The 56,726-nt window shown below is 65.3% G+C and carries 49 protein-coding genes and 1 riboswitch (2 of these 50 running past the window's edge); of the genes, 25 read left to right on the top strand and 24 right to left on the bottom strand.

The window, feature by feature from the left end; genetic code table 11:
- The 5 genes in view from METLW4_RS24405 to METLW4_RS0108275 are tightly spaced (at most 36 nt apart) and all read left to right on the top strand, a layout consistent with a single transcriptional unit that may run on beyond the window.
- On the top strand, positions 1-382 hold the 3' portion of the coding sequence (locus tag METLW4_RS24405; protein ID WP_043331779.1) for a CpaD family pilus assembly protein. The gene continues 344 nt to the left of window position 1, outside the view; only the last 382 of its 726 coding nucleotides appear in the window; the start codon falls outside the window, past its left edge; its stop codon occupies positions 380-382.
- Positions 382-1,635 (top strand): AAA family ATPase, encoded by a 1,254-nt coding sequence (locus METLW4_RS0108290; protein ID WP_018265743.1) that lies wholly within the window; start codon positions 382-384, stop codon positions 1,633-1,635. Before METLW4_RS24405 ends, METLW4_RS0108290 begins: the two co-directional genes overlap by 1 nt.
- 32 nt (positions 1,636-1,667) lie before the next feature.
- Positions 1,668-3,104 (top strand): CpaF family protein, encoded by a 1,437-nt coding sequence (locus tag METLW4_RS0108285; protein ID WP_018265742.1) that lies wholly within the window; start codon positions 1,668-1,670, stop codon positions 3,102-3,104.
- Positions 3,105-3,120: 16 nt separating this feature from the next.
- Positions 3,121-4,092: a type II secretion system F family protein gene (locus METLW4_RS0108280; RefSeq protein WP_018265741.1), complete on the top strand. Its 972-nt coding sequence runs from the start codon at positions 3,121-3,123 to the stop codon at positions 4,090-4,092.
- A 36-nt stretch (positions 4,093-4,128) separates the two neighbouring features.
- Complete coding sequence (locus METLW4_RS0108275) at positions 4,129-5,100, top strand: type II secretion system F family protein (protein WP_018265740.1); 972 nt, start codon at positions 4,129-4,131, stop codon at positions 5,098-5,100.
- Here METLW4_RS0108275 and METLW4_RS0108270 read toward each other — a convergent pair.
- Both METLW4_RS0108270 and METLW4_RS0108265 read right to left on the bottom strand, forming a co-directional pair.
- Positions 5,072-5,953, bottom strand: coding sequence for a tetratricopeptide repeat protein (locus tag METLW4_RS0108270; RefSeq protein WP_018265739.1), 882 nt, complete (start codon positions 5,951-5,953; stop codon positions 5,072-5,074). The genes METLW4_RS0108275 and METLW4_RS0108270 overlap by 29 nt on opposite strands.
- Positions 5,954-6,020: 67 nt before the next feature.
- The gene (locus tag METLW4_RS0108265) at positions 6,021-7,088 is read right to left on the bottom strand and encodes an FUSC family protein (RefSeq protein WP_018265738.1); all 1,068 of its coding nucleotides are present in this window, start codon (positions 7,086-7,088) and stop codon (positions 6,021-6,023) included.
- An 87-nt stretch (positions 7,089-7,175) separates the two neighbouring features.
- On the opposite strand from METLW4_RS0108265, the gene METLW4_RS0108260 reads away from it, so the two are divergent.
- Genes METLW4_RS0108260 through METLW4_RS0108250 form a run of 3 tightly spaced genes read left to right on the top strand, consistent with a single transcriptional unit; the run spans position 7,176 to position 9,873 of the window.
- Positions 7,176-8,570: a leucyl aminopeptidase family protein gene (locus tag METLW4_RS0108260; protein ID WP_026191354.1), complete on the top strand. Its 1,395-nt coding sequence runs from the start codon at positions 7,176-7,178 to the stop codon at positions 8,568-8,570.
- A complete protein-coding gene (locus tag METLW4_RS0108255) occupies positions 8,567-9,415 on the top strand; it encodes a C40 family peptidase (RefSeq protein ID WP_018265736.1) in 849 nt (282 codons plus the stop codon). The genes METLW4_RS0108260 and METLW4_RS0108255 overlap by 4 nt, the downstream gene beginning before the upstream one ends.
- A 5-nt stretch (positions 9,416-9,420) precedes the next feature.
- Entirely contained in the window at positions 9,421-9,873 is a 453-nt protein-coding gene (locus METLW4_RS0108250; protein ID WP_018265735.1) for a MaoC family dehydratase, read from the top strand.
- An 8-nt stretch (positions 9,874-9,881) separates the two neighbouring features.
- Here METLW4_RS0108250 and METLW4_RS0108245 read toward each other — a convergent pair whose 3' ends face one another.
- The 5 genes from METLW4_RS0108245 to METLW4_RS0108225 form a co-directional block, all read right to left on the bottom strand.
- Positions 9,882-10,664, bottom strand: coding sequence for a purine-nucleoside phosphorylase (locus METLW4_RS0108245; RefSeq protein WP_018265734.1), 783 nt, complete (start codon positions 10,662-10,664; stop codon positions 9,882-9,884).
- An 88-nt stretch (positions 10,665-10,752) separates the two neighbouring features.
- Positions 10,753-12,378, bottom strand: coding sequence for an ABC transporter ATP-binding protein (locus METLW4_RS0108240; protein ID WP_018265733.1), 1,626 nt, complete (start codon positions 12,376-12,378; stop codon positions 10,753-10,755).
- Positions 12,379-12,386: 8 nt separating this feature from the next.
- Positions 12,387-13,559: an ABC transporter permease gene (locus tag METLW4_RS0108235; protein ID WP_018265732.1), complete on the bottom strand. Its 1,173-nt coding sequence runs from the start codon at positions 13,557-13,559 to the stop codon at positions 12,387-12,389.
- A gap of 4 nt (positions 13,560-13,563) precedes the next feature.
- A complete protein-coding gene (locus tag METLW4_RS0108230; protein WP_018265731.1) occupies positions 13,564-14,673 on the bottom strand; it encodes a microcin C ABC transporter permease YejB in 1,110 nt (369 codons plus the stop codon).
- Between the two features lie 6 nt (positions 14,674-14,679).
- Positions 14,680-16,569: an extracellular solute-binding protein gene (locus METLW4_RS0108225; RefSeq protein WP_026191351.1), complete on the bottom strand. Its 1,890-nt coding sequence runs from the start codon at positions 16,567-16,569 to the stop codon at positions 14,680-14,682.
- A gap of 310 nt (positions 16,570-16,879) precedes the next feature.
- Between METLW4_RS0108225 and METLW4_RS0108220 the strand changes: the two genes are divergently transcribed.
- Positions 16,880-18,331: an NAD-dependent succinate-semialdehyde dehydrogenase gene (locus METLW4_RS0108220; protein ID WP_018265729.1), complete on the top strand. Its 1,452-nt coding sequence runs from the start codon at positions 16,880-16,882 to the stop codon at positions 18,329-18,331.
- Between the two features lie 5 nt (positions 18,332-18,336).
- Here the strand turns inward: METLW4_RS0108220 and METLW4_RS0108215 are convergent, their stop codons facing one another.
- Positions 18,337-18,768 carry a cupin domain-containing protein gene (locus tag METLW4_RS0108215; RefSeq protein WP_018265728.1) on the bottom strand — a complete coding sequence of 144 codons (432 nt, stop codon included), beginning with the start codon at positions 18,766-18,768 and terminating at the stop codon, positions 18,337-18,339.
- A gap of 135 nt (positions 18,769-18,903) precedes the next feature.
- Positions 18,904-19,107: riboswitch (cobalamin riboswitch) on the top strand.
- Between the two features lie 111 nt (positions 19,108-19,218).
- Between METLW4_RS0108215 and METLW4_RS0108210 the strand changes: the two genes are divergently transcribed.
- From METLW4_RS0108210 to METLW4_RS24400, 3 genes are read left to right on the top strand one after another with little or no spacing between them, the layout of a single operon-like run.
- Positions 19,219-21,243 (top strand): TonB-dependent receptor plug domain-containing protein, encoded by a 2,025-nt coding sequence (locus METLW4_RS0108210; RefSeq protein WP_018265727.1) that lies wholly within the window; start codon positions 19,219-19,221, stop codon positions 21,241-21,243.
- Positions 21,244-21,268: 25 nt separating this feature from the next.
- The gene (locus METLW4_RS0108205; RefSeq protein ID WP_018265726.1) at positions 21,269-21,832 is read left to right on the top strand and encodes a DUF7676 family protein; all 564 of its coding nucleotides are present in this window, start codon (positions 21,269-21,271) and stop codon (positions 21,830-21,832) included.
- A gap of 49 nt (positions 21,833-21,881) precedes the next feature.
- Positions 21,882-22,424: a hypothetical protein gene (locus tag METLW4_RS24400; RefSeq protein WP_157234990.1), complete on the top strand. Its 543-nt coding sequence runs from the start codon at positions 21,882-21,884 to the stop codon at positions 22,422-22,424.
- A gap of 197 nt (positions 22,425-22,621) precedes the next feature.
- Here the strand turns inward: METLW4_RS24400 and METLW4_RS0108195 are convergent, their stop codons facing one another.
- The 5 genes from METLW4_RS0108195 to METLW4_RS0108175 all read right to left on the bottom strand — a co-directional run bounded on the left by METLW4_RS0108195 (position 22,622) and on the right by METLW4_RS0108175 (position 27,396).
- A complete protein-coding gene (locus METLW4_RS0108195) occupies positions 22,622-23,575 on the bottom strand; it encodes a hemolysin family protein (protein WP_018265724.1) in 954 nt (317 codons plus the stop codon).
- On the bottom strand, positions 23,568-24,086 hold the full coding sequence (ybeY, locus tag METLW4_RS0108190) for an rRNA maturation RNase YbeY (protein ID WP_018265723.1): 519 nt from the start codon (positions 24,084-24,086) through the stop codon (positions 23,568-23,570). Before ybeY ends, METLW4_RS0108195 begins: the two co-directional genes overlap by 8 nt.
- Positions 24,083-25,129 carry a PhoH family protein gene (locus METLW4_RS0108185; protein ID WP_018265722.1) on the bottom strand — a complete coding sequence of 349 codons (1,047 nt, stop codon included), beginning with the start codon at positions 25,127-25,129 and terminating at the stop codon, positions 24,083-24,085. The genes ybeY and METLW4_RS0108185 overlap by 4 nt, the downstream gene beginning before the upstream one ends.
- Positions 25,126-26,508, bottom strand: coding sequence for a tRNA (N6-isopentenyl adenosine(37)-C2)-methylthiotransferase MiaB (miaB, locus tag METLW4_RS24395; RefSeq protein WP_018265721.1), 1,383 nt, complete (start codon positions 26,506-26,508; stop codon positions 25,126-25,128). The genes METLW4_RS0108185 and miaB overlap by 4 nt, the downstream gene beginning before the upstream one ends.
- Positions 26,509-26,580: 72 nt before the next feature.
- Entirely contained in the window at positions 26,581-27,396 is an 816-nt protein-coding gene (locus METLW4_RS0108175) for a lysophospholipid acyltransferase family protein (protein WP_018265720.1), read from the bottom strand.
- A 139-nt stretch (positions 27,397-27,535) separates the two neighbouring features.
- On the opposite strand from METLW4_RS0108175, the gene METLW4_RS0108170 reads away from it, so the two are divergent.
- Positions 27,536-29,986, top strand: a complete 2,451-nt coding sequence (locus METLW4_RS0108170) for a TonB-dependent receptor (protein ID WP_018265719.1) — start codon at positions 27,536-27,538, stop codon at positions 29,984-29,986.
- Between the two features lie 7 nt (positions 29,987-29,993).
- Here METLW4_RS0108170 and METLW4_RS0108165 read toward each other — a convergent pair whose 3' ends face one another.
- The 4 genes from METLW4_RS0108165 to METLW4_RS0108150 form a co-directional block, all read right to left on the bottom strand.
- Entirely contained in the window at positions 29,994-30,485 is a 492-nt protein-coding gene (locus METLW4_RS0108165; RefSeq protein WP_026191350.1) for a GNAT family N-acetyltransferase, read from the bottom strand.
- Between the two features lie 11 nt (positions 30,486-30,496).
- Positions 30,497-31,204 (bottom strand): tRNA (adenosine(37)-N6)-threonylcarbamoyltransferase complex dimerization subunit type 1 TsaB, encoded by a 708-nt coding sequence (gene tsaB, locus METLW4_RS0108160; RefSeq protein ID WP_018265717.1) that lies wholly within the window; start codon positions 31,202-31,204, stop codon positions 30,497-30,499.
- A 46-nt stretch (positions 31,205-31,250) separates the two neighbouring features.
- Positions 31,251-31,802, bottom strand: a complete 552-nt coding sequence (locus tag METLW4_RS0108155; protein WP_018265716.1) for a NifU family protein — start codon at positions 31,800-31,802, stop codon at positions 31,251-31,253.
- Positions 31,803-31,903: 101 nt separating this feature from the next.
- A complete protein-coding gene (locus METLW4_RS0108150; RefSeq protein ID WP_198290180.1) occupies positions 31,904-32,329 on the bottom strand; it encodes a hypothetical protein in 426 nt (141 codons plus the stop codon).
- 317 nt (positions 32,330-32,646) lie between these two features.
- On the opposite strand from METLW4_RS0108150, the gene fixJ reads away from it, so the two are divergent.
- The 6 genes from fixJ to METLW4_RS0108120 all read left to right on the top strand — a co-directional run bounded on the left by fixJ (position 32,647) and on the right by METLW4_RS0108120 (position 41,449).
- Positions 32,647-33,345, top strand: a complete 699-nt coding sequence (gene fixJ, locus METLW4_RS0108145; RefSeq protein ID WP_018265714.1) for a response regulator FixJ — start codon at positions 32,647-32,649, stop codon at positions 33,343-33,345.
- A 229-nt stretch (positions 33,346-33,574) separates the two neighbouring features.
- A complete protein-coding gene (locus METLW4_RS0108140; RefSeq protein WP_198290174.1) occupies positions 33,575-34,747 on the top strand; it encodes a polysaccharide biosynthesis/export family protein in 1,173 nt (390 codons plus the stop codon).
- Between the two features lie 172 nt (positions 34,748-34,919).
- The gene (locus METLW4_RS0108135; protein ID WP_043331777.1) at positions 34,920-35,672 is read left to right on the top strand and encodes a CDP-alcohol phosphatidyltransferase family protein; all 753 of its coding nucleotides are present in this window, start codon (positions 34,920-34,922) and stop codon (positions 35,670-35,672) included.
- A gap of 115 nt (positions 35,673-35,787) precedes the next feature.
- On the top strand, positions 35,788-36,309 hold the full coding sequence (locus tag METLW4_RS0108130) for a Dps family protein (RefSeq protein WP_018265712.1): 522 nt from the start codon (positions 35,788-35,790) through the stop codon (positions 36,307-36,309).
- 78 nt (positions 36,310-36,387) lie between these two features.
- Complete coding sequence (gene pepN / locus METLW4_RS0108125) at positions 36,388-39,045, top strand: aminopeptidase N (protein ID WP_018265711.1); 2,658 nt, start codon at positions 36,388-36,390, stop codon at positions 39,043-39,045.
- A gap of 121 nt (positions 39,046-39,166) precedes the next feature.
- Positions 39,167-41,449, top strand: a complete 2,283-nt coding sequence (locus tag METLW4_RS0108120) for a sensor histidine kinase (RefSeq protein ID WP_018265710.1) — start codon at positions 39,167-39,169, stop codon at positions 41,447-41,449.
- A 219-nt stretch (positions 41,450-41,668) separates the two neighbouring features.
- Here the strand turns inward: METLW4_RS0108120 and METLW4_RS0108115 are convergent, their stop codons facing one another.
- Positions 41,669-43,234 carry a radical SAM protein gene (locus METLW4_RS0108115; protein WP_018265709.1) on the bottom strand — a complete coding sequence of 522 codons (1,566 nt, stop codon included), beginning with the start codon at positions 43,232-43,234 and terminating at the stop codon, positions 41,669-41,671.
- 315 nt (positions 43,235-43,549) lie between these two features.
- Between METLW4_RS0108115 and METLW4_RS0108110 the strand changes: the two genes are divergently transcribed.
- The 3 genes from METLW4_RS0108110 to METLW4_RS0108100 are packed head-to-tail and all read left to right on the top strand — an operon-like array spanning position 43,550 to position 45,990.
- The gene (locus METLW4_RS0108110) at positions 43,550-43,966 is read left to right on the top strand and encodes an SxtJ family membrane protein (protein ID WP_018265708.1); all 417 of its coding nucleotides are present in this window, start codon (positions 43,550-43,552) and stop codon (positions 43,964-43,966) included.
- Positions 43,967-44,001: 35 nt separating this feature from the next.
- Positions 44,002-44,148 carry a DUF5989 family protein gene (locus METLW4_RS28280; protein ID WP_018265707.1) on the top strand — a complete coding sequence of 49 codons (147 nt, stop codon included), beginning with the start codon at positions 44,002-44,004 and terminating at the stop codon, positions 44,146-44,148.
- 6 nt (positions 44,149-44,154) lie between these two features.
- The gene (locus METLW4_RS0108100) at positions 44,155-45,990 is read left to right on the top strand and encodes a carbamoyltransferase family protein (RefSeq protein ID WP_018265706.1); all 1,836 of its coding nucleotides are present in this window, start codon (positions 44,155-44,157) and stop codon (positions 45,988-45,990) included.
- A 4-nt stretch (positions 45,991-45,994) separates the two neighbouring features.
- Here METLW4_RS0108100 and METLW4_RS0108095 read toward each other — a convergent pair whose 3' ends face one another.
- The 3 genes from METLW4_RS0108095 to METLW4_RS0108085 all read right to left on the bottom strand — a co-directional run bounded on the left by METLW4_RS0108095 (position 45,995) and on the right by METLW4_RS0108085 (position 49,863).
- Positions 45,995-47,437, bottom strand: a complete 1,443-nt coding sequence (locus METLW4_RS0108095) for a sensor histidine kinase (protein WP_018265705.1) — start codon at positions 47,435-47,437, stop codon at positions 45,995-45,997.
- Complete coding sequence (locus METLW4_RS0108090) at positions 47,421-48,104, bottom strand: response regulator transcription factor (protein WP_018265704.1); 684 nt, start codon at positions 48,102-48,104, stop codon at positions 47,421-47,423. The genes METLW4_RS0108095 and METLW4_RS0108090 overlap by 17 nt, the downstream gene beginning before the upstream one ends.
- A gap of 175 nt (positions 48,105-48,279) precedes the next feature.
- Positions 48,280-49,863, bottom strand: a complete 1,584-nt coding sequence (locus METLW4_RS0108085; protein WP_018265703.1) for a Do family serine endopeptidase — start codon at positions 49,861-49,863, stop codon at positions 48,280-48,282.
- A gap of 287 nt (positions 49,864-50,150) precedes the next feature.
- Between METLW4_RS0108085 and METLW4_RS0108080 the strand changes: the two genes are divergently transcribed.
- Both METLW4_RS0108080 and corA read left to right on the top strand, forming a co-directional pair.
- The gene (locus tag METLW4_RS0108080; protein ID WP_026191348.1) at positions 50,151-50,567 is read left to right on the top strand and encodes a cupin domain-containing protein; all 417 of its coding nucleotides are present in this window, start codon (positions 50,151-50,153) and stop codon (positions 50,565-50,567) included.
- A 94-nt stretch (positions 50,568-50,661) separates the two neighbouring features.
- Entirely contained in the window at positions 50,662-51,669 is a 1,008-nt protein-coding gene (gene corA, locus METLW4_RS0108075) for a magnesium/cobalt transporter CorA (RefSeq protein ID WP_026191347.1), read from the top strand.
- A 52-nt stretch (positions 51,670-51,721) separates the two neighbouring features.
- On the opposite strand, the gene grpE is transcribed toward corA, so the two are convergent.
- Genes grpE through gshB form a run of 3 tightly spaced genes read right to left on the bottom strand, consistent with a single transcriptional unit; the run spans position 51,722 to position 56,181 of the window.
- The gene (grpE, locus tag METLW4_RS0108070; protein WP_026191346.1) at positions 51,722-52,324 is read right to left on the bottom strand and encodes a nucleotide exchange factor GrpE; all 603 of its coding nucleotides are present in this window, start codon (positions 52,322-52,324) and stop codon (positions 51,722-51,724) included.
- Positions 52,325-52,379: 55 nt separating this feature from the next.
- Positions 52,380-55,232, bottom strand: a complete 2,853-nt coding sequence (locus METLW4_RS0108065; RefSeq protein ID WP_018265699.1) for a [protein-PII] uridylyltransferase — start codon at positions 55,230-55,232, stop codon at positions 52,380-52,382.
- Positions 55,225-56,181 carry a glutathione synthase gene (gene gshB, locus METLW4_RS0108060; RefSeq protein ID WP_018265698.1) on the bottom strand — a complete coding sequence of 319 codons (957 nt, stop codon included), beginning with the start codon at positions 56,179-56,181 and terminating at the stop codon, positions 55,225-55,227. The genes METLW4_RS0108065 and gshB overlap by 8 nt, the downstream gene beginning before the upstream one ends.
- Before the next feature lie 198 nt (positions 56,182-56,379).
- Here gshB and METLW4_RS0108055 point away from each other — a divergent pair, with 198 nt between their 5' ends.
- Positions 56,380-56,726 carry the beginning of a methyl-accepting chemotaxis protein gene (locus METLW4_RS0108055; protein WP_018265697.1) on the top strand. Its footprint extends 976 nt past the window's final position, so the window shows 347 of its 1,323 coding nt (coding positions 1-347); it begins with the start codon at positions 56,380-56,382; the stop codon falls past the right edge of the window.

Raw genomic sequence — 56,726 nt, 5'->3', positions numbered from 1 at the left:
GGCGGAAAGCGGCGTCTCCGGCGCCGTCTATGTCGCCTCCTATCCGGTGACCGATCCCAATCTCGCCGCGCCTGTGCGTCTGTCTTTCCAGGGCGTGCGCGCGAAGGTGGCGGGACGCTGCGGCGAATGGCCCGCCGATCTCGCATCGGCGAGCTCGCTGCAAGGGTGGGACAACACCACTTATTGGAATTTCGGCTGCGCGAGCCAGACCACGCTGGCGGCGCAAATCGACGATCCGCGCGATCTCGTCGCGCCGCGCGGCGAAACGCCAGCCGACGTCGAGTCGCGCATGCGCGCCATCGGCAATGTGCGCAGGGGCGCCGATCCGGCGACGAACTGGAACGTCAAGGGCACGAATATCAGCTCGGTTGGAGGCGGTTGATGAAAGAGCAGTCGGCAATGGCGGAGAGCGACGCAGCAGCGCAGATCGCTCCCTTGCCGCGCATTTCCGTGCAAGCGTTCTGCGAGACGCCGGACGCCGTTGCGGTGGTGAACGCCGCCGCCGTGGACCGCCGCATGGACAAGGCGCATGTCAAGGTTCACATGGGCGGCGTCGCAGCCGCGATCGAGGCCTTCCGATCGGCGCCGACGCCGAATCTGATCGTGCTCGAGGCGATCGGCGAGCGTCAGACGCTCATCGGTCAGCTGGAGGCGCTGGCGGAGTCCTGCGACTCCGGCACCAAGGTCGTCGTGCTCGGCCATGTCAACGACATATCGCTGTATCGCGCGCTGATCGCGCGCGGCGTCAGCGACTATATCGTCGCGCCGATCGACGTGCTCGGCTTCATCTCGCGCATCTCCGATCTTTATAACAACAGCGCAGAGGCGCTGGGCCGCATCGTCGCCGTGGCCGGCGCCAAGGGCGGCGTCGGCTCCTCCTGCATCGCGCATAATCTCGCCTGGTCGATCGCGCGCGCGCTGCAGATGCAGACGGTCATCGCCGATCTCGATCTCCCCTTCGGCACCGCTGGGCTGGATTTCAACCAGGACCCGCCGCAAGGCGTCGCGGAAGCCGTGTTCGCGCCGGATCGCGTCGACGCCAATCTCATCGATCGCCTGCTGTCCAAATGCAGCGAGCAGCTCAGCCTGCTCGCCGCGCCGGCGACGGTCGATCGTCTCTATGATCTGCCGGAGACGGCTTTCGACGCGATCGTGGACACGTTGCGCGCCACGGCGCCTTGCACCGTGCTCGACGTTCCGCATCAATGGTCGGCCTGGACGAAGCGCATGCTGATCGGCGCCGATGAGGTGGCGATCGTCGCGGCGCCCGATCTCGCCAATCTGCGCAACGCCAAGACGCTCATCGATCAGCTGCGCGTCGCCCGGCAGAACGATTCGCCGCCCAAGCTGGTCCTGAATTTCGTCGGCGTGCCGAAGCGGCCGGAGATAGCGGTGGCGGATTTCGCCAAGGCCATCGAGATGGAGCCGTCGGCGATCATTCCCTTCGATCCGAAGCTGTTCGGCGCGGCTTCCAACAATGGGCAGATGATCGCCGAGGTCGACCCCGGCGCCAAGATCATCGAGCAGTTCGACGCGCTCGGCCGCGAGGTGACGGGGCGCGCCGTGAGCCGCAAGGTCAAGAGCGGATTATTGGCGCCGCTGCTCGATCGTTTGTCACGAAAGCTGGCCGGCTGACGAGCGGCGACTGAGCGTAACGAGGAGATCGCATGTTCGGAAAGCGGACGAACGTCGGAACGGCGCAGACAGCGACAGCGCGTTCGACACAGCAGGCGGCGCCGGCGAGCAAGGCGCCGACGCCCGCCGCTGCGCCCGAGGCGAGCGTGACGATCGCAGCGCCTCCCGAGCAGAAGCGCTCGGAACAATATTACGTGACGAAGAGCATGATCTTCGGCGCGCTCATCGAGGCGATCGATCTCGCGCAGCTCTCCAAGCTGGAGCCCGAGAGCGCGCGTGACGAGATCAGAGACATCGTCAATGAGATCGTCGCGATCAAGAATGTCGTGATGTCGATCGCCGAGCAGGAGGAGCTGCTCGAGGATATATGCAACGACGTGCTCGGCTATGGTCCGCTGGAGCCGCTGCTCATGCGCGACGACATCGCCGACATAATGGTGAACGGCGCCGCCAAGACCTATATAGAAGTCGGCGGCAAGATTCAGCTCACCAACATCCGCTTCCGCGACAATTCCCAGCTGATGAACATCTGCCAGCGCATCGTCAGCCAGGTCGGCCGCCGCGTCGACGAATCCTCGCCGATCTGCGACGCGCGCTTGCTCGACGGCTCTCGCGTCAACGTCATCGCGCCGCCGCTGGCGATCGACGGCCCCGCGCTCACCATTCGTAAGTTCCGCAAGGACAAGCTCACTCTCGATCAGCTCATCCGCTACGCCTCCATCTCGCCCGAAGGCGGCGAGGTGCTGAAGGTCATCGGCCGCGTGCGCTGCAATGTGCTGATCTCCGGCGGCACGGGCTCCGGCAAGACGACGCTGCTCAACTGCCTCACCAATTACATCGACACCGACGAGCGCGTGATCACCTGCGAGGACGCGGCGGAATTGCAATTGCAGCAGCCGCATGTGGTGCGCCTGGAGACGCGTCCGCCCAATCTGGAAGGGCAGGGCGCGGTGACGATGCGCGATCTCGTGAAGAACTGCCTGCGTATGCGTCCCGAACGCATCATCGTCGGCGAGGTTCGCGGACCGGAGGCTTTCGATCTTCTGCAGGCGATGAACACGGGCCATGACGGCTCGATGGGCACGCTGCACGCCAACTCGCCGCGCGAGGCGCTGGGCCGTCTCGAATCCATGATCACAATGGGCGGCTTCTCGCTGCCGGCGAAGACGATCCGCGATATGATCGTCTCGTCGATCGACATTATCGTGCAGGCGGCGCGCCTTCGCGACGGCTCGCGCCGCATCACCCATATTACCGAGGTGCTGGGCCAGGAGGCGGATGTCGTCACGCTGCAGGATCTCTTCGTCTATGAGATCGTCGGCGAGGACGCCAATGGCCGCATCATCGGTCGGCATCGCTCCACCGGCGTCGGACGGCCGCGCTTCTGGGAGCGCGCGCGCTATTATGGCGAGGAGAACAGGCTCGCCGCGGCGCTCGACGCCGCCACTGTCATCGACGACGAAAATTAGTCGCGAGGGCCAGAAAATGGATCGCCAATCATTGCTCTCCGCGCTTCTCGTCGCCTGCGCCGCAGGCGGAGTGATGTACGCTTTCGTCTATCCCTATCTCTCCGGCGAGATTCAGGCGCAGAAACGCACAGCCGCGCTGATGTCCTCGTCCGACCGTCGTCGCGACGCGCGGAACGGCGATCCGGCCAAGCGGCGCAAGCTGATTCAGGAGAGCCTGAAGGACGTCGAGACCAAGAAGAAAGCCAAGGTGACGCTCGAGCAGCGCATCGCGCAAGCGGGGCTGACGACGACGCGCCCGATTTTTCTCGCCGCATCGGCGGGTTTCGGCTTGCTCATCGCTTTCCTCGTCTTCGTTTTCAACTCGGATCCGCTAGTGGCGCTCGGCGCGGGCGTCGTCGCCGGCGTCGGCGCGCCGCATTGGCTGCTGGGCTTTCTCGCGCGTCGGCGCATCGCGAAATTCATCGCCGAATTTCCCGGCGCCGTCGATATCATCATTCGCGGCGTGAAGGCCGGCCTGCCGGTCGCCGATTGCTTTCGCATGATCGCGGGCGAGGCGGCGGAGCCGGTGCGCAGCGAGTTTCGCCAGATCGTCGAATCGCAGACGATCGGCCTGTCGATCGCCGAGGCGACGGAGCGCTTCGCCGATCGGGTGCCGGTGGCGGAAGCGTCGTTCTTCTCGATCGTCATCAGCCTGCAGCAAAAGGCGGGCGGCAATCTCTCCGAGGCGCTCACCAATCTCGCCGCCGTGCTGCGCGAGCGCAAGAAAATGAAGGCCAAGGTGAAGGCCATGTCGGCGGAGGCCAAGGCGTCGGCGGGCATCATCGGCAGCCTGCCGTTTCTCGTCGGCCTCGTCGTCTGGTTTACCAATCCGGCCTATATCAGCGTGCTTTTCAACACGACGGTCGGAAACATCATCATCGGAGCGAGCCTGCTCTGGATGGCGATCGGCGTCTTCATCATGCAGAAGATGATCGACTTCGATATTTGAGCGTATGCGCCGCGTCGAGCGAGGGGTCACGAGGTCATGGAGCAGATCGTCAAGCTGGCGACCAATGGGCGGCTGATGTTCAGCCTCATCGTCGCAACGGCGGTCATCGCCACCATATGGTCGCTGGGCGCGACCTTCATGCAGAGCGACACATTGGCCAAGCGCATGAAGAGCGTCGCCAATGAGCGCGAGCGCATCAGAGCGCGCGAGCGCGCGGCGGCGAAGACGGACGGCGGCGGACTGCGCTACCAGCCCAAGCAATATATGAAGAATGTCGTCGACCGCTTCTCCTTGACGACATGGCTCAACACCGACGACGCCAAGCTGCGTCTCGCCTCGGCCGGCTATCGCGGTCCGCAGGCGGAAGTGACCTTTTTGTTCTTCCGGCTGGTGACGCCGATCGCTTTCGCGCTCTTCGCGGTCTTCTATCTCGTCGTGCTCGACGATTCCGATTGGCCCATGCTCACCAAGGCCGGCATTGTGATCTTCGCGACCTATCTCGGGGTGAAGACGCCGGAACTGTTCATCAGCAACACGATCGCCAAGCGGCAGCAGAGCATGCGCATCGCTTTTCCCGACGCCCTCGATCTGATGCTGATCTGCGTCGAATCGGGCATGTCGGTCGATCACGCCTTTCGCAAGGTGGGGCAGGAGATCGGCGTGCGCTCTGCGCCGCTCGCCGAGGAATTCGCGCTGGCGACAGCCGAGCTCTCCTATCTGCCGGATCGTCGTCAGGCCTATCAGAATCTGACGGCGCGCACCGGGCTCGAGAGCGTGAAGCAGATTTCCACCGTGCTCATTCAGGCGGAGAAATACGGCACGCCGCTCGGCCGCGCGCTGCGCGTCACAGCGCAGGAGAGCCGCGACATGCGCATGGCGGAGGCCGAGCGCAAAGCCGCGGCGCTGCCGCCCAAGCTCACCGTGCCGATGATCGTCTTCTTTTTGCCCGTGCTGATGGTCGTCGTGATGGCGCCGGCGATTATTCAGGTGATGTCGCAGAGCTGGTGAGCGCGCCGAGCCGGGCGCGCGGGGGAGGGGCCTCGGCGCTCTTTCGCTTGGTCTTCTCGCTATAGCTCTGAATCTCGCGCCAGCTGTTGGATTGCGCGATCATCTGGCGAATCGAGGCGACATTGGCCGCGGCGTCGATCGGCGCGAGATCATGGCGCGACCAGCTCTCCGCTTCTTCGAACTTGCCCTGCAGCGCCAGCACGAGCGCGAGATTCTGGCGCACGCGCATGTCGGCCGTCGGTTGCGAGGCGGCGGTCAGCAATGTGCTCTCGGCCTGCGGCAGCTGCTTGGAGAGCGCATAGGAGAGCCCGAGATTTGAGAGCACCTTCGGGTCATTGGGCTTGATCTTCAATGCGGTCTGATAATATTCGCGCGCTTCTTCATGATTGCCGAGCTGATCGGCGATAGAGCCTTGCGCGGAGAGCACGGTCCAATCGGGCCGCTCCGGCGTATGGGCGCGCGACAGCACATCGGCGGCGTCGCGCAGGCGTCCGGCGTCGGCGAGCGATTTGCCATAGGCGCCCAGCACGGAGAGATCGTCTGGATAGCGAATGGCGAGGCCTTGCAGCACGGCGACGGCCTGGGCGTTGCGATCCAGCGCATGCAGCGCCTTGGCGTAGGTGAGCGCGACGGATTTGTTCTTGGGGTCGGCGTCGAAGCGACGACCCCATTCGTCGGCGAAGCGGCGCAGCTCGGCCTCGTCGGTCGGCAGCTCGGCGCGTCGCGTCGCGCCGATCGATCCGGTGACGTCGGTGAGCGGCTGCGCGCAGCCGCCGAGCGCGACCAGGGCGCAAATCACGAGCGCGCTCGGCGCGCCTTTGCGGCGCGTCGCGACGAAATGGGACGGGAACATCGGGCGACCCCTCTCTTGCGGTTGAACCGTCAGGGTCGAGCAATAAATCGTTAACCTTGCCGCTTCCTTAACGGGCGCGCTCGGCGATCCGGCGGTCGAGATCGTCGAGATCGCCGCGCCATTGCTCGAGCGCGAAGCCGAGCGCGAAGACATGCTCCACCTGCTCCACGGGCAGGCTGCGGAGGATTCCTTCTTCTCGGAGCGCCGAGATCTCTCGCGAATAAGCGTCGAAGGCGGCGTCCAACGTCTTGCTCGCGACTGGCGTGCGCGCGCCGGTCAGCGCGGCGCCGCTCTCGAGAAGCTGGGCGGCGGCCTCGTCGGCGATCGTCGCGAGCAAAGTCTCGAGGCGGGGACGCAGCCGCTCCGGCAAGGGCGTGACCGCGGCGCGGCCGATCATCACCAGATCATGACGCATGCGCAGCAGGGCGCGCAGCAGCGGCGCGAGATCGGGCTCGGCCTCGAGGAAGACGATGCGCTCATGACGCGCCTCCTGCTCCATCTTGTCGAGACGGGCGAAGGCGTCGCCGACGCCGCGCTGGAGGTCGCGAATCGCCTCCGGGTCCTGCGGCTGGGCAAAGCCCGAGAAGAGCCGAGGCAGCGCCTCGGCCATGACGGCGAGCATTTCGGCGCCGGCCTCGAGCGCGAGAATTCGGGCGCGGGCGGGAAAGACGAGATGCGACACGACGAGGGCGACGCCGCCGCCGAGCGCCACCTCGAGCACGCGGTCATAGGCCGAGTGGAAGGCGGTCGCATGGGTGAGGGTCGGCGCGAGCACGACGATGACGCCGGTCGCCGGCGCGACGGAAAAGCGCGGCGTCAAAGCAGAGAGCAGGGCGAGCGGCGCTATGGCGAGAGCGAGCAGAAGCAGCAGCGTCGGCTCATTCGCGCCGGCGACGTAATTGGAGACGAGGCCGGCGTAGATCGCGCCGCCCAGCGTGCCGAAGGAATAGTCGATCGTCGCCTTGACCGAGCGGCCGACGCTCATTTGCGTGAGGATGACCGCGGTCAGCACGGCCCATAAGATCATAGGCGTGCCGAGGAGATGGCCGATGCCGAGCGTCGCGACAGCGGCGATCGTGATCCTTGCGCCGAGCGCGAGCTGGGCGCGATAGCGGGAGAGTGGACCGATTTCCATGGGCCGAGTCCTATAACGTCTTCGTGTCCTCCGTGTCTTGGTGCTAAAAAGCCGCAAAGACAGGAACGAGAAGGAAAAGAGGGCGATATGAGCCGATTGGAGGAGTGGACGGCGGAGGCGACGCCGATCGATTTCGTCGATAAGGAGAGCTGGCCGATTCTCGCCGAGACCCTGCCGCCGCCGATCGCCGCCTTCGCGCGCGCTTGTGGCTTCGACGGCAAGGTCGGCGCGCATCTGCTCGCGCCGGGGCCGCAGGGCGCGCCGGCGGTGGTTCTGTTCGGCGTGGAGGCGGCTGGGGCGCGCCATCGCGATCCTTTTCTTCCCGGCAAGCTCGCGACCTTGTTGCCGCCGGGCCTCTATCGTTTGCGCGAAGGCGTATCCGATTCCTATTCGGCCGCGCTCGCCTTTTTGCTCGGCGGCTATTCTTTCTCGCGCTATGTCGCGCCCAAGAAGGAGCGCCCGCGCCTCTGCGCGCCGCAGGATGCCGATCGCGCGCGCATAGAGCGCGTCGCCGCCGCGCTCTGCTTCGGTCGCGATCTCGTCAACACGCCCGCCAATGATCTGGGGCCGGAGGCACTGGCGGAGGCTGCGCTGGCGCTCGCCGCGCGGCATGGAGCGCAGGCGCGCGTCATCGCCGGCGATGCGCTGCTTTCGGAAAATTTCCCGCTCGTTCACGCGGTCGGCCGCGCGGCGGCGCAGGCGCCGCGGCTCGTCGACATCAGCTTCGGGCCGGAAGAGGCGATGAAGGTGACGCTGGTGGGGAAGGGCGTCTGCTTCGACAGCGGCGGCCTCGACATTAAGCCGAGCAGCGCCATGCTGCTGATGAAGAAGGATATGGGCGGCGCCGCCACGGCGCTGGCGCTGGCCGATATTCTGATGGGCTCTGGCGCGCGTCTGCGCCTGCGCGTGCTGCTGCCGATTGTTGAGAACGCCATTTCGGCGGACGCCATGCGACCGGGCGACATTTATCCCAGCCGCAAGGGCCTCTCGGTCGAGATCGGCAACACGGATGCGGAAGGGCGTCTCATTCTCGCGGACGCTCTGGCGCTCGCCGCCGAGGAGGACCCCGATCTGCTGCTCGATTTCGCCACGCTCACCGGCGCGGCGCGCGTCGCGCTCGGCCCGGAGCTCCCCGCCTTCTACACGGGAGACGATTCTCTGGCGCTGGAGATCGAGACCTATGGCCGCAAGCTCGGCGATCCGGTGTGGCGGCTGCCCTTGTGGGAGCCTTATGATTCGCAGCTCGACGGCAAAGCGTCCAACATTGTGAATGTGTCGTCGAGCGGACATGCAGGCTCGATCACCGCGGCGCTGTTTCTGCGCCGCTTCGTGACCAAGCCGGAGAAATGGGCGCATTTCGATCTCTTCGCCTGGACTCCTTCCGCCAAGCCGGGTCGGCCGGAGGGCGGCGAGATTCAGACGGCGCGGCTGCTCGCCGAGCTGATCGAGGAGCGCGCCGCGCGTTGGAGCGTGAAGACATGAGCGAGAGCTTCGACAAAAGGCTGACGCCGGCGCGGCCCGATCTCGCCGCGCGCCACCTCGAGGGAAAGGTCGAGGCGGCGCGCTTTGTCGATGGGCGCCGCATGCAGGTGAAGGAAGGCGTCGCCGATCTTAAGCGCGAGCCGCGGCCCGATGCGCGGCTCGACACGCAGGCGCTCTATGGCGAGACGGTCATCGTCTATGACGAAGAGGAGGGCTGGTCCTGGGCGCAGCTCGAGCGCGACTCCTATGTCGGCTGGATCGCCGCCAATGTGCTCTGGAGCCGCATAGAGACGCCGACGCATCGCGTATGCGTTCCCCGCACCTTTGTTTTTCCGCGGGCGGAGATCAAGGACCCGCCCTTGCTCGCTCTGCCGCTCGGCGCCGAAGTGGAGATCGTCGGCGAGCGCGACAAATTCCTCATCGAGGCCGGCGGCGGCTTCATCTATCGCACGCATCTGACCCCGCGCGCGGCGCGCGTCGCGGATTTCGTCGCCGTGGCGGAGAGTCTCATCGGCGCGCCCTATCTTTGGGGCGGCAAGAGCTGGCTCGGCGTCGATTGCTCCGGCCTGGTGCAGACTTCCCTCGCTTTCGCTGGGATAGAGGCGCCGCGCGATACGGATATGCAGGAGACATCGCTCGGCCGCGCGCTGGCCGAGGGCGAGCCATTGCAGCGCGGCGATCTCGTCTTTTGGAAGGGCCATGTCGGCATGATGCAGGACGCAGAGCGCCTGCTGCACGCCAACGCCTTTCATTTGCAGGTCGCCAGCGAGCCCTTCGCGCCGGCGCGGGAGCGGATTTTGGCCTCCGGCTCGGCGGTGACGAGCGTGCGGCGAATCTTCGAGTGACGACAATGCCGGAGCCGCTCTATCTCGAAGAGCTCTTCGTTGGTCAGCGCTTTCACGGAGGGCCGGTCGAGGTCACGACGGAGGAGATCAAAGCTTTCGCGGCCAAATTCGACCCGCAGCCCTTTCATCTCGACGAGACGGCGGCGAAGGACAGTCTGTTCGGCGGTCTGGTGGCCAGCGGATGGCATACGGCCTCGCTCACCATGCGACTGCTGACGCAATGCGCGTCATTTTCCGGCGGGTTGATCGGCGTCGGCGGCAAGATCGAATGGCTGCGGCCTGTGCTTCCGGGCGATCTTCTGAGCGTCGAGGCGACGATTCTGCGCATTTCGCCGTCGAAGTCGCGCGACGATCGCGGAATGGTGAAGATGCGCGTCGTGACGTCCAATCAGCGCGGCGAAACCGTGCAGCTGCTCGCCGCCGATGTGCTCGCCTTTCGGCGGCCAACCGGGCCGTGAGGCCGGCGCTATTTCACCTTTTGATAAGCGCGTAGCAGGCGGCGCAGGGCGATGACGCCGGAGGCGCGGCTCGGATCATAGGTCGGATTGCCGCCGGCGAAGCCCGTCGCATAATCCGAGATGAGCGCCACGGCCGCGAAAGGCAGAGCGCATCGCTTGGCGAGTATCGCCTCCGGCGCGATCGACACGCCGAGCGCGTCGGCGCCGAGCATGCGGGCCATTTTGGCTTCCGCCGGCGTCTCATAGCTCGGGCCGGAGAACCACATGAAGACGCCTTCATGCAGCGTCACCCCGGCGCCCGTGCTGGCCTGCTTGAGGCGGCGCTGCAGCCTTTTGTCATAGGCTCCGTTCATATTCACGAAATTCTGTCCCGTGGCGCCGATGAGCGGATTGAGGCCGCTGAAATTGATGTGATCGGTCACGGAAAGAATGGAGGAGGGCTGAAAATCGGCGTTGGTGGAGGTGGCGAGACCGGTGGAGAGCAGAGCCCGCACGTTCAAAAGCGTCAATGTCTCGATCGGCGAGGACATAAGGCTGGGATCGCCGCTCTCGTAGAATTCCGAGCGGCCCTTGAGGAACAGCATGGGCGCGCCTTCGACGAGGCCGATCACGAGCTCGCCGCCCTCGATCTGAGGAAAGCCGGGAAGCTCGGAATAGGGAATGGCGACCGCCTGCTCGCCGATGTCGGCGGCGGCGAGAAATTCGCGTCCGAGCACGACCGCCGTTTCGATCGGTCCCAGAGGATTGCGCGCGCCGATGATATCGGCGGCGTCCCTTGCGCGCGTGCTCATGAGTAGCCTCGAAAGAATCCGAATCGTCGCAGTGGAGTGTGACGAAGCGAAGGCGTCGCCGCAAGTGCGCGCATGGGCGCTATCGGAATCAGGCCTTGTCGCCGGGGTACGGCTCGGCCTCGATGCGGAAGGCGGCGGCGAAGAGGGCGCGGGTGTAATCGCTCTTGGGCGCGGCGAAGACGTCTACCGCCGGGCCTTCCTCCACCACCTTGCCGTGGCGCATGACGATGAGATGCGCCGCTAGCGACTTCACCACCTTGAGATCATGGCTGATGAAGAGATAGGCGAGGCGGTGCTTGGCCTGCAGCTCGCGCAGCAGATCGACGATCTGCGCCTGCACGGACATGTCGAGCGCCGAGGTCGGCTCGTCGAGCACGATGAATTTCGGCTTCAGCACAATAGCGCGCGCGATGGCGATGCGCTGGCGCTGGCCGCCCGAGAATTCATGCGGATAGCGATCCATCATGGCGGGGTCGAGACCCGTCTCGGCCAGCGCCTTGGCGACGATCTCGCGCGTCTCCTCGAAGGAGAGGCCCTTCATCTGCACGCCGAGGCCCTCGGCGACGATTTCCGCGATCGACATGCGCGGCGACAGCGAGCCATAGGGGTCCTGGAAGACGATCTGCATGTCGCGGCGCAGCGGGCGCATTTCTTTCACGGTCTTCGCGTCTATGCGCTCGCCGAGATAGAGGATCGGCCCCTCCGAGCGAATGAGTCGCAGCAGCGCGAGGCCGAGCGTCGTCTTGCCGGAGCCAGATTCGCCGACGACGCCGACCGTCGAGCCGCGCCGGACCGCGAGGGTCACGCCGTCCACCGCCTTGATATGGCCGACGGTGCGGCGCAGGAAGCCGCGCTTGATCGGAAACCAGACCTTGAGGTCGTCGGCGGCGACGAGAACGGGCTCGTTCTCGTCATCCGGCGGCGGCGAGCCCTTGGGCTCGGCGGCGAGCAGCGCCTTGGTGTAGGGATGCTCGGGCGACGAGAAGACCTTCTCGACATCGCCCTTCTCGACGATGCGGCCGTGCTGCATCACGCAGACATCGTCGGCGAAGCGCCGCACCAGGCCGAGATCATGGGTGATGAAGAGCATGGCCATGCCATAGGTCTTCTGCACGCGCTCCAGCAGAGCGAGAATCTGCGCCTGCACGGTGACGTCGAGCGCTGTCGTCGGCTCGTCGGCGATGAGCAGATCCGGCCGATTGGCGAGCGCCATGGCGATCATCACGCGCTGGCGCTGGCCGCCCGACAATTGATGCGGAAAAGCGGTGAGTCGCTCGGAGGGGTTCGGAATGCCGACCTCGCCGAGCAGCTCCACGACTCGCGCGCGGATTTTTTCCGCGCCGCGCGCACCATGCAGCTCGAGGATTTCGCCGATCTGCTGCTCGATCGTCTGCAGCGGATTGAGCGACGTCATCGGCTCTTGGAAGACCATGGTGATCTTCGCGCCGCGAATGCCGCGCAGCTCGGCGTCCGAGAGCTTCAGAATGTCTTTGCCGGAGAAGTCGATGTGTCCCGACGGATGCACGGCCGCAGGCGGCAGCAGCCGTACGATCGAGAGCGCGGTGATGGATTTGCCGGAGCCCGACTCGCCGACCAGCGCCAGCGTGCGCCCGCGTTCGACGGAGAAGGAGACTTTGTCGACCGCGAGCGTCTCCTTGCCGCCTTGGGCGAAGGCGATGGAGAGATCGCGGACGTCGAGGAGAGGGGAATCCATTTGATCGTTCACCGGAAGGTCTTTCGCGGGTCGAAGGCGTCGCGCACGGCTTCGCCGATGAACACCAGAAGCGAGAGCATCAGCGCTATAATGACGAAGCCGGTGAGGCCGAGCCAGGGCGCCTGCAGATTGGATTTGCCTTGCAGCAGAAGCTCGCCGAGCGACGGCGAGCCCGGCGGCAGGCCGAATCCCAAAAAGTCGAGCGAGGTCAGCGTCGTGATCGAGGAATTGAGCACGAAGGGCAGAAAGGTCAAGGTCGCGACCGTGGCGTTGGGCAGAAGATGGCGCGTGATGATGCGGAAATTGGAGAGGCCGAGCGCGCGCGCGGCGTTCACATATTCGAAATTGCGCGCGCGCAGAAATTCCGCGCGCACCACATGCACCAGCGACACCCAGGAGAACAGCAGCAATATGCCGAGCAGCACGAAAAAGCCCGGCGCCAGGAAGGAGGAGACGATGATGAGCAGATAGAGCTGCGGCAGCGAGGACCACACTTCGATGAAGCGTTGAAACACGAGATCGACGCGGCCGCCGAAAAAGCCCTGCACGGCGCCTGCGGCGACGCCGACGACGGAGGAGACCCCGGCCAGAATGAGGCCGAACAGAACCGAGATGCGGAAGCCATAGAGCAGGCGCGCGACGACGTCGCGGCCTTGATCGTCGGTGCCGAGCCAGTTCCATTCGATCGCCGAGCAACCGAGATGCGCTTTGTCGGGCCCGAGCTTTTTTGCCGCCGCGGCCTCGCATTGCGCCTTGGTGAGCAGCCATGTCGGCGGCGAGGGCGCCGGCGTCGGCAGATCGAGATTATGCGTGTCGTAGGAATAGTGTATCGGCGGCCAGATCATCCAGCCATTGGCGTCGATCTCTTTCTCGATCGTCGGATCGCGATAGTCGGTGCGCGCGAGAAAGCCGCCGAATTTCTCTTCCGGGTAGTCTTTGAAAATCGGGAAGAGCAGCTCGCCCTTGTAATAGGCGAGCACGGGCTTGTCGTTGGCGATGAAGTTGGACGCCAGCGAAAGCAGAAAAAGCGCCATGAATATCCAGAAGGACCAATAGCCCCTGGTATTGGCCTTGAAATTCTGCAGCCGGCGGCGATCGATCGGCCGCAGGCGCAAGAGGCCGCCGCCGGGAATTTCCGGCGCGAGCTTCGTCGTCGGGGCGGGGGCGCTGGTCTCGTTCATGGCGTCAGACCTCGCGCGTCTCGAAATCGATGCGCGGATCGATCCAGGTGTAGGTGAGGTCCGAGAGCAGATTCACCACGAGGCCCAGCAGCGCGAAAATATAGAGATTGGCGAACACCACCGGATAATCGCGATTGACGATGGATTCGTAGGAGAGATAGCCGAGCCCGTCGAGCGAGAAGATGGTCTCGATCAGCACCGAGCCGGTCAGGAACGCATGCACGAAGGCGCCCGGAAAGCCGGAGACGACGATGAGCATGGCGTTGCGGAACACATGGCCGTAGAGCACGCGGTTCTCGGTGAGGCCCTTCATGCGCGCCGTCTGCACATATTGCTTGCGGATTTCGTCGAGGAAGGAGTTCTTGGTCAGAAAGGTCTGCGTCGCGAAGGCGCCGAGCGTCATGGCGAGCACGGGCAGGCAGATGTGCCACAGATAATCGCCCGCCTTACCGATGAGCGGCAGCTCCGAGAAATTCTCCGAGACGAGGCCGCGCAATGGGAAAATCTGCCAGAAGGAGCCGCCGGCGAAGAGCACGATGAGCAGCATTGCGAAGAGGAAGCTCGGTATCGCATAGCCGATGATGACGAGATTGGACGTCCAAGAATCGAAACGCTCGCCGTCGCGCACCGCTTTGGCGATGCCGAGCGGAATGGAGACGGAATAGGAGATGAGCGTCATCCATAGGCCGAGCGACATTGACACGGGAAGCTTTTCGCCGATGAGCTTCAGCACGCTCTCGTCGCGAAAATAGCTGCGGCCGAAGTCGAAGACGGCGTAATTTTTCACCATCAGCAGGAAGCGTTCCCAGGCCGGCTTGTCGAAGCCGAACTGCTTTTCCAGCTCTGCGATGAATTTGGGGTCGAGCCCCTGCGCGCCGCGATATTTGGAGGCGCCCTCGGCGCCTGCGCCGGGAGTCGCCGCGCCTCCGCGGCCGACATCGCCGCCGCCGCCGGAAAAGCGCGAGGTCGCGCCCATGTCATAGCCCTGCAGCTGCGCGATGACGCGCTCGACGGGACCGCCGGGGGCGAATTGCACAATGGCGAAAGAGATGAGCATGATGCCGAGGATCGTCGGGATCATCAGCAGCAAGCGTCGCAGAATGTAAGCCGCCATAGTGGTTCAGCGCCCCGCGTAATTGATCTTGCGCGCCTTGGCGTCGTCCCACCACCACGTCGCGGCTATGCCCGTGTCGAAGCGCGGATAGCGCTCCGGGCGGCCGAACACGTCCCAATGGGCGATCCAATGCGTCGGCTTGTAGTAATGCGGAATCCAATATTGGCCGGCGATCAGCACGCGGTCCAGCGCGCGGCAGATGGCGGCCAGCTCCTCGCGCGAATTGGCGACCAGCGCTTTTTCTATGAGCGCGTCGACGACGGGATCGGCGACGCCGATGACATTTTGCGAGCCCTTGGTGCGCGCCGCCTCGGAGCCGAACATGATGCGCAGCTCCTCGCCCGGCGAATAGGCGATGCGCACGCGCTCCATGATGACGTCGTAATCATGGTCGTCGATGCGGGATTTGTATTGCGCCGCGTCCACGATGCGCATGCGGGCGTTGACGCCGATCAGCTTCAGATTCTTGATGAAGGGCTGCGTGTGCCGCTCGAACATGCTGGTGTTGTAGAGGAACTCGAACTCGAGCGGCTTGCCGTCGGGCAGGCGCAGCAGGCCGTCCTTGCGCGTGCAGCCGGCCTCGGTCAAAAGATCGACGGCCTTGCGCAAGAGATTGCGATCCTGTCCCGAGCCGTCCGACACCGGCGGCTGGAACGGCGCCTCGAAGACGTCCTTAGGCAGACGATCGCGGAATGGCTCGAGCAGAGCGAGCTCGGCCGGCGTCGGAACGCCGACGGCCTCGAGATCGGAATTCTCGAAATAAGAGCTCGTGCGCTTGTACGAGTCGTACATCAGATTATGATTGGTCCATTCGAAATCGAATGCGTAGCCGAGCGCCTTGCGCACGCGCGGATCGGCGAACACCGGCCGGCGTATGTTTATGAACCAGCCCTGCGTTCCCGATATGTTGTAATCGGGAATTTCCTCGCGCTTGACGCGACCGTCGCGAAAGGCCGGGAAATCATAGCCTGTCGCCCATATTGCGGAGGTGAATTCCTCATGCACGGTGAAGGCGCCGGCCTTGAAGGCCTCGAAAGCGACATTGCGGTCGCCGTAATAATCGAAGCGTATCGTGTCGAAATTGGCCTGTCCGACATTGACCGGCAAATCCTTCGCCCAATAGTCCGGCACGCGCTGGAAGGAGATGAAGCGGCCCGGATCGACCGCGCCGATCTTATAGGAGGAGGAGCCGAGCGGCGGCTCGAGCGTCGTCTCGTTGAACTTGTGCTTGGTGTAATAGGCCTTGGAGAAGATCGGCTGGCTGGCGACGATGATCGGCAGATCGCGGGCGCGGCCGGGCGCCAGCTTCACCACCAGAACATCGTCGGCCTCGGCCTTGGCGCTGACGAGATCGCGCAGCGATTGCGAGATCATCGGATGGCCTTCCGCCTTCAGCAGGTCGAGCGAGAAGGCGACGTCATGGGCGGTGAGCGGCGAGCCGTCGTGAAAGCGCGCCTCCTTGCGCAGGAAGAACGTATAGGTGAGCTTGTCGGCGGAGATGCGCACCTTTTTGGCCACCAGACCATAGAGCGCGTCGCGCTCGTCGAGGCTGCCGGCCAGCAGCGTGTCATAGATGAGCCCGACGCCCGCCGCCGGATTGCCGCGCAGAATATAAGGATTCAGCGAATCATAGCTGTTCTTCTCGGGCGGCGGCGGCTCCATCACCAGCGTTCCGCCCTTGGGCGCCTTGGGGTTCACATAGGCGAAATGCGGAAAATCCGCCGGCTCGGCGAGCTCGCCGAAGATGGAGAGCCCATGGCTCTCGGTCTCGCCCGGCGCGGCTTCGGCGAAGGCGGGGCGGATGGCCCATCCCGGCAGGGCGAGCCCGGCGAGGCTCGAGAGGGCGGCGAGCGCCCGGCGGCGCGTCACAGGAAGAAAATTGCGTGTTTCAGCCAAGGTGATCTCGCTTTCGGGGCGTCAGGGCTGGCGTGAGCGCGGCAGCTCACGCGAATCCCGCGATTATGTCGGATTTTCGGGATGAAGCCATATGAGATTGCAGTCGCCTCCCATATGACGCGCGAGCCGGGGCCGCGGTTCCGCCTTCCGCGGGAGGGCGCCGGATACGCGAGGAAAACGCCGCTTTTCGGGCAGCGGGACCGCTGGCGAGCGGGCCCCCGCGAGATTTGCGGAAGCTAAATGTTGTGTCCGCTGGCCAAGGCGCCGTATTCGATGGCCCCTTTCGTATCGCGTCGGGAGCGCAGCCGAGATGACCAGAGAGCCCCGCCCGTTCCGCCACCAGGCCTTCATCGACGGCGCCTTCGTCGCCGCCGACAATGGCGCGACCTTCACCGTTCGCGATCCGGCCACGGGCGCGGTATTGGCCGAGGTCCCGGACCTGGGCGCAGCCGAGACGCGCCGCGCGATCGAGGCCGCCGAGCGCGCGCTGCCCGGTTGGCGCGGCAAGCTGGCCAAGGAGCGCGCGCAAATATTGCGGCGCCTGCATGATCTGCTGCTTGCCGATCAGGAGCGCCTCGCGCAGATCATCACCGCGGAGCAGGGCAAGCCGATCGCCGAGGCGCGCGGCGAGATCGCCTATGCCGCCGCCTATTTCGACTGGTTCGCGGAGGAGGGCCGCCGCGTCTATGGCGATGTGATTCCGCAGCAGGCGCGCGAGAAGCGCATTCTCGTGTTCAAGCAGGCGATCGGCGTCACCGCCGCGATCACGCCCTGGAACTTCCCTTCCGCCATGATCGCGCGCAAGGCCGGCGCGGCGCTCGCCGCCGGCTGCACAATGGTGGTGAAGCCGGCCGAGCTGACGCCGCTCTCGGCGATAGCGATGGCCGAGATCGCGCAGCGCGCGGGCGTGCCGGACGGCGTGCTCAATGTGGTGACGACCAACGACCCCGCCAGCGTCGGCGCCGAGCTCACCTCCAACCCGACCGTGCGCAAGATCAGCTTCACCGGCTCGACCGAGGTGGGGAAGATTCTTCTGCGCCAGGCGGCGGAGAATGTGCAGAAATGCTCGATGGAGCTGGGCGGCAACGCGCCTTTCATCGTCTTTGCCGACGCCGATCTCGATCTCGCGGTGAAGGGCGCCCTCGCGACCAAATATCGCAACAGCGGCCAGACCTGCGTCTGCGCCAATCGCTTCCTCGTGCAGAAAGACGTCGCCGAGGCCTTCGGCGCCAAGCTCGCCGAGGCGGCCTCCAGGCTGAAGGTCGGGCGCGGCGTCGAGCCCGGCGTCGTCATCGGTCCGCTGATCGAGGAAGCGGCGGTCGAGAAGGTCGAGCGTCTCGTCGCCGACGCCCGCGCGCGCGGCGCGAAAGTGCTGACCGGCGGCGGACGCCATGAGCTCGGCGGCAATTTCTATGCGCCGACCGTGCTCTTCGACACGCGGCCGGACATGCAGATTTTCGCGGAGGAGATCTTCGGCCCTGTCGCCGCGATCACCACTTTCGAGGATGAAGCGGAGGCGCTCCGCCTCGCCAATTCGACGCATTATGGCCTCGCCGCCTATTTCTACAGCCGCGACATAGCGCGCGTGTTCCGCGTCGCCGAGCAGCTGGAGTTCGGCATGGTCGGCGTCAACGAGTCGCTGATGTCGAGCGAGGCGGCGCCTTTCGGCGGCGTGAAGCAATCGGGCATGGGACGCGAGGGCTCCAAATACGGAATAGAGAGCTATCTCGAGATCAAATATGTCTGTCTCGGCAATATGTGAGGCGTTCAGCCTGCGCGGTTCGGCGTGCCCAGCACATGCACGTCGGGCGCGATCATCACATTGTCGAAACGCTGCGTGAACATCGGCGCCGCGAAGAAGGCGACGGCGCGCAGCGTTTCCTCGCCCGTGTTGACGAGATCATGCCGCAGCGGCGTCGGAATGACGAAGACGTCGCCCGGCCGCACATGATGGACGACGCCGCCTTCCGCGCGCAACTCGCCGCAGCCGCCGAGAATATATTGGGTCTCCTCGGTGGCGTCCGTGTGCCAGCCGAGCCGTCCGCCGGGCTCGATCTCATAGACGATGGTCGAGGATTGCGTCGCGCCATGCTCGCCGCAGGAGGCGAAGGCGCCCGCCCAGCGCACGCTCGGATCGTCCACGCCGCCGACTTTGGCGCGCGGCAGGTCATTGGTGGCGACGAGGTGAATGGCGCTCATTGATCTTCTCCGAAATTCTAATCGAATTTTCCATGGCGCGAGTTCCGGGCGCGAGTTCCTGGGACGAGTCCCGCCGCTGTGCCAACGCGCCGGGCGCGGCTTCGTTCCGCGTGCTTGACAGGGGAGCGCTGTGCGGCTCTATTGAAAGGCGATGGTTCCCTCTCGAGGGATCAAAAGGGAATGCGGTGAGCGCCGGCGACGGCGCGAAGCCGCGGCTGCCCCCGCAACTGTGAGCGGCGAGCCGAGGATCAAACGAGCCACTGGAGCAGACGCTCCGGGAAGGCGATCCGAAGGCGCTGACCCGCGAGCCAGGAGACCTGCCATCAGTCGTGGTCACGCGCGATAGCGTCGGGCGGGGTGCACCGAGGCGGCCGAGCCCCTTTTCGCTATGCGCGAGAGGGTCGCGACCTTTCGCAGTGACGGCCCACGTCTGCTGCGAGTCTTCCGGCAATGTCCTCCCTGTCCCATCGGGCCGCCCTCGCGGGCGCTGCTTCTCATATTGCGTTTCTTTCCGCCACGCTTTTCCTTCCCGCTTCCGCTGCGGGACAGGAGGCTCTGCCCACGGTCGAGATCGGCGCGGCGACCATTGTCTCCGCCGATCGCGTCGAGGAGCGCGTCGACAAATCCTCCTCCGCCGTCACCGTCATTCCGTCCGCGCAGATCGAGAAGCGCGGCGCGACCGGCCTCACCGAGGCGCTGCGCGGCGCGCCCGGCCTCGATCTCTATGAGACGGGCGGTCCCGGCGCGCAGACCTCGGTGTTTCTACGCGGCGCGACGCCCGGCCAGACGCTCGTCGTCGTCGATGGCGTGCGCATCGGCGATCCTTCCTCTACCGACGGCTCCGTCGATCTCGGCGGCCTCGTCGCCACGGACATAGAGCGCATAGAGGTGCTGCGCGGTCCGCAATCGGCGCTCTATGGCTCTGATGCGATGGGCGGCGTCATTCACATCGTCACGCGCAAAGGCGAGGGGCGGCCGCGCGCGTCTCTCTCTCTGGAAGGCGGCTCCTATGGAACCGGACATTTGCGCGCGCGCGTCTCGGGAAGCGAGGATCGCTTGTGGTACGCATTCGCGATCGATGCGCTGACGATCGACGGCCATCCGCGCTATGGCTATCGCATTGCGCGCCCGCTGACGATCGGCGACGGCAAGACGCCTCTGCCGCCTCTGCCGCCCAATGATCCGACCAGAAAAGGCGGCGCCAGCGCGCGCCTCGGCTATCGCGTGAATGAGGATGTCGCGGTCGAGGCCGGCTTCTACGGCTATGACAGCGCGATCCGCTTCGACAATCCCTATTCCTTCTCGGCGATCGACGTCTACGATCCGCAGAACCACCAGCATGCGACATTCGCGCAAGGCTTTGCGCGCGTCGACGCCGACATGTTCGATCGCGCATTACACAATCGCTTCACCCTCTTCGCCAATGTGACGAGCAGAGACGTCTGGCAGGCGCGCTCCTGCTATGATGCGAGCTTCGACGCCTATAATTGCCGGCGCGGCTATCGTGGAACGCGGCGCGGCTTCGAATATCAGGGCGATCTCACGCTTGGCGGATTCGGCCTGCTGACCTTCGGCGCGCGCAATGAGACGGAGTCTGTCCGCACGTCGCAGGACCCGGTTCCGCCGACCACATTCACGCCGATCGACGCTGCGCAGACGACGCATTCGGGCTTCGCGCAGCATAAGTTCACAATGCTCGAGCGCGTCGATCTCTCCTATGGCGGACGTATCGACGCCGTCGATCAGAACCGCACCTTCGCGACATGGCGCGCCACCGCCGCTTACCGCCTCGAGGAGACCGGGACCAAATTGCGCGGCAGCGCCGGCACGGGCGCGCGCGTCGCCTCGCTTTATCAGCGCTTCAGTCAATATGGCGATCCGGCGCTCGCGCCGGAAACGAGCGTCGGCTATGACGTCGGCGTCGATCAATCCTTGTTCGGCGAGCGTCTCTATGCCTCCGTGTCGCTGTTCGAAAATCGCTTTCGTGACATCATCGAATTCGGCCGCGCGCCGAGCTGTTCTGCGGCACAGGCTTTCGGCTGCTATTACAATGTCGGCCGCGCGCGCACGAAAGGCGTCGAATTCTCCGGCGAGGCGATCGTCGTTCCCGGCGAATGGCGCTTGCGCGCCAGCTACACGCATCTCGCCGCGGAAAATCTGACGACGCAGCGCAGCCTGTTCCGCCGGCCGCGCGACAAAGCGACGGGCTCCCTCATCTACACGGGAATCGCAGGGCTGGAACTCGAGGCGCGCCTCAGCTACGTCGGCCCCAATCCCGACTATGACTATATTTTCTCGCAGCGCGTGACGCTTGTGCCTTACGCCAAGCTCGATCTCTTCGCCGATTACAAGATCGACGAACGCATGTCTGTGTTCGCGCGGATCGAGAACGTCAATGATGCGCGCTACGAGGAAGTCTTCAATTACGGAACGGCGGGACGCTCTATCTATGGCGGCGTGAAATTCAGCTGGTGACGAGGTTTTAAGGGAGAATGAACCGATGACGAATGCGACGCCGCAACGGCGCCTGGAGCCGGATGGAACGCCGGTCGATGTCTTCGCGCTGCCGACCGACGCGCCGAGCCTCGAAGCGCTGCTGCGCGATCTCTTCGAAAATCATTGGCGCGAGATCGTGTTCGGGCCGATCATTCAAGGCGCGGCCTTCGAGATTCATGTCGATCAGGCGCCGACGCATATCGGTCTTCTCGATGGCTATCTCACCATTGCTTTCGGGCAGACGCATTTTCATGTCTGCATCGGCGAGACGAAAGGACCGCGCAGCCGGCCGACGCCGCCGGAACTCGCGCGGCACAGGCGCACGGCGCGCGCGGAGCTGCATCGGCGCTTCTCGGGGACATGCGTTCCCATGTCCTGGAGCCTGCAATTGTTCAATGGCGCGGATGAGCAGCAGCTCGCCGTGCTCTTGCCCAATCCGTTTCTGCATCCAGAAACGGAAAAAGTCCTGCGTGAGCCCGATTGGTCGCGGCTCTCATTGTGGGATGCGCTGCGGGCGCGCTGGCTCGGGCTCGTCGAGGCCGATCCGCTCGATCGGGCAGCGCATTGATCTTCGGCAGAGCAGGGCGTCCGCCCCGCTCATAAATATGGAGCATCGCATGACAAGGCTTTCACTTCCCATCATCGAAGAGCGCAATCTGCTGTGGAGCGGCGCGCTCATTCTCGTCGGCGCCTTCTTCTCGCTGGCTTTCGCTTGCGCGGCGCCGCTCGCGGGCTTCGCCGCCATTGCGGCGCTGACGAGCGCGCGGCGCAATGCGCTGGCGCTGACGGCGGCGATCTGGTTCGCCAATCAGCTCGTCGGCTTCACCATGCTGCATTATCCATTGGACTTCGAGACTCTCGCCTGGGGCGGCGCGCTCGGACTCATCGCGCTCATCTGCTGCGAGACCGCGCGTTTTGCGGTGCGCATGTCGATCGGCGCCGGCGCGCCCTTCGCTGCGCTCGCTGCGAGCTTTCTCGTTTATGAGGGCGCGCTCTTCGCGATCACCCGCGCGGTGGGCGGAGATGTCTCGCATTATGCGCTCGCCAGCGTCGCGCGCATCTTCGCCATCAACGCCGGCGCATTCTTCGGGCTCTGGGCCCTTGCCCTCGTCTGTGCGGCCATTGGCGCTGGGCGGCGGGTCGCGTCGCTGCGCGTTTGAAGCATGTCATTGGCGCGCGTCATTCTCTCTATGGGGAGAATGACGCGAATGTCTGTGTCCGCGTCGGATGGATCGACGTGTCTCGAGAAGCGAGCCTGAAGGCTCGCGGTCCAAACGCGGCTGTTCGAGCGCTCTCCTGGACTGCGAGCCTTCAGGCTCGCTCTTTTAAAACCGTTCGGCTTCGATGACGCTGGCGCCTATTTCGGCGCATGAACCAGCAGGCGCGCGACGCGGCGCGGATCGGCTTCGACGATCTCGAATTCCCAGCCGTCCACCGGCGCGGGCACGATCTCGCCGCGCATCGGCACATGGCCGGCGAGCGAGGCAACGAGCCCGCCGAGCGTCGTCACTTCGGCGCCGTCGTCCTCCGGCGTGAAATCGACGCCGAGCCGCTGCGAGACTTCCTCGAGATCGGCCTTGGCGTCGATGAGATAGACGCCGTCGGACACGGTCTCTATGCGCGGCTCCTCGTCGACGTCATGCTCGTCCTCTATGTCGCCGACGATCATCTCGACGATGTCCTCCATCGTGACGAGACCATGCGTGCCGCCATATTCGTCGATAACGAGCGCGAGATGCGTGCGCGTCGCCTGCATCTTCACCAAAAGATCGAGCGCCGGCATGGAGGGCGGCACATAGAGCACCGGCTTCAGCACGGTGACGGTGGAGAGCTCCGCGGAAAAATCGATCGCGGCGAGCGAGACGGTCGGCGCATGCTCGCTCGGCGCCGGCGCTTCCGCCGTCACGGGCTCGGCGCGCTCGGCGAGCGAGGCGAGATAGTCGACGAAATCGCGAATATGGATCATGCCGCGCGGATCGTCGAGCGTGTCGCCATAGACGGGCAGGCGCGAATGGCCGGCGTTGCGGAACAGCGCCAGCGTCTCCCCGAGCGTGGCGTCCTGCGCGACGGCGACGATATCGGCGCGCGGGATCATCGCGTCGGCGACGCGCAGATCATGCAGGGCCAGCACATTTTTCAGCAGCACGCGCTCATGCGGCGTCACATCGCCGGCGGCGCCTTCCAGCGCCTCCTCTATGTCCTCGCGCACCGAGGGCGAGCCGAGCCCGATGAGCGCGCGCAGCCGATCGACGATGCCGCTTCGCTGCTCGCGCCTCGAGGCCGCGTGCTCGCCATTATCCGTCCTAGACATCGCCGTTCGATTTTCCTTTGGATGAAGCCTCCGCCACGAGCTCGGAGCCTTCGTAAGGATCATTGAGGCCGAGCGCCGCCGCTATGCGGCGCTCCAGCGCCTCCATCTCTTCGGCCTCCCGTGGAGCTTGATGGTCGTAGCCGATCAGATGCAGAAATCCATGAATGAGCAAATGGGTGAGATGCGCGTCGAAGCTCTTGTCCTGCTCCGCCGCCTCGCGCGCGACCGTCTCATGCGCGATGACGATATCGCCGAGCGCCATGCGGCGCGCGAGCGGGCCGGGCGTCTCGAAGGAGAGCACATTGGTGGGCTTGTCCATGCCGCGCCATTGCGCGTTCAATTCACGGATCGTCGCGTCATCGGTGAAGTTGACGCTCAGCTCGCAGCCCGGCGCGAGCGGCGCCGCCGTCTGGGCGACGCACTCGCGCACGGTACTCTGCGTCAGTTCGTCGAGCCCGGCCTGCTGATCCCAGCAGGGCGCAGTGACGATAATGTCGATCGCGACGCTCATGATTCTCGAGGCTTCGCCTTCTCCCGTCCGGCCGCCTCATAGGCGCCGACGATTTGCCGCACGAGGTCGTGGCGCACCACGTCGCCCTCGGCGAATTTCACCCTTCCGACGCCCTCGATATCGGAGAGCAGCGCGATCGCCTCGCTCAGCCCGGATTTCTGGCCGGGCGGCAGATCGGTTTGCGATGGGTCGCCGTTGATGATCATACGCGATCCGTCGCCGAGACGGGTGAGGAACATTTTCATCTGCATGGAAGTGGCGTTCTGCGCTTCGTCTAGCAAAACGCAGGCCTTGGTGAGCGTGCGCCCGCGCATGAAGGCGAGCGGCGCCACTTCTATCATGCCAGTCTGAATGCCGCGCTCCACCATGCGCGGATCCATGAAATCATGGAGGCCGTCATAGATGGGCCGCAGATAAGGGTCGACCTTCTCGCGCATGTCGCCGGGCAGGAAGCCCAAGCGCTCGCCGGCCTCCACGGCCGGGCGCGAGAGAATGATGCGCTCGACCACGCCCTGCTCGAGCAGCGAGACCGCATGGCCGACGGCGAGCCAGGTCTTGCCCGTGCCGGCCGGCCCTTCGGCGAACACCAGCTCGTAGCGCTTCAGCGCCCGCAGATAGAGATCCTGGGCGAGGTTGCGCGCCCGCACCGGCCCGCGCCGGCGCGTCGAAACCTGCTCGAAGACCGCGCGGCCGGGCTCCGCCTCGGGAAAGAGGCTGCCCTGGCGAGCTGATTCCTGAATGGCGCCGTCCACGTCGCCCAATCCCACCTTCTGGCCGAGCTGCACGCGGCCGTAGAGAATCTCCAGCACGCGGCGGGCCTGCTCGCAGGCCTCGGCGCGGCCCTTCAGCGTGACATGATTGCCATTGGCGAAGCAGGAGACGGCAAGGCGCCGCTCGATCTTGGCGAGATGCTGGTCATAGAGGCCGAAAACCAGCGAGGCGTAACGATTATCCTCGAAGGCGAGCGTGATCTCCGCCTCCGGCTCGCCCGAACGCGGCGCGTCCGGCTGTTCGAAGACCCGTCTCTCGCGGTCGAGCGTCACAGGGCGGCCTCCCTCGCAGCTTCAAGGCTCGTTCGGTCGACGATGCCGCCGGCCAGCGAATTGGAGCCGGCGGCGACGATCGTCACCGGCAGAGTCTTTCCGATCAGCTCCAGGCCGCCCATCGCATGGACGGGCTGCATATAGGGGCTCTTGCCGGCGATCTGACCCTCGTGCCGGCCGGGCTTCTCGAACAGGACCTCGACCGTGCGGCCGACAGTGGCGGCGTTGAACGCCTGCCGCTGCTCCTCGACCAGCGCCTGCAGAATGGCGAGCCGCTCGGATTTGACGCGCTCGTCGATCTGATCCGCGCGCTCGGCGCCCGGCGTGCCGGGGCGCGGCGAATATTTGAACGAAAAAGTGGACGCGAATCCGACAGCGCGAATGAGCGCCAGCGTCGCCTCGAAATCCGCGTCGGTCTCGCCGGGAAAGCCGACGATGAAATCGGAGGACAGCGCGATATCCGGCCGCGCCGCGCGCAGCCGCGCGACAATGTCCAGATAAAAGCCCGCGTCATGGCGTCGGTTCATCGCTTTCAAAATGCGATCCGAGCCGGATTGTACCGGAAGGTGCACGAAGGGCGCCAGAGTCGGCAGCTCGGCATGGGCGTCGATCAGCTCCTGCGTCATATCGATCGGATGGCTGGTGGTGTAGCGCAGCCGCGTGACGCCTTCGATACGCTCCAGCCGCGCCAGCAGGCGGGGCAGGGACCAGGGCGCGCCATTCTCGTCCGAGCCGCTATAGGCGTTGACGTTCTGGCCGATGATGGTCAGCTCGCGCACGCCGGCGGCGGCCAGCGCCTCCGCCTCCTCGACGATCTCTTCCGGGCGACGCGATATTTCGGCGCCGCGTGTGTAGGGCACCACGCAGAAGGAGCAGAATTTGTCGCATCCTTCCTGCGCCGTGACGAAGGCCGTGACGTCGCGCACGCGCTTGCCCGCGGCCGCCGCGCGGCGCAGCGCCTCGAACTTGTCGGCGACGGCGAAATCCGTCTCGGCGACGCGCTCGCCGACCTCGACCCGGGTCAGGAGATCAGAGAGGCGGTGATAGCTCTGCGGCCCGACGACGAGATCGACCGCGCGCTGGCGGCGCAGCACTTCCTCTCCCTCCGCCTGGGCGACGCAGCCGGCGACGACGATTCGATAGTCCCGTCCTTCGGCGCTGCGCTCGCTCTTCACCCGAGCGAGGCGGCCGAGCTCGGAATAGACCTTTTCCGTCGCCTTCTCGCGAATATGGCAGGTGTTCAGCACGACGAGATCGGCGTCGTCCTCATCGGCGGCCTCCGCATAGCCGCGCGCCGTGAGCAGATCGGCCATGCGCGTCGCGTCATAGATGTTCATCTGGCAGCCATATGATTTCACATAGGCTTTCGCGGGTCCCACGGCTCCCGGCGCTTGCTCGAGGGATAAGGCGGGCGCGGGCTTCGATGCGGCGTCGGAAATCTCGGTTTCTCCTCAACGGGCGGCGGGGGCTCGCGCCGGGGCGATATTACTCTTGCTTTCCCGGCCCGCAACGTCCGTCGCCAGAAGTTCTCGCACGCGCGCCTCGGTGGCGGCGGCGAGAGCCTTGCGGTCGCCGGAGCCGGGGTCCACGGCCTCGCCCCACAATATATGGCATTTTGCGCCGCCGCGCTTCATCAGACTCCATAAATGTGGGAGGAAAGTCATATCCCCGTACCAGCCGACGTCCAGCCGGCCGCCGGGCGCGCTTTTTCGCTCCGTATAGAGAATGGCGGCCGGAGCGAGTGTGGGCGCGGCCGCATTGGTGGCGGCGAGATCGCTTAACATGGCGAAATGCGAGGCGTTGAATTTCAGCACGCCGGCGCCGTCGCTCGACGTGCCTTCCGCGAAGACCACGATATCGTCGCCCTGCCGCAGCCGTTCCGCCAGAGCCGCATTGACGATGGGGATCGCGCGTCGATTGCCGCGCTCGACGAAGACGGTGCCTTGCAGCCGCGCGAGAAAGCCCAGCACCGGCCAGGAGGAGACCTCTGACTTCGCCAGAAAGACCAGCGGATAGCGGCTGGCGAGGGCGATGATGTCGGTCCAGGAGACATGATTGGCGACGACGAATCGCGGGCTCTCGCCGGCGAGCCGGCCGCTCTCGCGGACCTCTATGCCGATGATGGCGCACATTACCCGGCAAAAGCCGGTCTGAATATTGTGGCGCAGCTCCCAGCGCCGTCTCCGCGCCATCCATTGGACGGGAACGAAGAAGACGAAGGCCCCGGTCATCGCCAGGACGAAAGCGAGCGCGCGCAGATAAGGCATGGCCCTGTCTCTAACGCGCGAACGACGGTTTCGTGACAGCCGGGCGTTCCGCCATCTCCAGCGACGCGAGCGTAGCCTTGACGGCTCGGCAATAAAAATATTAAGCCGATAGGAAATATTAATTATTTGGGGCCTCGAGATGACCGTGATCACGTTTTCGCGTTTTCTACTCTCCGGCGTCGCCGTCGGCGCTCTGGCGTTGGCGTTCGCAGCGAAAGCGGAAGACGCTGTGGTCGAGGACGTCCAGGTCGGCGCCAAGAGCGAGAATGGATTGACCCGACAGGAGGAGAAAGTCCTGTTGAAGACGCCCCGCTCGGCCGGGATTGTCGCGGGCGAGAAGGCCACAGAGGAACATCTGGAGCGTCTGTCCGACTTTTCGCAACTGGTGCCGAATTATCGGCCGAACATCGCCAATCCGCAGACGACGACCCCCGCTATTCGCGGGGTCGGCGTAGGAGTCGGAACTGCCGCGGGCGTCGAGTCGCAGACGGGATTCGTCGTCGACAATGTCTTCTACAAGCATGTCGGCTTCCAATGGGCCGATTATGTCGAGCTCGAATCTTTCGAGCTCGGCCTCGGTCCGCAGGGCACGGCCGGCGGCAAGAACACGACGGTCGGCAATGTCATCGTCCGCACTCAGCTTCCGTCCTTCGAACGTCGGGCCACATTCGAGACCTCCTTTGCAAACTACACTCATTTTATCGAGAAATTGAATGTCACAGGGCCGGTCGTAGACGACAAGCTCGCTTATCGCGCCACCTTCTACCTCGACAAGGGCGATGGCTGGATCCGCGATCAGAACACCGGCGCCGAGGTCCTGAACAACAATCGCTGGGGCGCACGCGGTCAATTGCTCTATGTCGGCGAGAACGTCACCGACAGGCTGATTTTCTTTCGGCTGATGTCGGACGAGTACAACAGCTTTCTGAACGGGCCATTCGGCGATTCGGCGCAGCTCTTCGCCAATGGGACACTGGCGGCGCCATATTCGCAAACTCTATGGTCGCGGCTCGGCCGCGTCCTTCTCACGACTGATCCCTATAAGCCATATTACACGCGTGGCGGCACGCATCACACTCGCACGATCGGGGCGTCGAATGAGCTGAATTGGCAGATTGGCGAGAACACGCTGACGTCGATCACCGCTTGGGGCGCGTTTCTGACGCATCCCCATGGTCCAATGACAGGATTCCAGACTTTAGAGATAAATAATAGCCCGGTTAATACATATGTAGACCAATATTCTCAGGAGTTTCGTTTTGCTTCTGCGAAGGATGTTGCCTTGGAGTGGCAATTCGGAACTTATCTATTCTACGAGAAATTTTGGTCTTATAGCCATAATGACTTTGGGTCTGACGCCGCGCGATGGTACAATTCTCCAACGACCGACCCCGCGCTGCTCAATGGCTTCATTTATCACAAGGACGGAAAATCGACGACCTTTCAGGCCGCCGGATTTGGACAAGGAACCTACCATCTCGACGAGCTGTGGTCGCTGACTTTCGGCTTGCGAGACAGCTACGAGAGCAAAGAAGGTTCCGATTTCGGCTGGGAAGAGGCTTCGAGCGTCAAATTCTCGCCGGCGCAAGTGGACACGGCCATTCGTGGCGCGCTCGGATCCGGCTTTTTCGACACCGGCGGAACGCGCGCGACCCGCAATATGCTGACTGGAATATTCAATCCGTCCTTCAAATATAGCGACAATATACTCCTATTCGGCCTGGTCGGACGAGGCGAGAAGGCGGGCGCGGCGAATGTCGCGGCCCTGCCGATTCTCTCCGGTGCGACATTCAAGGGGTTTCAGCCCGTCATCACCAAGGCCGAAAGCAATTGGGACTATGAGCTCGGCGCAAAGACGAATTGGCTCGACGGAAAGCTCATCGCCAATTTCAACCTCTATTGGACCGATATCTACAATTTTCAGGCCTCGCAGGTCGACACGAGCTATTCAGATAGCACCGGGCAGCCCCTGCGCCTGACTTATATGGGAAATGTGCCGCATGTCCGGCTGCGCGGCTTCGAGTTCACCGGCCGATGGAAACCGCTCGAGAGGCTGTGGTTCAGCTTCAATGGGGCTTATACCGAGGCGCGTTACATCGATTATTCGAACGCGGCTCCGCCGTCCGATTGGATATGGCCGACGCCCAATCCGACTCCGGCAGGCTTCGTCAAGGCGCCCCTGACCCTGTCGCGTTCGAACACGCGTTGGGAGAATCTGCCGAAATGGGCGCTCAATGTGGGCGTCAATTACGAGCATCCTTTGGGACCTGTTTTTCAGGATCTCGGTTCTGATTGGGAGCGCTCGATCACAGGATTCGGCTATGTCAATCTCGCTTGGCAGGACAAGACTCAGCTGACCCACCCGTTTTCCGTGCTTCAATACTGGCAGCCGGCCTATTCGATCGTGAATGCAGGCCTCGGCCTACGCACCGACGACCAAAAATACACCGTGTCGCTATGGGCCAAGAATGTCTTCGATCAGCGGTACATTACGGCGTGGTCGCAAGGCAACGCCACGACACAGGCGACCGTCGGCATGCAAAATGCGCCGCGCTACTTCGGCGGCACGCTTCTGGTGCGGCTCGAGTGACGGAGCCTCACAGCTCGCACCGCATGGTCAGCGCCGCCTGACGCTCGCCATTGGGCCGCTGATAATAATTTTCGCGCCGGCCGATCGTCTTGAAGCCCAGCTTCTCATAGACCTTCAGCGCCGCGGCATTGTCCTCGCCCACCTCGAGGAAGACGAGGCGCGCCCCGCCGCGCTCGAGATTGCCGAGATGCGCCGCGAGCAGCGCCCTTCCGAGTCCGACGCCGCGGCGGGCGGGATCGACGGCGAATGTCAGAATCTCGGCGTCCGGCGGCAGCAGGCGCGACAGCGCCATGCCGCCCATCTCGTCCTTGAGCAGCCGCTCGTTCATCGCGCCGTCGGCCAGCACTGTGCGGTCGGTCAAAAGGCTCTCGAAATCGATCTTCGACCAGGGGAAGGCGAAGGAGCCCGCGTGAATCTTGGCGCAATCATAGGCGTGATCGGCGCCGATGGGGCGGATCACATAATGGGGCTTCGGAAAGAAGGTCGAGAACAAGCTCATGACGCTGGAGCTCATGCGCCCGCGGGGGCGTCTTGCGGCGCGCGCTCCTGCGGCGAGCGCTCCAGCGGCTTGGCGTCCGGGGCCTTCAGATAGAGCGGGCGCGCCGGCGCGGTCGCCGGATCGGCGACGAGGCCGAGCCGGGCCACAAAGGCGATATCGGGCGCCGGCGCGCGGCTGGCGACCTCCGCCTCGAGGCCGGCGAGGCGGGCTTCCTCGGCCAGCAGCGGCGCGCCGGAGCCGATCAGCCGCAGCGGGCCGGAGCCGAGCGCGCGCAGCGCCTCATGGGCGCCGACGCGGCGCGGCGACAGCAGTGTGCGGCCGTCCGGCCCATAGGCGGTCACATAGACTTGGCCATGGCGCGCGTCGATCGCCGCCGCCACCACGCCGTCATAGGGCAGCAGGACATAAGGCGCCGCCAGCGCCGCCAGCGTGGAGACGCCGACGATGGGCGCCTTCACGGCGAGGGCGATGGCCTGGCCGGCCGCGAGTCCGATTCGGATGCCGGTAAAAGAGCCCGGCCCGACCGTGACCGCCACCCGATCGATGGAGCCGAAGCCGCCGCCTGCCGCCGCGACGACGCGCTCGAGGAGCGGCAGCAATTCCTCGGCGTGGCCGCGCTCCATCGGCGCCGTCTCGACGGCGAGCGGATCGGCGGCGCCCAGATCGAGCACACAGGCGGAGACGGCGGGAAGCGCCGTGTCGATGGCGAGGATTCTCATTGCCGGCGGATTATGACGGGTTTCGCGCGGCTTTCAAAGCGGCCTCTCAAACCTGCTGCACGGACGTGACCTGGGGCACGAAATGGCGCAGCATATTTTCTATCCCGTTCTTGAGCGTGGCGGTGGAGGAGGGGCAGCCGGAGCAGGAGCCCTTCATCGCCACATAGACGGTTCCGTCGCGAAAGCCGCGGAAGGTGATGTCGCCGCCGTCATTGGCGACGGCCGGACGCACGCGCGTCACGATCAGCTCCTTGATCTGCGCGACCGTCTCGGCGTCGGCGGGATCGAAGAATTCGGCCGGCGCGGCCTCGGCGCCGTCGACGACGATCGGCTGGCCGGAGCTGAAATGCTCCATGATCGTGCCGAGAATGGCCGGCTTCAGATGCGCCCATTCGGCGTCGGTCTTGGTGACGGAGACGAAATCGGGGCCGAACATCACCGCCTCGACGCCGGCGATGGAGAGCAGCGCGCCGGCGAGCGGCGAGGCGGCGGCGGCCTCCGGCGTGCGGAACTCGCGCGCGCCCTCGGCGAGGACCGGGCGGCCGGGCAGGAATTTCAGCGTGGCGGGATTGGGCGTGGATTCGGTCTGAATGAACATTTGTCTTCTCCGCGGCGTCCGGTTCAAGGCCGGCGTGGCGATATTTTCGGAGCCTATGTAGCACGAAATCCGCCGCGTCGCAGCAACTGCCGCATCCGCCTTCAGCGGCCGGCGCGGGCGTGGGCGCGCAATATGTCGAGCAGCGCCGCGCCATGGTCCGAACGGCGCGCGCGGGCTTCGCCGATCGGCTCGAAATCGGAGAGGTCGGGAACGAATTTGCTGGAGCCTTTGAACATCAGCAGGCCCGTGGCCGTGACCACAATGTCGCCGGGCCGCAATGTGGGGTCGTCGAGCCGCGCCACCTCGCGTTCCGCGCGATTGACGGCCATGCGGTCGAGATCGGCGACCATGCGCGACGCGAAAGCGTCATAGCGCTCGCGCGCTTCGGCGATCTGCCGCAGCCATTGCGCGCGCCCGTCGTCATCGGCGCGCGCGATCTCTTGGGCGCGCGCGATCTCTTGCGCTCGGCCTCCGTGCAGAGTCGCGGCCGTCATGCATGCGAGGAAGATGCGTCTCGTCGTCGCCATGGCGCGCGAAAAAGCCGCGGCGCGCCGCGCGGCATGAATGATGATCGAACATGCGTTCGTGATTCGCACCTGCGCGTTTCCCGAGTACGTGCATTCCCCAGTTTGTCAATCTCTGTAGCGCCCGAATAATGATTATAGCGCGGGTCACGCCGATCGAAAGTCGGCGCATGGGTCGAGCACAGAGCTTTTTCGCGGTTGGTTATTCCGAGGTTCTTGATGATGATCTGTCCGCCGCCACGCGATGCGCAACGATGCTTCGCGTTTCCTGCGCCGGCGCGTCAATGCGCCGCCTTTTTCTCTCGAGACGAGCGATGCACATGGTCCAGATGCCGCTGACGGGCGCGCTCGTCGACGATACGTCTCGGCGGATGTGCTCCATTCCGCAGGAGAGGACGAGTCGAGACGCCACGATCCATATTGTCGACGACGACGACGCCGTCCGTGATTCTCTCAGCCTGCTGCTGTCCACGGACGGCTTTCGGGTCCGTGCCCATGAGAGCGCCAGCCATCTTCTGGCGTCGGTGGAGCCGGGCGACACCGGCTGCGTGGTGACGGATGCGCGCATGCCGGAGATGACCGGAATAGAGCTGCTGGAGGCGATGAAGGCGCGGCGCTTGTCCTTGCCGGTCGTCGTCATCACCGCCTATGCCGATGTGTCGCTCGCCGTGCAGGCGATGAAGCAGGGCGCTTTCGACTTTCTGGAAAAGCCCTTCGACAATGAGGCGCTGATCGCCTGCGTGCGTCTGGCGCTCGCCTATGAGCGCGAGGAGCAGTTCCGCGCCGCCGAGACGCAGACCATTGAGGCGCGGCTGCAGACTCTCACCGCGCGCGAGAGCGAGGTGCTCGAGCGCCTTCTGCACGGCATGCCGAACAAGGTCATCGGCCGCGAGCTCGGCATCAGCGTTCGCACGGTGGAGGTCCACCGCGCCAATGTGATGCTGAAAATGAACGCCGGCAGCCTTTCCGAGCTGGTGCGCATGTCGCTCGCCGCCGAGCAGGCGCGCGGCAAGGGCTGACGCGCGGCTCGCTATCGTCGCGCGCGTCATTCGATTCTGTGTCTTTCGAGGACGCTCCGACTCCCGGAGCGTCCTATTTTTTGTTAACCATGGCCTGTAGCGAACGGGTCACAGCCGGGCGATAAAGGGGTCGCGTCGCGCGGAAGGCCTTGTCTTCGCCAAAGAGACAGGGTCATTTGGGCGCGCGGCGAAGCTTCGGGAGCGGCTCGGAGCATTGGTCGGGGGCGGCGTGGTTTTGAAGACGCTTCGTATTTTCGGGGTTTTTGCGGCTGCTTCGCTCTCGGGCTGCAGCCTGCTTCCGGGCAGCGGCCCGTCGGGCGATGCGGTGATGACCGCCGGCGTGCCGAGCGAATCGCAGCCGGAGACGGCCTTCGCCCTCGTCGAGATCGACGGCCAGGTGGTGGCGGCGCTGGCCAAGCATGGCGCGCCGGGCCTGCGCGGCTCCTTCGGCGATTATCGTCCGCCGGCCTCGCAGCCGATCGGGGTCGGCGACACGTTGCAGATCACTCTTTGGGAGGCGGCCGCGGGCGGCCTGTTCTCCTCGCCGGCGACGGATCGAACCAGTCCGGGCTCGCGCTCGGCGGCGATTCCCGATCAGACGGTCGGGCGCGACGGCTCGGTGACGGTTCCCTACGCCGGGCGGATACAGGTCGCCGGCCGCACCCAGCAGGAGGTGGAGGCCGTCATCATCGAGCGGCTGCGCGGCAAGGCGATCGAGCCGCAGGCGCTGGTCAATGTGTCGCGCAACATCAGCAATACGGCGACGGTGACGGGCGAGGTGACGCAGGGCGCGCGCGTGCCGCTGACCTTGCGCGGCGACCGCGTGATGGACGTCATCGCCCAGGCGGGCGGCTTTCGTTCGCCGGTGCATGAGACCTTCGTCAGCCTGACGCGCGGCGACCGCACCGCGCGCGCGCCGATCCAGGCGCTGCTCGCCAATCCGCGCGAGAATATATTCGTGCGCCCGGGCGATGTGCTGACGGTGGAGCGGACGCCGCAGACCTTCACGGTCGCCGGCGCGACCGGGGCCAACGCCGTGGTGCCCTTCGACGCGCGGGGAATCACTCTGGAGGAGGCGATCGGCAAGGCCGGCGGCCTCGCGGACCAGCGCGCCGATCCGAGCGGGCTGTTCGTGCTGCGCTATGAGCAGACGGCGGTGATCGCGGATTATCCGACCGTTTCTCCGCTGCTGGCCTCACAGCGTCAGGTTCCGGTGGCCTATCATCTCGACATGCGCAGTCCGGCGGCGCTGTTCACGGCGCGTCGGTTCGCGATGCGGGACAAGGACATATTATATGTGTCCAACGCGCCTGTGACGGAGATCGCCAAGGCGTTCCAGCTCGTCTCCATGCTGACGCAGCCGGCGATTCAGGGCGCTGCGGTCGGCGCTGCGGTGAAGTGACGCAGGCGGAATAGTCCCCTCAGAAATCTACCGTAAGGGTAGCAATAACGGTTGACGGAGGGGACGGGCGCGGGGCAAGCTCACCGGCGTAGATATTGCAGTGCGAAAGAAGTAGTGATTCTGGCGAGATTTTCGCGGTCACGAGGGCGGGCTTGGTTTTCGAGGGGGTTTCTTGGCGAACCGATTGAACACGAGCCTTTTGGCGATCGGCGAGCGGCGCGTGCTGCAGGCGCTGGCGCCGCGGCTTCCCGCCTGGACCACGCCGGATCATCTGACGGCGGCCGGACTGGTCGGCGCGGCGGTGACGGCGGCGGGCTTCGCGCTCAGCCATTGGTCGGCCGGCTTCCTCGCACTGGTCGTGGCGGGCCTGTTCCTGAACTGGTTCGGCGATTCGCTCGACGGAACGCTGGCCCGCTATCGCGGGATCGAGCGTCCGCGCTACGGCTTCCTGCTCGATCATTCGAGCGATCTGATCGCGCAGAGCCTGATCGTCGTGGGCCTCGGCGTCTCGCCCTATTTCACGCTTCCGTCGGCGCTGTTCGTGCTGTCGCTCTATCTTCTGATGAGCTCCTACACCTATCTGCGCGTGGCGACGGCGGGCGTGCATCGGCTGTCCTACGGCGGCATGGGCGCGACGGAGTTCCGCATTCTTGTCGCGGCCTGGAGCCTGTTCGCCTGCTGGCTCGGCCCGCAGGTTGTGGAGGCGCGGCTGTGGCGCTTCTCCATTCTCGACGTGACGATCGGAACGATGTCGGCTATCGCCTTCGCGCTCTTCGTGCTGATGGTGCGTCAGGATCTGTCGCGGATGGACCGCGACGACGACCAGGAATCGACGACCATCCACCGCCTGCCGACGCGCCGCCACGCGGCCGAGCCGGCTGCGGCCGAGCCCGAGAGCGAGCTTCCCAGCGTCTCGGCCGGCTGAAGCGCGCGCGGAAAATCCGCGCTCTGCAAAAAATCCGCGCCCGGCCATAGGAAGCCGCAGTCGCCGGCATATCTTGTCATAGCGATCCAGCCCTCCGCTCGAGGAGTAGCGACGCATGACAAACCGTGAAATTCGTTCCCGCCAAAAGGCCGCGCTCGAGACGCCGACCGGCTTCTCGCCCGAGGCGACGCGCGACCTCACCGGCGCGCTGAACGCGGTTCTGGCGGATGTTTTCGCCCTTTATCTCAAGACCAAGAATTTCCACTGGCACGTCTCCGGCCCGCACTTCCGCGACTATCATCTGCTGCTCGACGAGCAGGGCGCGCAGATTTTTGCGACGACGGACGAGATCGCCGAGCGCGTGCGCAAGGTCGGCGGCACGAGCTTGCGCTCGATCGGCCATATCGCGCGGCTGCAGCGCATCCTCGACAATGACGCCGATTATGTCGATCCGCAGGACATGCTGGCGGAGCTGCGCGACGACAATGGCGCGCTGGCGGCGCGCATGCGCGAGGCGCATTCCATCTGCGACGAGCGCGGCGACGTCGCCACGGCGAGCCTGCTGGAGAATTACATAGACGAGGCCGAAAGGCGGATATGGTTCCTGTTCGAGGCCGGCCGCCGCGGCAATGCGTGACGTGAATCGGCTGCGGCGGTCCCGTTTCCGTTGCGAAGCCGCGCGGCCGCGTGTAGGTGTGACGGGCATCGAGGTCCCATGCGCAACCCACCCCCCCAGGCCGTTCGTCTCGCCGATTATCGTCCGCCCGCGTTTCTGATCGACGCGGTCGATCTCGATATTTCTCTGCATCGAAGCAAGACGCGCGTCGTCGCGCGCCTCGCGATAAGGCGCAACCCCGCCGGCCGGGCGGGCGCGCCGCTCGCGCTCGATGGCGACGGGCTGGTCTTGCGGCGCGCGGCTCTGGACGGCGCGCCGCTCGCGCCCGAGGCCTATGAGGCGACGCCCGATTCCTTCGTGCTGCACGCCCCGCCCGAGGGGCCCTTCACGCTGGAACTGGAGACGGAGGTCGACCCTTCCGCCAACACGCAATTGAGCGGGCTCTATCGCTCCGGCTCCGCCTATTGCACGCAATGCGAGGCGGAGGGCTTCCGCCGCATCACCTATTTTCTGGATCGGCCGGATGTTCTCAGCGTCTATACGACACGCATAGAGGCGGAGAAGAGCGAAGCTCCGGTCCTCCTCGGCAACGGCAATCCGGTTGCCTCCGGTGATCTCGACGGCGGGCGGCATTTCGCGGTCTGGCGCGATCCTTTCCCGAAGCCCTGCTATCTCTTCGCCCTCGTCGGCGGCGATCTCGGCCATATTTCGGCGAGCTATCGCACCGGCTCCGGCCGCGACGTGGCGCTGGCCATCTATGTCGAGCGCGGCAAGGAGCCCTTCGCCTCCTATGCGATGGATTCGCTGGTGCGCTCCATGCGCTGGGACGAGCAGGCCTTCGGCCGCGAATATGATCTCGACGTCTTCAATATCGTCGCCGTCTCCGACTTCAACATGGGCGCGATGGAGAACAAGGGCCTCAACATATTCAACGACAAATATGTTCTGGCCTCGCCCGAGACCGCGACCGACTCCGACTACGCCGGCATAGAGTCGGTCATCGCCCATGAATATTTCCACAATTGGACCGGCAATCGCATCACCTGCCGCGACTGGTTCCAGCTGTGCCTGAAGGAAGGCCTGACCGTCTATCGCGATCAGGAATTCTCGGCCGATCAGCGCTCGCGCGCGGTGAAGCGCATTTCCGATGTGCGCGGCTTGCGGCTGCAGCAGTTTCCCGAGGACGCCGGCCCGCTCGCCCATCCGGTGCGGCCGAACCTCTATCATGAGATCAATAATTTCTACACCGCGACCGTCTATGAGAAGGGCGCCGAGATCGTCCGCATGCTGAAGACGCTGATCGGCGACGCCGATTTCCGTCGCGGCATGGACCTCTATTTCGAGCGTTTCGACGGGACGGCGGCGACGGTCGAGAATTTCCTCTCCTGCTTCGCCGAGGCTTCGGGCCGCGATCTGACGCAGTTCTCGCTCTGGTACGAGCAGGCCGGCACGCCGCTCGTGACCGTGGCGAGCGACTATGACGCGAACGCCAAGACGCTGACGCTCAGCCTAGAGCAATCGACGCCGCCGACGCCCGGGCAGAATGAGAAGAAGCCCTTCGTCATTCCGCTGGCGCTCGGCCTCATCGGCGAGAATGGCGACGAGCTGACGCTGTCCGCCGCGCCCGGCGAGAGCGGCGCCAGCGCGGAAGAATGCGCCCGCGGCGTCGTCGAGCTTTCGACGCCTTCGCGCCGAATCGTGTTCGAGAATGTGCCGTCGCGCCCAGTGGTGTCGCTGCTGCGCGGCTTCTCCGCGCCGGTGCGCCTCACGCCGCCGCAATCGGCGGAAGACCTCGAGCGCCTGCTCGCCCATGACAGCGATTCCTTCAATCGCTGGCAGGCGGCGCAGAGCCTCGCGCTGCGCTCCATCTTCTCGCGCATAGAGGCCGCGCGCGGCGGCGCGGCGTCGGATGATCGCGCCTTTTTCGACTCGCTGAAGCGGCTCGTCGAGGCGGGGGAAGGCGATCCCAGCCTCGTCGCGCAGGCGCTGGCTCTGCCCTCCGAGATCGACGTTGCGCGCGAGATCGGCAAGGACGTCGACCCCGATGTGATCTTCGCGGCGCGCTCCGGCCTGAAGCGCGATCTCGGCCGCCATTTGGGCGCGGCGCTCGCCGAGGCGCACGCCCGCTTCGCCGCGCAGGAGGGCTTCTCGCCGGACGCCGACAGCGCCGGGCGGCGCTCCATGCGCAATGTCGCGCTCGATCTTCTCGCCGCCGGCGATCCGGCCTCGGGCGGTCCGCTGGCCGAGCGGCAATTCGCCGAGGCGACCAATATGACCGACCGCATCTCGGCGCTGGCGACGCTGTCGCATGTGCCAGGCGCGGCGCGGGAGGAGGCTTTCGCCGCCTTCTATGAGCGCTACAAAAAGGACCATCTCGTCCTCGACAAATGGTTCTCGCTGCAAGCGACCATTCCCGAGGCGGAGACCACCGCCCGCATCGCGCGGCTGATGGAGCATGCGGATTTCTCGCTCGCCAATCCAAACCGCGTGCGCGCCGTGGTCGGCTCCTTCGCCAATGGCAATCCGACGCGCTTCCATGCGCTGGACGGCTCCGGCTATGCGCTGCTCGAGCGCGTGGTGCTGGAGCTCGATCCCAAAAATCCGCAGCTCGCCGCGCGGCTGCTCTCGGCGCTGCGCTCCTGGCGATCGCTGGAGGAGCGCCGCCGCAAGCTCGCCGAATCGACGCTGCGTCGCATTCTGTCGACGCCCGATCTTTCGGCCGACGTCTCGGATATAGCGACGCGCGCGCTCGGCTGAGGGGCTTTACGTCCTTTTAAGGTCTGGACAAAATCCCGCCAGCGGATTCGAATGGGGCTGATTCGGGGCGGGATGCGGCGCGTTTTTCCCCCTCTTGGGCCAACTGCGGGGATGGACGAAAATGGCGCGTGGGCGCGCGGCCAATACGACGACTTGCGCCGATACGTCATGGAGCGCTGCGGCCTCCTCGAGCATCGGCCGGCTGATCACGAAAACGCCGAGCGCGCGCCAGCTGGCGCTCGCGCTCGGAACCTGCGCCGTCGCATTCGGCGCTCTGCTTCTCCTTCTGGCCGAGGCCGCGCATGAGCGCACTCTGGCGGAGGCGGCGCAGGAGCTCGAGATTTTCGCGCGCGCCGTCTCGCGCGACGTGGAGACCTCGCTGCGCAGCGGCGCGGCGGCGCTGCCGGACTATGCCGCGACGCGCGGACGCCGGGTCGTCGTCGCCGATAGGGCCGGCCATATCGTAGCCGCGACGGCGCCGCTGGTCGCCTCCGGCGCGCTCGCCGATCTGCTCGGCGCCGAGCAGCTATTGATCGAATTCGGCGAGAAGGCCGGCGTGATGCGCGTCACCCTCGCCGATGGGCGCAAGGCGCTCGCCACCGTGCGCAATCTGTCGCCGGGGCAGGGCGGCGGACAATTGGCGGCCATCCTCTCCTATGACGCGGCGCTGGCCGAATGGCGGGGCCTTCTCGCCCTCTATGCGGCTCTGTCGGTCGCTGTCGCCACGGCCACTGCGCTCGGCCTCCTCGCCTTTCGCCGGGAGGCGCGTCGCGCCGCGCTCGCCGAGCGAGCGCAGATCGATCTGCGCCGGCGCGTCGACGCCGCGCTCGGCTCCGGCCGCTGCGGCCTTTGGGATTGGGACATTGCGCGCGGGCGCATCCATTGGTCCGATTCGATGTTCGGCCTGCTCGGCCTCGATCCCGAGCAGCGCTCGCTCTCCTTCGGCGAATTGAAGACGCGGCTGCATCCGCAGGATGGCGATCTCGTCGCCATCGTCGAGACGATTGTCGCCTCCGGCTCGCGCGGCATGGATCACGAGTTCCGCATTCGCAATGCGCGCGGCGAGTTTCTGTGGCTGCGCGCCTGCGCCGAATTGATCGACGATCCAGAGGGCGGCAAGCGCCTCGTCGGCGTCGCCGTCGATATTTCCGAGCAGCGCGCGCTGGTGGAAGGCGCGGCGACGGCCGACATGCGGCTGCGCGACGCGATAGAGACGATCTCGGAAGCCTTCGTGCTGTGGGACGCGCATAATCGGCTCGTCGCCTGCAATTCGAAATTTTTGGCGCTGCACGGCCTCGCCGCCGAGGCCGCGGCGCCCGGCGCGAGCTATGCGCGCATCATGGCGAGCGCTTCCGCCGCTCTGGCCGAGACGCAGATCGTCTCGGATGCGGCCGTGACGGCGAGCGAGCGCACCTATGAGGCGCGGCTGGCGGATGGCCGCTGGCTGCAGATCAGCGAGCGCCGCACCAAGGACGGCGGCTATGTCTCCGTCGGCGCGGACATCACCGCGCTGAAGCGCAATCAGGAGAAGCTCATCGACTCCGAGCGCCGGCTGACGGCGAGCGTCGCCGACCTCCTGAAATCACGGCAGACGCTGGAGGCGCAGGCGCAGCAGCTCGCCACTCTCGCCGAGCAATATCATCTGCAGAAGGGCGAGGCCGAAGCCGCCTATCAGGCCAAATCCGAATTCCTCGCCAATATGAGTCATGAGCTGCGCACGCCGCTCAACGCCATCATCGGCTTTTCGGAGATGATGCAGGCGCAAGTGTTCGGCCAGCTCGGCTCGACCAAATATGTCGAATATTGCAACCACATCCATCAGGGCGGCCGCTATCTGCTCGATGTGCTGACCGATATTCTCGACATGTCGCGGCTCGAGGCCGGCCGCGTGCGGCTAGACCAGCGCGAGGTCGACGTCTCCGGCGCCGTGCGCGCCACGGTGGAGCGCTTCCGCCACAGCGCCGAGACGAAGCGCGTCGAGATCAGCGTCGACGCCCGCGACGGGCTGCGCTGCTATGGCGATCACGACGCGATCGTCAAATCGATCGGCGTGCTGGTTTCCAACAGTCTGAAATTCACCACGGCCGGCGGCGCGGTGCGCGTGCGCGCGCGCCGGCTCGCGCGCTCTGTCGCCATTTTCGTCGAGGACGATGGCTGCGGCATCGAGAAGGCCGCCATCCCGAAGCTCGGCCGCCCCTTCGAGCAGCCGATCGCCGTCATCGAGAATGGCATGAAAGGCTCCGGCCTCGGCCTCGCCATCGCGCGCTCGCTGATGGCGCTGCATGGCGGCGCGCTGCGCATACGCTCGCATGAGGGGATCGGCACAGTCGTGATGCTGCGCATTCCCGTGCGGCCGACGACGCGTGCGATTTCGACGCAAGGCGCGCGGACGTCGCTGCATTGAGGACGGCTGTGCGAGGCGAGCCTTCGAGCTCGCGGTTTTGGCTGAATGTTTCGGCGCGCTCCCTCTCCCCGCGCGCGGGGAGAGGGCTGGGGTGAGGGGCTCGGGGCGTTAGTCAGAGACGGAAAACGTCCCGAGCCCCTCATCCTCACCTTCTCCCCGTAAACGGGGAGAAGGAAGGCGGAGAGGCCGCGCGAATGACGACAGGGTACGGCCCCACCGTCACTCCGCTGCGGCCTCCGCCATCTCCCGCCGCGGCGGCGCATAGGCCAATTGCGGCTCCCAATAATTGCCGCGGTCGAACATGTGCCGCGCCTGCGCATATTGGAACATGATGCGGCCGACGATCTTCGCCGTCGCCGGCTTGCGCAGCGCCGCGCCCCACACTTTGTTCCACATGCGGCCTTCGGCGTCGCCGAGACGGCGCACCTCGGCGGCGATCTCCATCGCCTGCCGCTCCACCTCGCGGAAGCTCTCGAACTCCGGCAGCTCGGCGTCGCTCAAATCGCGCGCGCGGCCAAAGCTGTGAATGAAATTCAACATGCGCTCGCCGAAGGCGGCGGGCGAATAGAGCGCGTTGCAGAGATTGTGCAGGCCGGAATTCAGCTCCTCCATGCTCATCGTCACCGGGCGAATATTGGAGCCCCAGGGCACCGCCTGCGTCTCCACAGTGCCTTGCAGCAGGCGTCCCTCCGCCGCGATGCGGTCGAAGAGCGGCGTCGCCTCCGAGGCCATCAGCGCGCCGAGGCTGAAGATGGGGATCGGCGTCGACATGGCGAACTCATATTGCTGCGAAAACACGTTCGGTCCGTCGTGATCGAAGCCGACGATCATGCCGCCCATCACCGAAATGCCGCGGTCGATGAGCTTCTGCACCTCGCTCGGAATGTCGATCTTCAAATTCTGCTTCTTGCCAGTCTCGCGCAGGCTGTCGAGATTGGGCGTCTCGATGCCGATGAACACTTGATGCACGCCGGCCTCGACCAGCATGTCCATCAGCTCCGCATCGCGCGTCGCGTCGATGGAGATTTGCGTGACGAAATCCATCTCATGGCCATTGCGCCGCCAATGCGCCATCGCCTCCAGCAGCTCCTTGCAATGGGCGCGATAGGCGGTGAAATTGTCATCGGCCAAGAATGTCGCGCGAAAGCCATGCGCCCACAGCGCGTCGAGCTCGGCGATCACATTGGCGATCGGCTTGTGGCGCTGCTTGCGGCCGAGATATTGGATGACGTCGCAGAATTCGCATTCGAACGGACAGCCGCGCGAGGTCTGCACGGCGCCGAGCATGGCGCGATGATTGGGATAGAGATCCCAGCGCGGGATCGGGCTCGTCGCCAGCGAAGGCTTGTCGCCGATGTAGCGATCACGCGGCCGCCCGCGGCGCAGATCGGCGAAGAATTCTTCCGAAATCTCCTCGATCTCGCCGCTCACCAGCACGTCGCAATGCGCGGCGAGATGATCGGGGCTGAGGCTGGCGTAGGGCCCGCCGATGATGACCTTCTTGCCGCGACGACGAAATTCGTCGGCGATGGCGATCATGCGGCGACGCTGGCTCACCTTGCCGGTGACGCAAATCCAATCCGCGTCATGATCGAAATTCACGGGCGCGACGCCCTCGTCGCTGATCTCGATCGCGAAGTCGCGCGGCGCCATCGCAGCGACGGTGGTCGATGAGAGATCGGCCATCATGACGCCGGAAGGCCGGCCGGAGGCGACGAGAATCTCTGCGCCGAAGTAGGTTGGAAAATCTGCAGCGGGATTGATGATATAAAGGGATGAGGTCATTGCAGGCCCCTTTCCGACAACCCATGAATTAAGGTCCTTTTTTTTGTCGTGCGCAAGCCGAAAGCGCGCCGCGGCCGCGCATTCGCGCGGCGCCGGCCCATTGCATGAAGGTCATCCACAGGCTCGCCCGCGCCGCGAGACCGGGGCGCAAAGTCATGCGAGCATGGAAACGTCATGCCGCTCAATCTTCTACATCGATCTGCGGACGCGGATGGGGATACCCCGTAATTGACGCTCGGCTTTTCACCGCCTAAGCCTCGAAAGGTTTCGATGACGACGCGTTTCTACGGTTTTTTCAGGGAATAGCGCCATAAGATGACGCATGAGACCCTCACCTCGGATCGGCCGGTCGAGCGTGGCTCCGATCGCTCTTTTGGCCTGGTGATCGCCGCTGCGCTGACCATTTTGGCGCTGGCGCCGATGTGGCGAAACGACTCTCCGCACCTCTGGGCGCTCGCGGTCGCCGCGGTTTTCGCAGCGCTCGCCATCATCGCGCCGAAGCGGCTCGCAGCGCTCAATGATCTATGGCTCGCCTTTGGATCGACGCTGCACAAAATCGTCAATCCGATCGTCATGGCCGTGCTGTTCTTCGGCGTGGTGACGCCGATCGCAATTCTGTTTCGGCTGCGCGGGCATGATCCGCTCGCGCTGCGTTTCGACCCTGCGGCAGAGAGCTATTGGACGCGGCGTGGCGATGCGGACGGCGCCTCCGACATGCGCAAGCAATTCTGACCGCAAAAGCAATTTCTGTCAGGGAGACGAATGCGATGGATATGGTTGTCGAGCTGTGGGATTTCGTCGCGAGCCGCAAGAAATATTGGATGGCGCCGGTGCTCGGCGTGATGATGCTGCTCGGCGGCCTGATGCTGCTGCAGGGAACGGCGGTCGCGCCTTTCATCTACACGCTGTTCTGATCGCTCGTGCGAATTCTGGGCGTTTCCGCCTTCTATCACGACAGCGCGGCCGCGTTGATCGAGGATGGACGCATCGTCGCCGCCGCGCAGGAAGAGCGCTTCTCTCGCGTCAAGCATGATGCGCGCTTCCCCGCCAACGCCATCGATTATTGCCTCGCCGCCGCTGGCGTCGAGGCGAAGGACATCGATCACGTCGCCTTCTACGACAAGCCTTTCGTGAAGTTCGAGCGTTTGCTCGAGACCTATATGGCCTTCGCGCCGCGCGGGTTTCAGTCTTTTGCGACCGCTCTGCCGGTTTGGCTGCGCGATAAGCTGTTTCAAAAATCTCTGCTCGCGCAAAAGCTGAAGCATCACGCGCCCAATGTCGATTGGCGCGCGCGTCTCCTCTTTGCTGAGCATCATCTCAGCCATGCGGCGAGCGCCTTCTATCCATCGCCATTCGATGAGGCTGTGGTGCTGACAATGGATGGCGTCGGCGAATGGGCGACGACATCGGTCGCCTTCGGCGAGGGCGCGAAGCTCGCCATGCAGCGCGAATTGCGCTTTCCGCATTCGCTCGGCCTGCTCTATTCGGCCTTCACCTATTACACGGGCTTCAAGGTCAATAGCGGCGAATATAAGCTGATGGGCCTCGCGCCCTATGGCGAGCCGAAATATGCGAGCCTCATTCTCGATCACATCGTCGATCTGAAAAATGACGGCACATTCCGCCTCGATCAATCCTATTTCGATTATTGCACAGGGCTGCGCATGTCGAGCGAGAAGCTGCATCGCCTGTTCGGCGGTCCGCCGCGCGCGCCGGAAGAGCAGCTGACGCAGCGTCATATGGACATAGCCGCGTCGATCCAGGCGGTGACGGAGGAGATCGTGCTGCGCCTGACGCGCGCGCTGGCGGCGGAGACGGGCGCGCGCAATCTCTGCCTCGCCGGCGGCGTCGCGCTCAATTGCGTCGCCAATGGCAAGGTGCTGCGCGACAAGAGCTTCGAGCGAATCTGGATTCAGCCTGCGGCGGGCGACGCCGGCGGCGCGCTCGGCGCCGCGCTGCTCGCCTATCATGAATTCAACGGGCGTCCGCGCGCCGCGCGCGGCGAGAGCGACGCCATGCAGGGCGGCTATCTCGGGCCGTCCTATTCGCAGAGCGACATAGAGCGCCGCCTCGCCGATTGCGGCGCGCGCTTCACGACGCTCTCGGATGAGGAGACCATCGCAGCGACGGCGCGCGATCTCGCCGACGGCAGAGCGGTGGGCTGGTTCCAGGGGCGCATGGAGTTCGGCCCGCGCGCACTCGGCGGGCGTTCCATTCTCGCCGATCCGCGCTCGCCGGAAATGCAGCGGACGCTCAATCTCAAGGTGAAATATCGCGAATCCTTTCGACCCTTCGCGCCCTCCGTTCTACGCGAGCATGTCGCCGATTGGTTCGATCTCGACGAGGATTCGCCTTACATGCTGCTCGTCGCCGATGTCGCGACGAAGCACAGGCTCGCGACCCGTGCGGAGGATGAGGCGCTGTTCGGCATAGAACGGCTGAATCGTCCGCGCAGCGTCATTCCGGCGGTGACGCATGTCGACGGCTCCGCGCGCGTGCAGACGGTGCATGAGGAGACCAATCCGCGCTATCACGCGCTGATCTCGGCCTTTCATGCGCTGACATCCTGTCCCGTGCTGGTCAATACGAGCTTCAATGTGCGCGGCGAGCCGATCGTCTGCAAGCCGGAGGACGCCTTCGCCTGCTTCATGGGCACGGAGATCGAGACGCTCGTCATCGGCAATTGCCATTTGCGCAAGGAGGATCAGGACCCCGCGCTGCGCAAGGACTACAAGGACAGATTCGAGCTCGATTGAGGAGCTATTCCGCCGGCGGCGCCAGCGGAACGGCGGGGGAGGGCGCAGTGCTCGGCGCATGAGTCTTGGCCTGGGCCGCGCGCGGCAGCGCGAGCACGACGCGCAGTCCCGGCGCATTGTCCTCTATGCGCAAGGTCCCGCCATGCAGTCGCGCCACGGCGGCGGCGAGCGAGAGACCGAGGCCGGAGCCCGGCCGCGAGCGCGAATTCTCTAGCCGCACGAAACGGCCGATCACACGGTCGCGGTCCTTCTCCGCTATGCCGGGGCCGCGGTCGGAGACCGCGATCTCTATGCCGTCGCTCGTCCCTCGCGCCGCGACGCCGACGACGGCGCCCGGCTCGGTCGCGCCATATTTCAGCGCATTGTCGACGAGATTGACCAGCGCTTGCCCGAGCAGCTCGCGATTGCCGCGCAGCGTCAGGCCCTCGGCGGCGGCGAGCTCTATGCGCGCGCCATGCTCCTCGGCGACGGGCTCGTACATTTCGGCAATGTCGGCGGCGACGCGGCCGGCGTCGAAATCGCTGGAGAAATCGCTGCAATAGCCGGCCTCCGCGCGCGCGATCATCAGCAGCGCGTCGAAAATGCGGATGAGCGCATCCGACTCCTCGATCATGTCGGTCAGCGCGTCGCGATATTGGTCGGCGCCGAGATCGGCGCGCAGCGCGGCGTCGGCGCGATTGCGCAGGCGCGTCAGCGGCGTCTTGAGATCATGCGCGATATTGTCGGAGACCTCGCGCAGCCCCGTCATCAGCTGCCCGATGCGGTCCAGCATGGCGTTGAGATTGCCGGCGAGACGGTCCAGCTCATCGTCCGCGCCCATCAGCGGCAGGCGCTGCTCGAGATCGCCGGACATGATGCGGCGGCCCGAGGCGGAGAGCTTGTCGAGCCGCGCCAGAATGCGCCGCGCGACGATGAGGCCGCCGAGCGTGCCGATGGCGATGAGCCAGAACAGCGAGGCGACGAGCGCGCGGCGCAATATGCCGCGCAGCAGCTTTCGGTCTTGCAGATCATGGCCGACCAGCAGGCGAAAGCCGCCGGGGAGCTGGAACAGCCGCATCATGGCGCGATGGTGGGCGGCGGTCTCGCCGCGCCGCTGATAGCGCGCCTCCACCAGCTCGGTGCCGTCCGGCAGGTCCGGCGGCAGCTCGGCGATATTGCCGACGACCAGCTCGCCGGAGAAGGTCGTCACCAGATAGAGCGAGGCGCCGGGCGTGCGCACGCGCCGCTCGATCACCTCCACCAGCTGGCGAATGCCGCCTTCCGAATATTGCTCGGCGAGGCCGCGAATGTCGGCGTCGATCGTCTGCGCGGTCTGCTCGTCGAAGAGGTCCTCGACATTGATCTGCACGCGCGTCAGCACCAATGCGGCGCCGATGCCGAAGAGCACCAGATAGGCGAGCGACAGCTTGAAGGCCGTCGTGCGGAAGAGTCTAACGAGCGCCTTCACGGATCATATATCCGGCGCCGCGGATCGTGTGCAAAAGCGGCGTCTCGCGGCCCTTGTCGATCTTGGAGCGCAGTCTGGAGATGTGGACGTCGATGACATTGGTCTGCGGATCGAAGTGATAATCCCAGACATTCTCGAGCAGCATGGTGCGCGTCACCACCTGGCCGGCGTGCTTCATGAGATATTCCAGCAGGCGGAACTCGCGCGGCTGCAGCACGATCTCCTGTCCGGCGGACACGACCTTATGGGCGAGCCGATCGAGCTCGAGATCGCCGACGCGATAGACGGTCTCCTCCGGCTTCGGACCGCCGCGGCGGCGCGCCAGCGCCTCGACGCGGGCGAGCAGCTCGGAGAAGGCGTAGGGCTTGGACACATAATCGTCGCCGCCGGCGCGCAGCCCGCGCACGCGATCGTCCACTTGGCCGAGCGCGGAGAGGATGAGGGCGGGGGTGTCGATCTTCTGCTCGCGCAGGCCCGAGATCAGCGAGAGCCCGTCCAGCTTGGGCAGCATTCGGTCGACGACGAGCACGTCGTAATGGCCTTCCGCCGCCGCCGCATAGCCGGAGAGCCCGTCCGCCGCATGGTCGGCGACATGGCCTTGCTCGCGAAACGCCTTCACGAGATAGGCGCCGGCTTCCGAATCGTCCTCGACGACCAATATTCGCATCTCTCTCATATAGCGCGCCTCGAATAAAAACGGCAGGCCGGCGATACGCGCCGACCTGCCGCGACTGACGCGGCGGGAGAGGAGACGAAACGCCTCCCGCCGCCTCCTTTGCGCTGGCCCGCTACACGGGGGGCGGGCAAAACGGGCCGATCACGCAAGAAGCTCTAGAGCGCCGTCACGACGCCGGATTGACCGAGAGGGCGACGAAGCGGGCGCCCTCCGGGGATTTCACGCGCAGCAGCACGGATTTGCGCCCCTCCTTCTTGGCCGAGTCGATGGCGGCCTGCAGATCGCCGCGCCCTTTGAGCGTCTGGCCATTGGCCTCGACGATCACATCGCCCTGGCGCAGGCCCTTCTGGGCGGCGGCGCCATTGGGGTCTATGCCGACGATGATGAGGCCCTCGCCGCCGCGGCCGCCGCGCACCTCGGCCGCCGGGGCGACCTCTATGCCATAGGCGGCCAGCGCCGCGCCGGGCTCGACGCCGTCGTCATTGGATTCGGCGGCGGCGGTCTCCTTCTCGCTCGGCAGCTTGCCGAGCTTCAGCTTCACATTCTTCTCCGCGCCATTGCGCAGATAGGTCAGCTCCGCGCTCTTGCCGGGGCCGAGCGTCGCGATGCGGCGGGCGAGGTCGCGCGGTCCGTCCACCTTCTGGCCGTCCACGGCCGTCACCACGTCGCCGGCCTTCAGCCCGGCCGCCTCGGCCGGTCCGCCACGCTGCGGCTGCGCGATCAGCGCGCCTTTGCTCGTCTTGAGCCCCAGGCTCTCGGCGATCTCCGGCGTGATCGGCTGGATGGAGACGCCGATCCAGCCGCGTGCCACCTGGCCCTTGTCCTTGAGCGCCGCGATGACGTCCTTGGCCACCTCGGAGGGGATGGCGAAGCCGATGCCGACCGAGCCGCCGGAGGGCGAGTAGATCGCCGTGTTGACGCCGATCACCTGGCCATGCTCGTCGAAGGAGGGGCCGCCGGAATTGCCGCGGTTCACCGGCGCGTCGATCTGGATGAAATCGTCATAGGGGCCGGCGCCGATGTCGCGGCCGCGCGCCGAGACGATGCCCGCCGTCACCGTGCCGCCGAGGCCGAAGGGATTGCCGACCGCGATGACCCAATCGCCGACGCGCGGGCTGGAGCTCGCCCAGTCCACATGCGGCAGATTATTGCCGTCGCTGATCTTCAGCAGCGCGAGATCGGTGCGCTTGTCGGTTCCGATGATCTTGGCGGGCAGCGTGCGGCCGTCGTCGAACGTCACCTCCACCTGCGTCGCATTCTCGACGACATGGTTGTTGGTGACGACATAGCCGTCATTGGTGATGACGAAGCCGGAGCCTTGCGCCTGCGTCATATGCTTCTGCCGGCCGCGTCCGCCTCCCTGAGGCTCGCCGAAATGGCGGAAGAAGCGATAGAGCGGGTCGTCGGGCGAAAGCTCGGGCGGCGCGCCGGGAAAGCCTTCCTCGGGGCCGCCGCCGGCCTCCAGCGCCTTGGTCTTGATCGCGACCACGGCGGGCTTCACCCGCTCGACGACATCGGCGAAAGATTGCGGGCCGACGGCCGGGGCCGCGCTCTGGCTGGAGCTCTGCGTCTGCGTCGCAGGAGCCTGGCCCCAGGCGAGGGTCTGCGCCGGGGAGAGCAGCGTCGCGCCGAGCGCGAGAGCGGCGGCGCCGGACATCAGCGCGAGGCGGAAAGGGCGTCCTTCTGGACGACGCCAGCGCGCCGTGCGGCTGGTGGCGAGAGCTCGACGAAACAGCACAGGCAAGGTCATCAAACCGTCTCCATCGATCTGCCAGCGGCGCGCTCTCTCACTCGGGAGCTGCGGCCGGTGGCGCGGCGGGGCGTCCGCCTTCGACGATGAAGATGGTGTTCGCGAGCTTACGCCACAGTGGCGGCCGCATGAAACTTTCGTAAGGCGCGAGCGCGGGCTCGGGCGGGGCCGGCCTCTCTCGCTCGTCTCGGGCAATTCGCCCGGCGCCCGGAGGGATGGCGTCCATGGCGCGGCGCGGCCTCTTTCGCCAGGCTGTCCCGGTCGCCTCGGACCGGGAGGAAAGCGCGATGACGAAATTCATTTTTAACGACGAGAACATCGATTGGAAGAGACTCGAGGGGATCGATCACCTCTGGCTCTCCGTGCTGAATATCGATGACGAGGCCGGCATCGTTCATGTCTTGTACAAATTCGCCGCCAATGAGAAAATCCTGCTGCATCGTCACAAGACTCTGAACAAGACCTTCGTGATTCAAGGCGAGCATCGCCTCTATCACGCCAATGACGAGCTGAAGGAGGCGCGGCCGGTGGGCAGCTACAAGGTCAGCCCGCCGACGGAGGATCCGCATCGCGAGGGCGGCGGCGATCAGGACGTGATCGTTTTCTTCACCATCTATGGGAAGGGCCTGCTCTACGAGATCTTGGACGATGCGCAGAATCTCGTCGCGCCGATCACTGTCGAGGATTTTCGCGCGCTGATGTGAAGCGCGGGGCTCGATCGGCGGAAGAGGGACGATTGCCTTCATCGACGGCGGCGCTTAGATCGTCGCCGATCGATCCTCCGATGAGGCCCTGAGCATGAGTGTATCGAGCGCTGCGCAGAGCGACGGGCGTGAGCCCGGCGTGATCGCCGCCGCCGTCTATGCCGACGGCCGCCGGCTTCAGGACATTGCGATCGACGACGCCGGCGCCTTCGCCGCGCGTCCCGGCCATGTCGTTTGGATCGGCCTCTATGAGCCGTCTTTCGCGCTGCTGGCGCGCGTGCAGCGGCAGTTCGATCTGCATCCTCTGGCGATAGAGGACGCCGGCAAGGCGCATCAATATCCCAAGCTCGAGCAATATGGCGACGGCCTGTTCATCGTCGCGCGCACCGCGCAAATGGAGAATGGCCGCATCGCTTTCGGCGAGACGCATCTCTTCGTCGGCAAGGGCTATGTGCTGTCGATCCGCCACGGCGCCTCCAGCTCCTACGCGCATGTGCGCGAGCGTTGCGAGGCGGCGCCGCATGGGCTCTCGGAGGGCGAGGATTATATCGTCTACGCCATTCTCGATTTCATCGTGGACAATTACTTTCCCGTGCTGGCGACGATCAATGCGGAAGTCGAAGAGATAGAGGATCATATTCTCGCGCAAGCGCCGGACAAGGCGCATGTCGATCGGCTCTATGCGCTGCGTCGCGATCTGTTGCGGCTCGGCAACGCCGTCGCGCCGCTGGTCGACGTCTGCCAACGCCTGGAGCATACGGAGGTGATGGCGATCGACGCCGCCATGCGTCCGCATTTTCGCGACGTGACCGACCATATTCTGCGCGTGCGCGAGCAGATCGCCACCTTGCGCGAGGTGCTGGCCTTCGCCTTCGAGGCGAGCCTGATGAACGGCCAGATGCAGCAGACCCATATCACGCGGCGGCTCGCCGCCTGGGGCGCCATTCTCGCCGTGCCGACAGCGATCGCCGGCATTTACGGGATGAATTTCAAGAATATGCCGGAGCTCGAATGGCGCTACGGCTATTTCCTCATCCTCGCGGCGACGGTGGCGATCTGCGCGACGCTCTATTGGCGCTTTCGCCGCAATGACTGGCTCTGACGCGCGGCGTCACCACGTCGCGCGCTCCCGGTCATCCAGAAAAAGCATAGGGTCAGGCCTTTGGTCCGCCCCGCGAGATTCCGACCTTGGCGGGGCGCAGCACGCGCTCGCCGATCGTATAGCCGGGCTCGACCACTTGCGCGACCGTGCCATGCGGCACGCTCTCGTCCGGGATCTCGAACAGCGCCTCGTGCTGATTGGGGTCGAAACGCTGGCCTTGCGCCTCGATCTTCTTGACGCCGAAGCGGGCGAGGCGGGAGACGAAATCGCGCTCGGTCAGCTCGACGCCTTCGATGAAAGTGGACAGGCTCTGCTCGAGGCCCTCGCGCGCCTTTGCCGGCACGCTGTCGACCGCGCGGCGCAGATTATCGGCGAAGGTCAGCATCTCGCGGGCGAAATTGGTGACGCCATAGGTCTTGGCGTCGGCGATCTCCTTCTCGGTCCGCCGGCGCAGATTCTCCATATCGGCGAGCGTGCGCAGCAGCTTGTCCTTCAAGCTGGCGACCTCGGCGTGGAGATTGGCGAGCTCGGTGAAGGGCTCGGGCTCGGCGATGTCGGATTCGGCGCCGGGCTGCGCCAGAGCGGAGGCCTCGGCGTCCTCGGCCTGACGGGCGCGAGCCTCTTCCTGCGTGTCCTTTTTCTTATCGTCGCTCATGATCTCTTCCATTGGCGATGAAACGCCCCCGATATCAGTGCGGGAGCGCGCAAAATCAAGTCGGGGCGGCGCCCGCGCCCCCGCCGGAGGCCTTTCGCACGCGAAGCGCGAAGACGTCCAGCAATTGGCGCTTTATCGCCGCTTGTCGCGCCGGCGAGACGATTTTCCCGCCGGTCAGATCGGTCACATAGAAGGCGTCCACGGCCCGTTCCCCGAAGGTCACGATATGAGCGGAGCCGATGTTGAGATTGAGATTGGAGATGGCGTTGGTCAGATCGAACAGCAGGCCGACGCGGTCGAGGCCGGAGACCTCGATGACGGTCGCCATATTGGCGAAGCTATTGTCGATGACGACGCCCGGCGCGATGTCGAAGGCCGTCGTCGAATCGCGCTGCGCGCTGCGCGCGGCCACCGCCTCGGAGATGGCGATCTCGCCGCGCAGCGCTTTTTCTATGTAATCGGCGACGCGGCGCGCGCGGCGCAATTCGTCGTCGTCCAGCGGAAATGCGCGCGAGAAGAAGATGGTGTCGAGCGCGAGCCCGTCCGCCGTGGTGAAAATATGCGCGTCGACGATATTGGCGCCGCTGGCGGCGCAGGCGCCGGCGATGATCGACAGCAGACGCCGATGATCCTGTGCGACGACGGTGAGCTCCACCGCGCCGCTCTTCGTGTCGAGATCGACCGTGGTGACGAGCGGCGCCTTGGCGTCTTTCAAATCGCGGAGCAGGCGCGCATGGCGCACCTTGCGGGAAAGATCGGCCTTCAGCCAATAGGCGGAGTAATGCCGCTGCGCATAGGCCTGGAATTCGGTCTCGCTCCAATCCGAGAGCGCGGCGCGCAGCTCCTCTTTCGCTTGGGCGACGCGGCTCTTGCGATCGGCCGCCGAATGGCCGCCGCCGAGCACCACTTCCGTCTCCCAATAGAGCACGTTCAGCAGCTGCGCCTTCCAGGCGTCGAGCACGCCGGGGCCGACCGCATGAATGTCGCACATGGTCAGCACGAGCAGCATTTTCAGCCGCTCCATCGTCTGCACGATGGCGGCGAAATTCTCGATCGTGCGGCGGTCGGAGAGATCGCGGCTCTGCGCTATGCTGGACATCAGCAGATGATGCTGCACCAGCCAGGCGACCGTATCCGTCTCGCCGGGATCGAAGCCGAGACGCGGGCACAGCGAATGCGCGATGGCCGCGCCGGCCACCGAATGATCCTCCTTGCGGCCCTTGGCGATATCGTGCAGCAGCAGGCCGAGATAGAGCGTCTTGCGATTGGAGATGGTCGGCAGAATATCGTTGGCGAGCGCGGCTTGCTTCGGCCCGCGGCCCGATTCCAACGCCGCCAGCGCGCCGACGGCGCGCAGGAGATGCTCGTCGACCGTATAGTGATGATACATGTTGAACTGCATCATCGCGACGATGCGGCCGAATTCGGGAATGAAGCGCCCGAGCACGCCGGTCTCGTTCATGCGCCGCAGCACGGTCTCCGTCGTGTTGTGCGACAGCAGAATCTCGAGGAACAGCCGGTTCGCCTCCTTGCTCGCGCGCAGATCGGAGTCGATCAGCCGCAGCGAGCGCGTGACGACGCGCACGGCGTCGGGATGGATTGCGAGGCCATAGCGGTCGGCGGTCCAGAACAGGCGGATGATATTCACCGGATCGCGGCGGAATAGATCCTCGGCCGCGACATTGACGCGGTCGTGCTCGACGATGAAATCATTCGACGGCATTTTGCGCGAGCGCCGTCGCAGCCGGCCGAGCACGCGGTCAAGCATCGCCGGCGGCTTGGCCTCGCGCGCCTCCAGCGCCGCGCAGACGATGGCGGTGAGGTCGCCGACGTCCTTGGCGACCAGGAAGTAATGCTTCATGAAGCGCTCGGTGTGCGACAGGCCGGCGCGATCGTGATAGCCGAACTTCGCGGCGAGCATGGGCTGCAGATCGAAGGAGAGGCGCTCTTCGGCGCGGCCGGTGGAAAAATGCAGCTGGCAGCGCACGCGCCACAGAAATTCCTCGCAGCGCTGGAAGAGCGTCAGCTCGCTGCGCGTGAAGAGTCCCGCGGCGACGAGCTCCTCCGGCTCGCGCACGCGATAGACATATTTGGCGATCCAGAACAAAGTGTGCAGATCGCGCAGGCCGCCCTTGCTCTCCTTGACATTGGGCTCGACGAGATAGCGCGAGGAGCCGGCGCGCGAGACGCGCTGATCGCGCTCGGTGAGCTTGGCGGCGACGAATTGGCGCGCGTCGACGCGCATGATCTCGCGATCGAAGCTCTCGAGCAGCTCGTGAAAGAGCTCCGAGCTGCCGAGGATGAAGCGCGCTTCCAATATTGTGGTGCGAATGGTGATGTCGGCGCGCGCCTGGCGCAGGCATTCGGCGACGGAGCGGCTCGAATGGCCGACCTTCTGGCGCAGATCCCAGAGCACATAGAGGATCGCCTCCACGACGCTCTCGCCCCAGGGCGTCTGCTTATAGGGAAGCAGGAACAGAAGATCGATGTCGGAGCCGGGCGCCAGAGTGCCGCGCCCATAGCCGCCGACGGCGACGATGGTCAGCCGCTCGCCGAAGGTCGGATTATCGGCGACATAGACGAAGCGCACGACATAATCATAGATCGCGCCGATGATCTCATCCTCGAGATCGGAGAGATAGCGCGCGCAGACGAGGCCCTTGCCGCCGGATTCGAGATAGGCGCGCGCGATCTCATGGCTGTCGGCCAGCACATTGCGCAATATCTCGACCACCGCCGCGCGCGGCGGCTCGCCGGGCTTGGCGGCTCTGCTCACGGCGGCGATCTTTTCGCCGAGCGTCGCGCGCAGGCCCTGCGCGCTCGGCGGCTGCGGCCGCACGGGCTTCAAAGGCTCCTCCTGCAATGGCTCCTCCCGCGGGCGCAGCGCGGCTTTGCGCGCGTCAGCCATTCGCGCGCAGCCTCGCGAGCTTGGCCTCGATCGCGTCGAAGATCGGCGCGGCGAGGTCGGGTCCGCCGAGCCGGGCGAGCGCCCGCAGGCCGGTGGGGGAGGTGACGTTGATCTCGGTCAGATTGCCGTCGATGACGTCTATGCCGACGAACAGCAGGCCGCGCTCGCGCAGCGCCGGGCCGAGCCGCGCGCAGATTTCGCGCTCGCGCTCGGTCAGCGCCGTCGAGGCCGCCGCGCCGCCGCGCACCATGTTGGAACGAATGTCGTTCTCCGCCGGAACGCGATTCACTGCGCCGAGCGGCTCGCCGTCCACCAGCAATATGCGCTTGTCGCCCTTGCTGACGGCCGGCAGAAAGCGCTGCACGACCCAAGGCTCGCGGAAGATCGAGGAAAAGAGATCGAACAGCGAGCCGAAATTGGGATCGACCGGCTCCACCTTGAACACGCTGGCGCCGCCATGGCCGTAGAGCGGCTTCATGACGATCTCGCCATGCTCGGCGCGGAACGCCTCGATCGCCGCCCGGTCGCGCGTCAGCAGCGTCGGCGGCATCAGATCGGCGAATTCCATGACGAAGACTTTTTCCGGCGCGTTGCGCACGGCGGACGGATCATTGACGACGAGCGTGCGCGACTGGATTTTCTCCAGAAAATGCGTCGAGGTGATATAGGCGAGGTCGAAGGGCGGGTCCTGGCGCAGCAGCACGACGTCGACGCTGGCGAGATCGAGCACGCGCTCCTCGCCCAGCTCGTAATAGCGCGCGGAATCGTCATAGACGGCGATCTCCCGCGCCGGCGCGCTCAGCCGTCCCGCGCCGAGCGACAGCTTGTCCGGCGTGTAGTGCCACAGGCGATGGCCGCGTCTTTGCGCCTCGAGCATCAGCGCGAAGGTGGAATCTCCGGCGAAATTGATTTTGTCCAGGGGGTCCATCTGGACCGCGACGTCGATCATGCTCTCGATGTCTCTTTCGTGGCGCACCGCGCCGGCCTCTCGGGCCGGACCCGAGGAAGTAACGCTTTTCGTCCCGGGGCGAAAGCGCTTCCTCGATTTCGGGCGTCCCGACCATATAGACGTTAACTCCGCTTGAAGGAGATCGGTCTAAAACGACGGACAACTGTCAAGACCGGAACAAACTGGATACAGCCCCCAATGCGGTTCACCTCGATCGGCGCTGGCCTCGCGCTCAGGCAGTTCCTTTTTCTGGCTCTGCTGCTGCTCATGGGCGCGACCGCCTATGTCTCGGTCGCCAATGTCCGCGATTTGACCGGGGCGGCGGCCGATCCGGCCAATGCGGCGCGGGCGTCGCAGCTGGCGGTGACGGCCAATCAGGCGGCGGCGACGCTATCGCTCGAGCTGCTGCTCGGCACGCTGGCGGCGGCCTTTCTCGTGGTCGGCGTCTCCATCCCCACCATTCACCGCACCATCGCCTCGCCGATCAAGACCATCGCCCGCCAAATGGCCGATCTCGCCGCCGGCGACACCACCATTGTGGTGCA

It is taken from the genome of Methylosinus sp. LW4, from assembly GCF_000379125.1.
Classification (GTDB): Bacteria; Pseudomonadota; Alphaproteobacteria; order Rhizobiales; family Beijerinckiaceae; genus Methylosinus.
Note: the sequence above shows the minus strand (reverse complement) of the source record. Positions and strands in the feature narration are given on the sequence as shown.

Bases quoted from the DNA above. Each gene is read 5' to 3' on its own strand.
- METLW4_RS0108290 (WP_018265743.1), top strand. From the start codon at position 382: ATGAAAGAGCAGTCGGCAATGGCGGAGAGCGACGCAGCAGCGCAGATC.
- METLW4_RS0108285 (WP_018265742.1), top strand. From the start codon at position 1,668: ATGTTCGGAAAGCGGACGAACGTCGGAACGGCGCAGACAGCGACAGCG.
- METLW4_RS0108280 (WP_018265741.1), top strand. From the start codon at position 3,121: ATGGATCGCCAATCATTGCTCTCCGCGCTTCTCGTCGCCTGCGCCGCA.
- METLW4_RS0108275 (WP_018265740.1), top strand. From the start codon at position 4,129: ATGGAGCAGATCGTCAAGCTGGCGACCAATGGGCGGCTGATGTTCAGC.
- METLW4_RS0108270 (WP_018265739.1), bottom strand. From the start codon at position 5,953: ATGTTCCCGTCCCATTTCGTCGCGACGCGCCGCAAAGGCGCGCCGAGC.
- METLW4_RS0108265 (WP_018265738.1), bottom strand. From the start codon at position 7,088: ATGGAAATCGGTCCACTCTCCCGCTATCGCGCCCAGCTCGCGCTCGGC.
- METLW4_RS0108260 (WP_026191354.1), top strand. From the start codon at position 7,176: ATGAGCCGATTGGAGGAGTGGACGGCGGAGGCGACGCCGATCGATTTC.
- METLW4_RS0108255 (WP_018265736.1), top strand. From the start codon at position 8,567: ATGAGCGAGAGCTTCGACAAAAGGCTGACGCCGGCGCGGCCCGATCTC.
- METLW4_RS0108250 (WP_018265735.1), top strand. From the start codon at position 9,421: ATGCCGGAGCCGCTCTATCTCGAAGAGCTCTTCGTTGGTCAGCGCTTT.
- METLW4_RS0108245 (WP_018265734.1), bottom strand. From the start codon at position 10,664: ATGAGCACGCGCGCAAGGGACGCCGCCGATATCATCGGCGCGCGCAAT.
- METLW4_RS0108240 (WP_018265733.1), bottom strand. From the start codon at position 12,378: ATGGATTCCCCTCTCCTCGACGTCCGCGATCTCTCCATCGCCTTCGCC.
- METLW4_RS0108235 (WP_018265732.1), bottom strand. From the start codon at position 13,559: ATGAACGAGACCAGCGCCCCCGCCCCGACGACGAAGCTCGCGCCGGAA.
- METLW4_RS0108230 (WP_018265731.1), bottom strand. From the start codon at position 14,673: ATGGCGGCTTACATTCTGCGACGCTTGCTGCTGATGATCCCGACGATC.
- METLW4_RS0108220 (WP_018265729.1), top strand. From the start codon at position 16,880: ATGACCAGAGAGCCCCGCCCGTTCCGCCACCAGGCCTTCATCGACGGC.
- METLW4_RS0108215 (WP_018265728.1), bottom strand. From the start codon at position 18,768: ATGAGCGCCATTCACCTCGTCGCCACCAATGACCTGCCGCGCGCCAAA.
- METLW4_RS0108210 (WP_018265727.1), top strand. From the start codon at position 19,219: ATGTCCTCCCTGTCCCATCGGGCCGCCCTCGCGGGCGCTGCTTCTCAT.
- METLW4_RS0108205 (WP_018265726.1), top strand. From the start codon at position 21,269: ATGACGAATGCGACGCCGCAACGGCGCCTGGAGCCGGATGGAACGCCG.
- METLW4_RS24400 (WP_157234990.1), top strand. From the start codon at position 21,882: ATGACAAGGCTTTCACTTCCCATCATCGAAGAGCGCAATCTGCTGTGG.
- METLW4_RS0108195 (WP_018265724.1), bottom strand. From the start codon at position 23,575: ATGTCTAGGACGGATAATGGCGAGCACGCGGCCTCGAGGCGCGAGCAG.
- ybeY (WP_018265723.1), bottom strand. From the start codon at position 24,086: ATGAGCGTCGCGATCGACATTATCGTCACTGCGCCCTGCTGGGATCAG.
- METLW4_RS0108175 (WP_018265720.1), bottom strand. From the start codon at position 27,396: ATGCCTTATCTGCGCGCGCTCGCTTTCGTCCTGGCGATGACCGGGGCC.
- METLW4_RS0108170 (WP_018265719.1), top strand. From the start codon at position 27,536: ATGACCGTGATCACGTTTTCGCGTTTTCTACTCTCCGGCGTCGCCGTC.
- METLW4_RS0108165 (WP_026191350.1), bottom strand. From the start codon at position 30,485: ATGAGCTTGTTCTCGACCTTCTTTCCGAAGCCCCATTATGTGATCCGC.
- tsaB (WP_018265717.1), bottom strand. From the start codon at position 31,204: ATGAGAATCCTCGCCATCGACACGGCGCTTCCCGCCGTCTCCGCCTGT.
- METLW4_RS0108155 (WP_018265716.1), bottom strand. From the start codon at position 31,802: ATGTTCATTCAGACCGAATCCACGCCCAATCCCGCCACGCTGAAATTC.
- METLW4_RS0108150 (WP_198290180.1), bottom strand. From the start codon at position 32,329: ATGGCGACGACGAGACGCATCTTCCTCGCATGCATGACGGCCGCGACT.
- fixJ (WP_018265714.1), top strand. From the start codon at position 32,647: ATGGTCCAGATGCCGCTGACGGGCGCGCTCGTCGACGATACGTCTCGG.
- METLW4_RS0108130 (WP_018265712.1), top strand. From the start codon at position 35,788: ATGACAAACCGTGAAATTCGTTCCCGCCAAAAGGCCGCGCTCGAGACG.
- pepN (WP_018265711.1), top strand. From the start codon at position 36,388: ATGCGCAACCCACCCCCCCAGGCCGTTCGTCTCGCCGATTATCGTCCG.
- METLW4_RS0108120 (WP_018265710.1), top strand. From the start codon at position 39,167: ATGGCGCGTGGGCGCGCGGCCAATACGACGACTTGCGCCGATACGTCA.
- METLW4_RS0108115 (WP_018265709.1), bottom strand. From the start codon at position 43,234: ATGACCTCATCCCTTTATATCATCAATCCCGCTGCAGATTTTCCAACC.
- METLW4_RS0108110 (WP_018265708.1), top strand. From the start codon at position 43,550: ATGACGCATGAGACCCTCACCTCGGATCGGCCGGTCGAGCGTGGCTCC.
- METLW4_RS28280 (WP_018265707.1), top strand. From the start codon at position 44,002: ATGGATATGGTTGTCGAGCTGTGGGATTTCGTCGCGAGCCGCAAGAAA.
- METLW4_RS0108090 (WP_018265704.1), bottom strand. From the start codon at position 48,104: ATGCGAATATTGGTCGTCGAGGACGATTCGGAAGCCGGCGCCTATCTC.
- METLW4_RS0108085 (WP_018265703.1), bottom strand. From the start codon at position 49,863: ATGACCTTGCCTGTGCTGTTTCGTCGAGCTCTCGCCACCAGCCGCACG.
- METLW4_RS0108080 (WP_026191348.1), top strand. From the start codon at position 50,151: ATGACGAAATTCATTTTTAACGACGAGAACATCGATTGGAAGAGACTC.
- corA (WP_026191347.1), top strand. From the start codon at position 50,662: ATGAGTGTATCGAGCGCTGCGCAGAGCGACGGGCGTGAGCCCGGCGTG.
- grpE (WP_026191346.1), bottom strand. From the start codon at position 52,324: ATGAGCGACGATAAGAAAAAGGACACGCAGGAAGAGGCTCGCGCCCGT.
- METLW4_RS0108065 (WP_018265699.1), bottom strand. From the start codon at position 55,232: ATGGCTGACGCGCGCAAAGCCGCGCTGCGCCCGCGGGAGGAGCCATTG.
- gshB (WP_018265698.1), bottom strand. From the start codon at position 56,181: ATGATCGACGTCGCGGTCCAGATGGACCCCCTGGACAAAATCAATTTC.